At 44.6% G+C, this 57,671-nt stretch carries 35 protein-coding genes (1 of these 35 only partly in view); 10 read left to right on the top strand and 25 right to left on the bottom strand.

From position 1 onward, the window contains the following. Positions 1–55: 55 nt before the first annotated feature. The 9 genes from BQ7997_RS15280 to BQ7997_RS15240 form a co-directional block, all read right to left on the bottom strand. Positions 56–850 (bottom strand): endonuclease/exonuclease/phosphatase family protein, encoded by a 795-nt coding sequence (locus tag BQ7997_RS15280; RefSeq protein ID WP_073347459.1) that lies wholly within the window; start codon positions 848–850, stop codon positions 56–58. Between the two features lie 61 nt (positions 851–911). Further along, positions 912–2,291 carry an SMP-30/gluconolactonase/LRE family protein gene (locus BQ7997_RS15275; protein WP_073347104.1) on the bottom strand — a complete coding sequence of 460 codons (1,380 nt, stop codon included), beginning with the start codon at positions 2,289–2,291 and terminating at the stop codon, positions 912–914. 20 nt (positions 2,292–2,311) lie between these two features. Further along, on the bottom strand, positions 2,312–3,145 hold the full coding sequence (locus BQ7997_RS15270) for an endonuclease/exonuclease/phosphatase family protein (RefSeq protein WP_022137553.1): 834 nt from the start codon (positions 3,143–3,145) through the stop codon (positions 2,312–2,314). A 26-nt stretch (positions 3,146–3,171) separates the two neighbouring features. Next, on the bottom strand, positions 3,172–3,900 hold the full coding sequence (locus BQ7997_RS15265; RefSeq protein ID WP_073347103.1) for a DUF3823 domain-containing protein: 729 nt from the start codon (positions 3,898–3,900) through the stop codon (positions 3,172–3,174). 33 nt (positions 3,901–3,933) lie between these two features. Next, positions 3,934–5,874 (bottom strand): RagB/SusD family nutrient uptake outer membrane protein, encoded by a 1,941-nt coding sequence (locus tag BQ7997_RS15260; RefSeq protein ID WP_044654497.1) that lies wholly within the window; start codon positions 5,872–5,874, stop codon positions 3,934–3,936. A gap of 14 nt (positions 5,875–5,888) precedes the next feature. After that, complete coding sequence (locus BQ7997_RS15255) at positions 5,889–9,056, bottom strand: SusC/RagA family TonB-linked outer membrane protein (RefSeq protein ID WP_073347102.1); 3,168 nt, start codon at positions 9,054–9,056, stop codon at positions 5,889–5,891. Positions 9,057–9,064: 8 nt separating this feature from the next. Beyond that, a complete protein-coding gene (locus BQ7997_RS15250) occupies positions 9,065–10,225 on the bottom strand; it encodes a glycoside hydrolase family 130 protein (protein ID WP_097677811.1) in 1,161 nt (386 codons plus the stop codon). Between the two features lie 166 nt (positions 10,226–10,391). Continuing rightward, entirely contained in the window at positions 10,392–11,639 is a 1,248-nt protein-coding gene (locus BQ7997_RS15245) for an MFS transporter (RefSeq protein ID WP_022137547.1), read from the bottom strand. Positions 11,640–11,657: 18 nt separating this feature from the next. Next, positions 11,658–12,704: a glycoside hydrolase family 130 protein gene (locus BQ7997_RS15240; RefSeq protein WP_022137546.1), complete on the bottom strand. Its 1,047-nt coding sequence runs from the start codon at positions 12,702–12,704 to the stop codon at positions 11,658–11,660. A 156-nt stretch (positions 12,705–12,860) separates the two neighbouring features. On the opposite strand from BQ7997_RS15240, the gene BQ7997_RS15235 reads away from it, so the two are divergent. Next, positions 12,861–16,844: a hybrid sensor histidine kinase/response regulator transcription factor gene (locus BQ7997_RS15235; protein WP_073347458.1), complete on the top strand. Its 3,984-nt coding sequence runs from the start codon at positions 12,861–12,863 to the stop codon at positions 16,842–16,844. A 19-nt stretch (positions 16,845–16,863) separates the two neighbouring features. After that, the gene (locus tag BQ7997_RS15230; protein WP_073347101.1) at positions 16,864–17,733 is read left to right on the top strand and encodes an endonuclease/exonuclease/phosphatase family protein; all 870 of its coding nucleotides are present in this window, start codon (positions 16,864–16,866) and stop codon (positions 17,731–17,733) included. Between the two features lie 885 nt (positions 17,734–18,618). Here BQ7997_RS15230 and BQ7997_RS15215 read toward each other — a convergent pair. The 6 genes from BQ7997_RS15215 to BQ7997_RS15190 form a co-directional block, all read right to left on the bottom strand. Next, the gene (locus BQ7997_RS15215) at positions 18,619–21,096 is read right to left on the bottom strand and encodes a glycoside hydrolase family 31 protein (protein WP_394333742.1); all 2,478 of its coding nucleotides are present in this window, start codon (positions 21,094–21,096) and stop codon (positions 18,619–18,621) included. Positions 21,097–21,264: 168 nt separating this feature from the next. Further along, a complete protein-coding gene (locus tag BQ7997_RS15210; RefSeq protein WP_073347098.1) occupies positions 21,265–23,028 on the bottom strand; it encodes an endo-dextranase in 1,764 nt (587 codons plus the stop codon). 20 nt (positions 23,029–23,048) lie between these two features. Continuing rightward, complete coding sequence (locus BQ7997_RS15205; protein WP_073347097.1) at positions 23,049–24,752, bottom strand: SusE domain-containing protein; 1,704 nt, start codon at positions 24,750–24,752, stop codon at positions 23,049–23,051. A gap of 18 nt (positions 24,753–24,770) precedes the next feature. Further along, positions 24,771–26,255 carry a RagB/SusD family nutrient uptake outer membrane protein gene (locus tag BQ7997_RS15200; RefSeq protein ID WP_073347096.1) on the bottom strand — a complete coding sequence of 495 codons (1,485 nt, stop codon included), beginning with the start codon at positions 26,253–26,255 and terminating at the stop codon, positions 24,771–24,773. A gap of 36 nt (positions 26,256–26,291) precedes the next feature. Then, positions 26,292–29,294: a SusC/RagA family TonB-linked outer membrane protein gene (locus tag BQ7997_RS15195; RefSeq protein ID WP_210436306.1), complete on the bottom strand. Its 3,003-nt coding sequence runs from the start codon at positions 29,292–29,294 to the stop codon at positions 26,292–26,294. A gap of 212 nt (positions 29,295–29,506) precedes the next feature. Continuing rightward, a complete protein-coding gene (locus BQ7997_RS15190; protein ID WP_073347094.1) occupies positions 29,507–31,156 on the bottom strand; it encodes a DUF6377 domain-containing protein in 1,650 nt (549 codons plus the stop codon). Positions 31,157–31,348: 192 nt separating this feature from the next. Between BQ7997_RS15190 and BQ7997_RS15185 the strand changes: the two genes are divergently transcribed. The 8 genes from BQ7997_RS15185 (at position 31,349) to lgt (ending at position 44,704) form a co-directional block, all read left to right on the top strand. Continuing rightward, a complete protein-coding gene (locus BQ7997_RS15185; RefSeq protein WP_073347457.1) occupies positions 31,349–31,921 on the top strand; it encodes a DNA-3-methyladenine glycosylase I in 573 nt (190 codons plus the stop codon). A 184-nt stretch (positions 31,922–32,105) separates the two neighbouring features. Continuing rightward, the gene (locus BQ7997_RS15180; RefSeq protein ID WP_073347093.1) at positions 32,106–33,239 is read left to right on the top strand and encodes an AAA family ATPase; all 1,134 of its coding nucleotides are present in this window, start codon (positions 32,106–32,108) and stop codon (positions 33,237–33,239) included. A 531-nt stretch (positions 33,240–33,770) separates the two neighbouring features. Next, positions 33,771–35,177 (top strand): alpha/beta hydrolase family protein, encoded by a 1,407-nt coding sequence (locus tag BQ7997_RS15175; protein WP_073347456.1) that lies wholly within the window; start codon positions 33,771–33,773, stop codon positions 35,175–35,177. 169 nt (positions 35,178–35,346) lie between these two features. Next, entirely contained in the window at positions 35,347–36,498 is a 1,152-nt protein-coding gene (gene araJ / locus BQ7997_RS15170; RefSeq protein ID WP_073347092.1) for an MFS transporter AraJ, read from the top strand. A gap of 1,641 nt (positions 36,499–38,139) precedes the next feature. Next, positions 38,140–41,580: a bifunctional proline dehydrogenase/L-glutamate gamma-semialdehyde dehydrogenase gene (locus tag BQ7997_RS15165; protein ID WP_073347091.1), complete on the top strand. Its 3,441-nt coding sequence runs from the start codon at positions 38,140–38,142 to the stop codon at positions 41,578–41,580. 174 nt (positions 41,581–41,754) lie between these two features. Then, positions 41,755–42,858, top strand: coding sequence for a redox-regulated ATPase YchF (ychF, locus tag BQ7997_RS15160; protein ID WP_073347090.1), 1,104 nt, complete (start codon positions 41,755–41,757; stop codon positions 42,856–42,858). A gap of 47 nt (positions 42,859–42,905) precedes the next feature. After that, positions 42,906–43,823, top strand: coding sequence for a ketopantoate reductase family protein (locus BQ7997_RS15155; protein ID WP_073347089.1), 918 nt, complete (start codon positions 42,906–42,908; stop codon positions 43,821–43,823). A 17-nt stretch (positions 43,824–43,840) separates the two neighbouring features. After that, positions 43,841–44,704 carry a prolipoprotein diacylglyceryl transferase gene (lgt, locus tag BQ7997_RS15150; RefSeq protein ID WP_073347088.1) on the top strand — a complete coding sequence of 288 codons (864 nt, stop codon included), beginning with the start codon at positions 43,841–43,843 and terminating at the stop codon, positions 44,702–44,704. 85 nt (positions 44,705–44,789) lie between these two features. On the opposite strand, the gene mutS is transcribed toward lgt, so the two are convergent. From mutS to BQ7997_RS15100, 10 genes are all read right to left on the bottom strand, one after another. After that, a complete protein-coding gene (gene mutS / locus BQ7997_RS15145) occupies positions 44,790–47,378 on the bottom strand; it encodes a DNA mismatch repair protein MutS (protein WP_073347455.1) in 2,589 nt (862 codons plus the stop codon). 346 nt (positions 47,379–47,724) lie between these two features. Continuing rightward, positions 47,725–48,543, bottom strand: coding sequence for an SGNH/GDSL hydrolase family protein (locus BQ7997_RS15140; protein WP_083589252.1), 819 nt, complete (start codon positions 48,541–48,543; stop codon positions 47,725–47,727). Positions 48,544–48,570: 27 nt separating this feature from the next. Further along, positions 48,571–49,761, bottom strand: coding sequence for an AGE family epimerase/isomerase (locus tag BQ7997_RS15135; RefSeq protein WP_073347452.1), 1,191 nt, complete (start codon positions 49,759–49,761; stop codon positions 48,571–48,573). 13 nt (positions 49,762–49,774) lie between these two features. After that, positions 49,775–51,058: an acetylxylan esterase gene (locus tag BQ7997_RS15130; RefSeq protein WP_073347453.1), complete on the bottom strand. Its 1,284-nt coding sequence runs from the start codon at positions 51,056–51,058 to the stop codon at positions 49,775–49,777. Positions 51,059–51,065: 7 nt separating this feature from the next. Continuing rightward, a complete protein-coding gene (locus BQ7997_RS15125; RefSeq protein ID WP_073347087.1) occupies positions 51,066–52,433 on the bottom strand; it encodes an MFS transporter in 1,368 nt (455 codons plus the stop codon). Then, positions 52,430–53,608, bottom strand: a complete 1,179-nt coding sequence (locus BQ7997_RS15120; RefSeq protein ID WP_073347086.1) for a glycoside hydrolase family 130 protein — start codon at positions 53,606–53,608, stop codon at positions 52,430–52,432. Before BQ7997_RS15120 ends, BQ7997_RS15125 begins: the two co-directional genes overlap by 4 nt. A gap of 18 nt (positions 53,609–53,626) precedes the next feature. Further along, the gene (locus tag BQ7997_RS15115; RefSeq protein WP_162842113.1) at positions 53,627–54,721 is read right to left on the bottom strand and encodes a glycoside hydrolase family 26 protein; all 1,095 of its coding nucleotides are present in this window, start codon (positions 54,719–54,721) and stop codon (positions 53,627–53,629) included. Positions 54,722–54,732: 11 nt separating this feature from the next. Then, a complete protein-coding gene (locus BQ7997_RS15110; protein ID WP_073347084.1) occupies positions 54,733–55,932 on the bottom strand; it encodes a glycosyl hydrolase in 1,200 nt (399 codons plus the stop codon). 240 nt (positions 55,933–56,172) lie between these two features. Further along, a complete protein-coding gene (locus tag BQ7997_RS15105) occupies positions 56,173–56,988 on the bottom strand; it encodes an alpha/beta hydrolase (RefSeq protein WP_008646899.1) in 816 nt (271 codons plus the stop codon). A 41-nt stretch (positions 56,989–57,029) separates the two neighbouring features. Then, positions 57,030–57,671: the 3' portion of a glycan-binding surface protein gene (locus tag BQ7997_RS15100; RefSeq protein WP_073347083.1), read on the bottom strand. It continues 531 nt past the right edge of the window; the window shows 642 of its 1,173 coding nt (coding positions 532–1,173); its start codon lies off the right edge, out of view; it ends in the stop codon at positions 57,030–57,032.

The raw sequence follows: 57,671 nt of genomic DNA, 5'->3' as shown, positions 1-57,671 counted from the left end.
AAGAGTTAGTTTTATACATACGGAAGATTAATTGATAGTGGTCGGGCAATTAATCTTATTTGATAAGATAAGTAGCCACTACCGGATAATGGTCTGATTCCTTATCCGCCCAATAACAGACATTGTATGCTTTCACCGTAAAAGCTTCTTTTGACGCATAAATCAGCCAGTCGCATGCATAAGTCGGATTTGGAACGGGGACTGTCCACGGGGCATCGTCACTCAAACAGTTTACAGTGAAATACTTTTGAAAGGCAGCCATGGTAGCAGAGCCACGGCGGGAATTCAAATCTCCCCCCAAAATAACAGGTTTATCCAGTAACTCCACGCACGCAAGGATTTCATCAACCTGTTTCAGACGGGCAGCGTCTTCGTATTTATGATCCAGATGTGTCGTAGCAAAATAGAATTCTTTGCCTTCTTTCGACACTTTCACATAACCGAAAGAACGGACATAATCACCTTCTTTCAGTACACTCAACTTACAACTCTTTTCCTCGGAAACCGGATATTTGGAAAGAATCACATTTCCGTAATCTCCGCCGGTCGGAATATCGAGCGCATGGGCAAAATAATAATATTTCATCCCCGTTAGTTCCGACAGTTTCTTCGGAGTATCCCAAGGGTTAATCTCCGTGTTTCTTTCTATTTCCTGAAGTGAAACGATATCCGGGTTCTCTTTCTTAATAACTTCGGCTATCTTATCAATCCCTTGTTTACGACCGCTATAAGTGTTGTAAGTCATAGCTTTTACTGTGACCTCTTTCGGTTTCGTCACGGGTTTCTGTGCTGTCAGAGATTGCGACAAGCAACACAGCAGAAACAAGGAAATACATATTCTAAAATTCATATACAACCAATTAATAAGTAAATGTTATCCTGAAAAACAATCTTTCCTACCTGATATAAAATTAATCCTTTTCTATCTTACGAATCTTATGATTCCAATAATCTGAAACGTACAATGCTCCGTCCGAGCCAAACTGCACACCTTCCGGATGGTTGAATTGCGCTTTATCCAACGGGCCGTCTGTCGTACCGGAAGTCCCCGTACCTGTGTAGTTTGTCAACATTCCATCAGGGGTAATTTTCGCTATACGATGTTTTTTACGGACTGCTACATAAATATTTCCCTCTTCATCCAAATCCATCTGGCAAGGCTCTTCCAGTTTGGCTTCATTTCCCTGACCTTCTGTAAAACCTGCTTTCTCGTACTGCCCTACCCAAACACGGAGATTAGAAAACTCGCCTGTCGACATATCGTAATCCCCCTTATAAATCACATCTTTTTCCTGTGAACTCATATACACGGTAGTTCCTGCCTTATCAAAAAGAATACAGCGGATTTTCACTTTCGCCGCATTTTTACCTGCTGCATCGGGAAGTTGCACGCCGGTTGCCACCATCGTATTCTGCTCCGGGTCATATTTGTAAATCATGGCATTTCCATGAGCTACGGAGAAGACCTCTCCTGTGACAGGATGTACACCTACATTGGTGACACCATTGCCCAAAGAAGAAGTGACTGACCATATCGCAGCCAGATTGCCGGTATCATACTGATGCGTATCATTACTCCATGGCATTGTTGCAATATGTGCATTGCCAGAAGCGTTGGCATCATTGGACAAAAATAAAGTATTGCCATCCGATGAGAAAGCGATATTCATCATCCTGAATACGGTTCCGCCGGTTCCATCACCACGTAAGAAAGTAGCGACCTGATTATTTTTCGCAATACGGACATCACGGTCATCATCTTCCACGATATACAAAGCACCTTCCTTATCGAAAGCAATAGAACCCGGTTTCCAAAGAACCGCTTCCATGAGAGTCCCCTCTTTCTTTTCCGTTTTTGCGGCAGGAACATAACTGCCGATATATGTACTCACAATAGGAGACTGAGAATACTCGAACTCCGTTTTATAGGTCAGTTCCTGCGCAGCTTCCCCCTGACCGATATATACTTTCACCAGACCGGAACCGGAACCTCTCTGTACATTGGCAGTAATAATATTCCCCAACGCACCCGTCACTTCGGCGTCCACCCCGTTGACTGTCACGCGGATATTATCCAAGTCCGTTCCAAAATGCGTACCGTACAAGGTCAGGCTTGTAGACTTTCCGCCTGATGTCGGCGTGTACATGGTAATTTGGGGAGCAACTTCACCTTCTCCGATTTCAGGCGTCATATCCTGCCGGTTCTCATCCTCACAAGCTACAAAGCCGATTGACGCAAACATCAGAGAATAGATAGAAAACCGTTTCAAACGATATATCAATGTTTTCATGTTTCTGTCTTTTTTTTAGGTTAATCGTTTATACTGAACGTAGCTACCACCGGGAAATGGTCTGATTCCACATAAGCATCATAATATACATCATAGGCCTTCGGAGTCATTCCTTCATCCGGAGTGTATAATACGAAGTCAATCGCTTTTACCGGAACAGGCGTTCCCGTTGTCAGCCCGTAGTTCCCGTTCAGGCAACCGATTTCAAAACGTTCATATAATATCTTCATCGGGCCGGAGTCAGCCAAGGCATTGAAATCACCAGTCAATATCATCGGCTTGTCCAAGCCTTTTGTCTTCTCGATAATGGTTGTAGTCTGGTTGATACGATTGGTTTCATTACCTACATGAGACAGATGAGTCACTCCGAAGTAGAAACTTTTCCCTTCTTTTTCTGTTTTCACTACGCCCATAGAACGCGGGTAGACATCTTCCACCGTCTCTATTCTCGGCAAATCATAGTTCACCCCGTCACTTATCGGATATTTCGAAAGAATCAGGTTACCGTATTCGCCACCGTCCACATCACGGGTTTTGACGAAGAAAGCATAAGGCATTCCCGTCACTTCTTTCATCAGGGCAATAATATCCGCTTTCTCCACCTTGTTGGTCTTCGTTTCAAACTCCTGTAAGCCCGCCAAATCCGGATTTATCTTTTTAATCACCTGAGCAATTGTCTCCATTCCTTTTTTCCCGGAATAAATTTTCTGCCCGCTGTATATATTGTAAGACATGACTTTTACCAATACTCCGTCCTTCTCATCGGGCGGGGTTATACCGTCATCGTCCGAACTGCAACCGGCGAACAAGCCGCTAATCAACAGTACGAGTAATACATAGAATTTATGTTTCATTGTTACCTTCTTTTTTATCGTTTATCTTATCTGATATCATTCACAGTTACTTCCACTACCCGGCTATAGTTCACGTACGGTTTGCTTTCCGCTGTCACCGTAGCCGCAACACGCACATATACCCTGTTCTTGTTAGAGACAATCTTATAGTGATTCTCTATAAATTCGGTATCACTCATCAGGTCGATGATGTGTGTCCCATTCGATTTTGTTCCGAGTGAAGAGAGGGTGGCATGGTTTGCATTGTTCATGTCCACTCCCGGAGCATAATTCCATATAACGGAGACATCCGTCAGTTTCAATGTCTCGTTCGATGTTTTCGCGTCATAGGTCAGTGTCAGCTTATTATCTGCCGATACAGCCACATCAAGACTGATACGCGAGAACGGGATTGTGTACAAATCAACCTGCGTTTGTCCGTTCACGGTGACATACTCTTCACATACCCCGACAAAAGGGCCATCCTTTGCCTGAATACGATAGTTGCCATTGAACACCTTCGTATGCTCAAACGTTCCATCCTGGCGGGCACGGAAATCGACAGAGGCGGTAGCCCCCGTATTCTGCTCGTACAAACTCATCATCACACCGCTACTTCCCGGCACAGGCATAGGAACCGGTTCATTCGTTTCCTTATCATAGATAGTGCCATACACGCCACCATTCGGTGCATCATAATTATCGATGTCATTTTCGCATGCCGCCACGAAACAGGCGAATAATGCAGTCAATCCTATGTTTATTATTTTATTCATATTGTTTCTTCTTTAAACTTACAATTGGACGTATCAATTACCGTAACCCGGATTCTGTACCATCAACGGATTCGTACTCAAGTCCTCGGCACGGAACACCGTATAGTAGTTCTTTTCAAGGAAAAGACGCTTTCTCTTTTCGGGCACACCGGTTTCAAAAGTGTATTTGCCGCTCTTGATATTGTAATACGGACAGAGAGCCGTACCGCGGAAATTGGTCAGGCCGCCTTTGCTGACATCGAGATGAGCCAGGCGCCAACGTTTCAAATCCCAATAACGATGCTTTTCAAAAGCAAGTTCCACTTTCCGTTCATGACGCACTTTGTCCAGTGTCAGGTTGCCGGCAGTCAATAGTTTGATGCCTGCCCTGCCGCGAATCTCATTGATATCTTTCAATGCCACATCCAGGTGCTGATTCAATTCCATGCAAGCCTCTGCGCGGTTCAGATAGATTTCTGCCAGACGGAAAACCACCCAGGGAGTAGAGGAACGTTTTGCATCGATATCCGTATAGTCCGTCAGGCTTTCATCCAGGAATTTACGCTGATAGAAACCCGTCTTGCTGGCATCGCCTACACTTAACGAGCCACCGTCTTTTCCCGAAGTATTATAAGTCTGCCCGTCTATTACGACCTTGTTCTCCTTGTCCGGCTGGGCGGAAGCTTCATACTTGGTTCCTATACCATCCTGTCCGTTGATGACACCGCGCATCCATTCGATTTTACCGCCACCGTATCCTTTATAATCAGCACCGGGCAGGTAAACCGAACCTAATAAGCGAGGGTCTTTATTCCTAAAGATGTCATACGGGCTATCATAGCTGATAGCTTTTCCACCGCTGTCTTTCATCTTCAGTTTCCCTTCCGTACCATCAATATATTCAAACTCTTCGACCATTTCCAACACCGGAGACATACCGCATCCCCAGCCATCACCACGATAAGAGAAAGGAACATTCAGTTTATCCCACATATGCCCCTTACCGGCAGCTACATTATACTGTTTCTGGAATATATATTCACCGTTATCCCCATTCACTGCTTTGGAGAAGAGATTGTAAAAGTTCTGTGCCAACTCTTCCGGTTCCGTACCGGTCGATTTATACAAGCTATACACACGGGGAACCATTTCATCCAGAATCTTCGATGAAGCAGTATAACATTCGTCAAAGTAACGTTCCGCTTCTGTCTCGGGAATATACACATATCCTTTGGAAACAGCTTCGCCTGTCAGAGTCAGCGTTTTGGAATACTTGGCGATAGTACCGGCATACAGTGCGGCACGTGACCACAAGGCAAGCACCGTTCCACGATTTGCGCGGTATTTGGCATCACTGCTGCGTACTTCCGGCAATGATTCATAAATAGCTTTACATTCATTGATTATGAAATCATAGGTCGCGGCTTCCGTATCACGAGCCTGGTAAAGAGCTTCCGTATTTCCTGCGGTATATTCTTGCGGAACAGTCTGCAAAGGAACGCCCCCATAACGTTTCACCAGTCCGAAGTACTGCATAGCACGGATAAAACGGGCTTCTGCACCGAGTTCTTCTTTCTCATCCTCACTCAATACGGAAGTTTTCCCAATATTCAGCAGGAAGTTATTCACAATACGGATTTGCTTGTAGCGGGTCACCATGTCGTCGTTGAATACATAGTCGCCATAAGAATAGGTAGAATTCGACTTATCGAACGCACTTTCTTTCTGATAACTGGCGGTAGCCTCATCCGAAAGACTGGTCTGATTCGCCAGATTCGCTTTCTTACTTCCATACCAATCATCGTATTCATCCAGTTTCAATCCCGAGTCATACATATCCGCTAATACGGCTGTGATTGCCTTCGGATTTTGCCAAATCAGATCCGGTGTGTTGACACCGCTGGTACTCTCACGGTTCAGATAATCGTCGCATCCCGTCCACAGGAAGATGGACGCTCCGCCTATCAATATATATTTCAGATAATTTCTATTCATTGTCTTTACAGGTTTTAGAAAGTTACATTTACGCCAAAGTTATACGTCTTCATCTGCGGATAGTAGCGTACACCACTGGAGTTACTCTCCGGATCGACATTTTTCATCAGCCCGTCACGCTTGGTGAAGGTCAGCAGATTGTTACAGTTGATATAAAAACGTACCCTGTCGATAGCAGCCTTTTTTGTCAAGACTTTAGGCAGTGTATATCCCAGTTCCAAAGTTTTCAGACGCAGGTAACTTGCGTTGTGCAATGACCATGAGTTGCCGGAACGGTTATCGGCAACACCTGCCACACGTGCGGCAGGCATATAGCCCGGAATCCATTTACTATAAGGGTCGGTCGGATCTTCCCGATGCCAACGGTCGGTCATGATAGCCAGTCCATTACCCAAACCTTGCTGGATAAACGGGTCGAGAATATCCCCGCTGACATAAATATCATGTCCCGCAGCTCCCTGAAAGAAGACAGTCAGGTCGAATCCTTTATATTCTCCGGACATATTCAAGCCGTAGTACATACGGGGTGTAGCACCATGTCCGAGCGGTTGCGTGTCGTTATCATCAATAATACCGTCACCATTGTAGTCTTCGAACTTCAAATCACCCGGCATCAGCGAACGGTTACCGTCCTTATCCTGAACCGGTGAGTTCAGAATCTCTTCAAAAGAGGTAAACTGCCCGATTACTTTCTTTCCCCAACGGATATCTTTGTAACGTCCGTTCGTATTATTACGCCAATTGTCATACATATTGGTGGAAGCCGCCCTCTCTACATAATCATACTTAATTCGGGTAGTGGAGAAGTTGGCCGACACATTGTAATTGAAATTGCCAATCCGGTTCTTATGTCCCACTACAATCTCGAATCCGGTATTGATGTCAGAGTTCAGATTTTCCTGCGGCATTGATTCTCCGAAAATAGTAGGCAGTGAGCCTACACGGGTAGCAGGCAAACCGGAACGGTTTCTACGGAACCAGTCGAATTCTACGGAAATCAGTCCTCTATGATAAGACGCTTCAAAGCCGATATTCATAATTTTCGATTCATACCAAGTCAGCCACGGGTTTGCCATACCTACCGTAGTCATGCCGGAAGTGACTCCGTTGCTACCCATGATATAGCTTCCGTGAGCCGTATATCCATCCAAATATTGGAAAGCATCGAAATCTCCCTCATCGCCCACTTTGGCGTATGAAGCACGGATTTTCAGGTTATCCATATCGGGTAACAGCTTTTTGAAAAAGGCTTCCTCTGAAACACGCCATCCCAAAGAGACACCCGGGAAGAATCCCCAACGATTGCCCGCGCGGAATTTATAAGTTCCGTCATAGCGGAAGTTGAATTCCACCAGATAGCGGTTAGAAAAATCGTAGTTCAAACGTCCCACCAGTCCGGCATGAGCCGTTTCCTGTGTCTTACCGGAAGCTTCCTGATTCGTCTTATCCCCATAATCCAGGTCGGGAATCAACCCGATGGCAAAATCGCGTATTCCGGTCACCCAGTTCTTTTTATCATTATACATTTCCCACACCAGCATAGCGCCGATGTTATGTTTCCCGGCGAATGTATTGTTATAGTTCATAGAGAACTGATAGGTCGGCTTGTCATAGTTCTCCAGTTTCGATTCCAAATGTGCGGTGTTAATCACTTTCTCTATATACTCCTCATTGGCATAATCATATGTATATTCCGAGAGGTCTTTCCGCCACGTTTTCCATTCCTTGTTTGTATAATCGTAGGCAACCAATGCTTTCGCCATCAGTCCTTTTACCCAAGGAAGTTGCCAGGTGACAGCCAATGAGCTGTTAAATTCACGACGCAGGCGGTCTTCGTAACCACTGTCGTCCGAATCGGAAACATGCACGGGGTTCGCCATATCTCCTACGGCTCCCCAATAATCCGGGTTATCATTGGCATACATGGAATAAGTCGGGATGGCCATTTGTGCCGAGCGGAACAAGTTATCGCCATTGTAAGGTTTCTTGCGGTTATCAAAGCGACCGCTCAAACGCAGTTCTACATTCAGTCCTTTGGCCACTTCCACGCTTAGGTTGGAACGGACATTGTAGCGTTGGTAATTCCAGTCGCCCGAACGGATGATACCACCCTGATCCATGTATCCGATGGACATATAATATTTCACTTTCTCCGTACCGCCTGTCAAACTCAAGTTATGTGAAGTTTGTGGAGCCGTGCTGCGCATCGTTTCATTCCACCAGTCTGTACCTGCCGTACCGTTCCGGTAGGCTTCCAGTTGTTCCTGCGAATAAGCGGAAGCTCCACGCCACGGGTTGGCATTATGAATCGCTTCATTATAGAGCGAAGCATACTCATAGGCATTCATCATTTCCGGATAACGGGTCACTTTCTGGAAACCCACATAGCCGTTATATTCTATCTTTACCTTCTGTTCCGTCCCTTTCTTGGTAGTGACCAGCAGAACGCCGTTTGAACCTTTGAAACCGTAGACGGCTGCGGCAGCATCTTTCAGGATAGAAATGGATTCGATGTCATTCGGGTCGAGCTGCGTATAGTCGCGTTCGATACCGTCTACAATCACCAGCATACTTCCATATCCGCGGATATCAACGGAAGCTCCGTCATCACCGGGGCTACCGCTACGCTGTACGGCACGCAAGCCCGGCAAACGTCCGGCAAGCATATTCGTCACACTGGGAGCTTTTACTTCCATCAGCTTATCCGAAGAAATGGCGGCCACCGAACCGGTTACGGAAGCTTTCTTCTGAATACCGTAACCTACCACCACTACTTCGTCCAATGTTTCCGTATCTTCCTGCAAGGTCACTTTCAGTCCGGACTGTCCGTTCACCTTTACTTCTGTTGTTTTATATCCGATGTAGGAAATCTGTAATACTCCGTTAGCGGGAACCGACAAGGTAAACTTACCATCCACATCGGTAATCGTCCCCACACCGGCAGCACCTTTCAGTTGTACCGAAGCTCCGATAACCGGTTCTCCGCCAGCATCAACAACCACACCTTTCACCGTGATATTCCGGACTGTCTGTTCAATACCTGATATCGAAGGACCTTCCGCATATACCGTAAACGGCACGCACAGGAAAGTCCCTGCCATTAAAGCTGAAACAGTAGCTATCTTCAGCCGGTCGTTGAACGACTTTAAGACAACCGTGTTCATTTTACAAGCATGTTTCATAGATTAAATTAGTTATGTGTTTTAAGTTTCGAATCTATATCGCTATCACATATCGCTACTGCAACCTGCGAATCGGCACAGCCATAGTAGAGATATAATTTGTTTTTAAAGTAAGCCAGTCCCTCGATAAATACCGTTCCGTCCTTGTACTGACCGCTTTTTTCGAAAGCGGCTTCGGGCACAAAGAAAGGTTTGTCCAATCGGTCGAGCACCTTATAAGGGTCATTGGTGTCGAACAGAAACTGCCCCGCACAATAAGCGCCTGCCGGATACGCAGGATCTCTTTCTTCCTTATATCCGTTCTTGCCATTGTATAGCAATACGATACCGTTTGCCGTCTTTATTGCAGGTGGCCCGCATTCCGTCAAGCGGCTGTCGAAATACCCACTGCGGGGTTTGGCTATTTCCCTTAGTTCGTTGTTTTCGTTCAGTACCGGAGTCCAGTCGGTCAGGTTGTCGGAAGTTGCGGCACATACCGCATTCTCTCCCCAGTACATAAAGTATTTGCCATCCACTTTCTCTATGACCAGTCTGCCATCTTTCACTCCGGTGACAAGAGAAGCCGATTTGCTTGCTATATTGGCAAAACGCCCGTTGTATGCTTTCGCAAAAGCGAGTCCGTGTTTTGTCCAGTTTTTCAAGTCCCTGGAAGTAGCCACCGCCAGGCGGGGAAGGTTGCGGTTCCAGGCAGTATAAAGCATAACGTACAGTCCGTCTTCCGTCATTGCCACACGCGGGTCTTCGCAACCGCCTTCCCATTCTATTTCCTTAAAACCGTCTTCGGAAGGAAATAATATCGGCGCGTCCGACCGGCTCATCATCACTCCGTCCGTACTTTCCGCATAGCCAATACGGGATGTTCTCTTTCCTATCCCCTGAGCCGAATTGTCTTCCGCGCGGTAGAGTACCACAATCTTCCCGTCTTTGACAGTTGCCGCCGGATTGAACGTATCACTCTCTTCCCATCTTACCGTTTGCTTGCGCATCGGACATTGAAAAGTTGTCGGTTGCGGGGAAATCACCGGATTTACCCCTTCCGGACGAACAAAAGGGCCGAGTGCCCATTGTCCGCTCTGTTCTTCGACAGTTACGGATGCCTGTTTTTGACCGGAGCATCCAGCCAGTGTCATCATACCGAATAAATAGATTACAGATCTTAGTGTTATCATACGTCGTTTTTTTAATTTTTCAAATCAGTCGTTCATCGTTTTTCTGTCAGCAAAACTATCGCAGCCCCGCAACAATAGAGTGTACTATATTCTCAAAAGGGTATATAGGTGCTGTACAACATAAGAATTCATCCGTTTGCAATGGCGACTTAATGATTTTGGAATATTAGTGAACCGTTTGATTCTGTTTAATGATGTTCTGAGCCAATGGGTAGGCTATCAATTGCAAAGCTCCTACCAATATCAGCGCATATTTCAAGGCAAAATCCTGTGATATGGCAAAAGCAAGCACCATAAAAAGGATGAGTCCGAAAGCACGTCCCAGGAACAATCCGAATTCGTGACTTAAAATATAGGTGTATTCATTTCTTTTCTCGATTTTAACTACTGCGTCGATGGTCTGCATCATAATAGGATAATAAGGCAAATCGAACAAGGGCTGAAAGATTACCTTACAGAGGACAAAGATAATCACTCCGGTGGCTGAAAACAAGATTCCATTGAACAGAGTACCGATAAAAAAGACGAGTAACCCGGCTATAAATATCTTCGGGCGGTCTTCGGGTCTGGCAATGCGCCCCAGTACATAGACCAGGATAGCCGTCAGTGTGCCACTGATTCCCTGTATCAGCCCCAATACTCCTTCATCGCCTACCAATTTTAAAACCAGGATAGCAGGAGCAGTCACCAAAAATCCCTGTACCATTCCTTTCAGGGAAGCCAGCAACAGCATTTTCTTCCAAAGTGTACAGAACCGGAAATACAGAAAATTCTTCTGCACCGGATTGGCAAACTTGCCGCGCCACAAAACAGCTACGGCAAACAGAGTCACGACTATGACCCCTACTGTCACCAAACGATAGGCTCCATTAATATCAATCAGGCATCCCATGATTTCCTTGCCGTCTATCTGGCTGATAAATGCACCAATCAGCAAGGGAACAGTTATCGAAGTGATGGAGAAAAAGAAAGATTCCAGTCCGAAGAAATAGTTCCGGCTGTCATCGGTCGTATTGTTGAGAGTCAATAGATAACGGTTAGTCCAAAAGAAGCCCGATGCAGCCCCGAGTACAAAACCTGCTATGCCCAATTCTACAAAGCCCAACGACTTTACCAGCATCATGGCAAACATTGACAATCCGCTCACTAATATTCCACCCGCATACAGTACTTTCACGCTGACATGCCGCAACAGGAAGCCGTTGACAAACGAAGTTGCCATGATACCGATATACATGAAAAGCTGATAGAAAGCTACGGAAACTGGTTCGCTCGTGTGACGCATCACATAAGCGCCCACAAATATCTCTACCACAGGAAGCACGAACGCGTAGAGCAGGTTAGTCATCAACAGTACACGCACATTAGGTGTCTGCTGTCTGAAGAATTGGTATTCTCTTTTAAGTTTATTCATTCCCTACCTTAATATATGTCATGACTTTAATGAACGAAGAATTTCTTCAATAGATAACTTCGCTCCGCAGATTACCTCGTCACTTGCACCATAGTAAATGGTCACTGTATCCCCCTCTACCAAATGACCGTTAGTGAAGACTACATTTCCGAAAAATCCAGTCTGCTCGTAGGGAGCAATCGGCTCCATTATAGGAGCTTTGCTTCGGGCGATTACCTTAGAGGGGTCATTCAAATCAAGCAGAAGGGCTCCCAAGCAATAGCGGTTCTGATAATCTGCACCATGATAAATCTCCAGCCATCCTTCCTCTGTACGGATAGGCGCGGCACCTGCGCCCACACGGGCACAATCCCAACTATCGGGACGAGTGGTCGCAATACAACGGTGGTTGCCCCAATGCAAGCGGTCGGGGGATTCGGCAAGCCAGATATAGTTGCCACCCAGTTCGGGACTACTCGGACGATGCAGGGCAAGGTATTTTCCGTTTATTGTCTCTTCAAACAAGGCACAATCTTTATTATGAGGGGGAAAAATCATACCGTGACGAGTATAATTCTTCCAGTCACGAGTGTGAATCAGCCCCACGCCGACAGCAACCGAAGAGACTTCGGTAAACGTCAGGTAATAACCATCGGCAGTAGTGGCTACCCGACAATCTTCGATGCCGAAAGCTTCCAAAGCTCCCTGACCGAAAATAGGCGGATAATCCGGCTCTTCTTTAAAGTGGATGCCATCCTCGCTCGATACCAGCCGGAGATAAGACATGGTAGTCAGATAATTCTGTCCCGCATATCCTATCACACGAGGGTCAGAAGCATCCAGTTTCGGGTCATTTTCGTCAAAAGAGAGTACTTCTATCTTCCTTTCCTTATTATATACAGGAAAACTAATCACTCCCTGTTTCTGCACAGGGCGTTCGGCCACCCGCAACAATAACCATATTTTTCCATCGAAACGGAACACGCCGGGATTCAGGAAACAAGTAATTTCCATCCCTTCTATTCCCGGTTGTAAATCGGATGGTTTCAGTAACGGGTTCTGATGAAATCGTTTTGCAATATCCATTTTTAGATTATTAAATATGTGTTGTTTTTACTTCTCGTGGCAAAGCTACCCCACATGGTAACGGAAAGAGTGTACTATATTCTCAAAAGGGTATACAGGTGTTGTACAGCATATTTTTATCTTTGTTTTCTTATTTTTCCTCTCTATCTTTGCGATATGATTCTACGAAAACACCCATATTTCCGTTACATCTGCATCCTTATTTATTCATGCCTGATGCCCGCTTTATTACATTCGCAGAATGTAGTAAAACAGATTTCCAATGCGGACGGATTATCCAATAATTCGGTGAATTGCTTCCTCGAAGATTCGGAACATACGCTTTGGGTAGGGACATGGGACGGGCTGAATGCATACAACGGACGTAGCTTCAAAACCTATTCTTATAATAAGAGAGAGGCCGGTTCTATCAGCAACAACGTCATTTGGCAAATTATCGAGCAGAGCGATTCTATTCTGTGGGTGTCTACGGACTATGGAGTAAACCGATGGAAACGTTCCACGCAACAATTTACTCCTTATTATCTGGGTACACAGAATAACCCGCCGAAACAGGAGAAATCATTTCTGTTGGGCATCACTTCCGGCAAGCATATCATCTGCTACGTGAAAGAACAGGGCTTATTCTATTTTGACGACCGGAAACAGGAGTTTGTCTCATTGAAGAATGACCTTCCTGATGACATCAGAAACTTCGTTATTGATTCCAAAGACCAATTGTTTTTTCTCACAGGACATGGACAATTGTTACATTATCAACTGGGTATCCATAATTCCAGTCCCGAACTTTCTTTCAAGGAAGAAATCAAGCAACCTGTCCCTGTTTCCAATATTTATCTTTCCCAGGATTGCCTCATCATTCACAATGACCGGACGTTGACCGTTTCACAAGATAACCGCATATTGGATAGCATCGACATTCCTGAAAACAAGACTGTGTCACAAGCCATCTGCCACGGGGAATATCTTTTTATCAGCTTTATCGAAGGGGGATGTATCAGGTATAATCTCGAAAACGGGACTTCAACGAAGTTACCCCAACTACCGGCGAAGGCTTCTATTTTTACTATTTATATCGGTTCTCAGAATATCCTCTGGGTAGGTACGGACGGGCAAGGAATATTGGAAGTGTATGAACATACTTCTCCATTCCATACCGTAAAGACGGATTATCCGGTACGTTGTTTCTGCGAAGAAGACAACGGCAATATACTCGCAGGGACGAAAGGAGAAGGTATTCTTCTGCTCGACAAACAGGAGCGGAGCGTCAATCCCTATCTATCAACCGCCAACGGACTAATCTCCAATTCCGTTTATACCATCCGGAAAAATATGTCCGGGGATATATTTATCGGAACCGAAGGAGCAGGCATTAATTATATTCCACTCAACAGCGGTCAGGTGAAGAAGCTGAATATTCCCACCGGATTTCCGGTTTTCAGGGCTGTGTACAGTATCCTGTTTACTCATAATGATTCACTTTTATGGTTGGGCACTTCCGGTTACGGGCTTATCAAGTTAAGCCTGCAAAGGGACGGAAAAGCCTATAAAGTGACAGACATGAAACAATATAAATCTCCCGGCCCTTCTTCACCAAGCAATAATATTATCTATTCGGTTATTGCCGGATACAATGAGAATGAACTTTGGCTAGGCACGCGAGGGGGCGGAATCAATAAGTTCGATATTGCCTCCGAACGTTTCCGGCAGATTAATGAAATAGATTCCGGTTTGTCCCTGACTAACAATGACGTGATTTATCTGACTAAAGGAGATTCCACGAGTATCTGGATAGGTACAAGCTATGGACTTAACCGGTTGTTCCCGACAGCCAATCCCCCTTCTATCATCGAATATACGGATAATAACGGATTACCCAATAATACGATTCACGGTATCCTGAAAGATGAGAACGGGAATATTTGGGCAAGCACCAATCAAGGTATCTCCTTTATCGACCTGCCTTCGGGAAAGATTACTAACTATTCTTCGAGAAACGGACTGCAAAACGATGAATTCTCTGACGGAGCTATTTTCAAGGATAAAGCCGGATGGTTGTATTTCGGCGGTGTCAGCGGACTGAATTATTTCGACGAGAACAAGATACGATTGAGGGAACACGTCGCTTCGTTGAGCCTGAACAGTCTGAAAATAAACAATGCCAGTCAGAATATTTATGAACGGATTCGTAATCATACGCTCCGGTTGGATTATGACGAGCCTTATATCACATTGGGATTTGCCGCGCATGATTTTATCAATAATGAGAATTGTGAGTTCAGTTACCGTATTATTGACTTTGCCGACGAGTGGATTTATAATGAGAACAATTCAAATATAGTTATCACCAAACTGCCGCCGGGCAAATACAAACTGGAAGTAAAATGTACCAATGGTGACCGGGTATGGAGCAATCAAGTCTATTCGCTTCATCTGGACGTTGCCTATCCCTGGTGGCTCAGTACCACTGCTTTTATCATATACTTTATCCTGATTGCCATTGCTATCTATATCACGCAGTCCGTCATCAAAAACCGGATTCGGCTGAATCGTCAGATTCTACTGGAGCATATAGAAAAACAGAACCAACAACGTATCCACGAATCGAAACTGAACTTCTTCACGAATGTGGCACATGAGTTCTTCACTCCGCTGACGCTGATATATGGCCCGGCTCAGCACTTGTTGGAAAAGGCAGACCTAGACAGTTATACCAAAAGATATATCTACATTATCAAAAACAATGCCGACCGGATGCAGAAACTTATCAACGAACTGATGGAGTTCCGGAAAGCAGAATCGGGACATACGGCTATCTATGCGGAGAGAGTGGATATTCAGTTACTCGTTGATTATGTATCGGACAACTATACCGGTATAGCTGAAGAAAATAAGATAGACTTCAGTTTCAAAAGCAAAGAAGTATCATCTTTTACGACAGACCGGAATGCATTGGAAAAAATAATCTTCAATTTACTTTCCAACGCATTCAAATACACGCCGTCCGGCGGATATATCCGTGCCGAGATACGGCAGAATGTCGCTGACGGGACATTACATTTTCGCATACGCAATTCAGGCAAGGGACTGACTGAGAAACAAATGAGCGAGATATTCAGCCGGTTCAAGATTTTTGAGAGCAGTAACCTGAAACATGCGGGAAGTACCGGAGTCGGACTGAATCTGACCAAGAGCTTGACGGAGTTACTGGGTGGTGAAATCAATGTAAGAAGCGTATTGGGAGAATATGTAGAGTTCAATGTATCTCTGCCACCTATGCACGTGAATTCAGAAAAGGCAAGTCAGTCGGCAGAAGAGGAGACAGAAGCCGATGAAATGCTTTTTGTCCCTAAACAAAAGGAAATTAGTATATTGATTGTAGAAGATGAAAAGAATATCCGCGAACTTCTGAAAGATATCCTGCTCCCTTATTATCAGGTTCGGGAAGCGGCTGATGGAGAAGAGGCGCTGAAAGAAGTTGAACAGAAACAACCGGATATTATTATCAGCGATGTATTGATGCCCAAACTGGACGGCATCACCCTCACGGACATATTGAAATCCAATGAGCGGACAGCTCATATTCCGATTATCCATATCTCTGCCAAGAACTCTATCGAAGACCAGATTAACGCTTACAATCATGGAACGGACTTATATATTCCCAAACCTTTCCACCCGAGACATGTATTGAGCGCGGTAGAGAATATGATTAATAAATACTCCCTGATGAAAGAGTATTTCAAATCCGGCCGTTCCTCTCTCATCGTAAGAGACGGAATCTCCATGCACAAAGAGGATGAGTTGCTACTGGACAAGATTATCAAATTCATAGAAGATAATATTGACGACGAATCCATAAACCCGGATTCTCTCGCTGACTTTATTGGGGTAAGCAAAGCAGGACTGTACCGTAAGCTCAAAGAATTGACGGAAAAGACACCAAGCGAATTTGTCCGGACTATCCGCCTGGAATATGCGGCCGGCCTGTTAAAGACTACCAAACTTACCGTCACCGAGATTATGTATAAATCGGGCTTCTCGAACAAGTCTTATTTCTATCGGGAGTTTGCCAAGTTATACAACACTTCTCCCAAAGAATATAGAAGTGAACATACAAAAGAAAAAGATACTAAATAACCATCTAACAATAAAAACAATGAGAAAACTTTTTATTGTATTGGCGCTCTGCGGTGTGTCAATACTGAATGCGCAACAACTGAATGTTGCTTCTTACAATGTACGAAACAGTAACCCGAACGATGCCAAAACCGGAAACGGCTGGGAACAGCGGTGCCCGGTACTCACCCAGTTAATAACTTTTCATGATTTCGACATATTCGGAGCGCAGGAAGTGAAACATAATCAACTGGAAGATATGCTGAATGCCTTGCCGCAATACAGTTATATAGGCGTAGGAAGGGATGACGGGAAAACGAAAGGGGAATATGCACCTGTCTTCTACCGAAAAGATAAATTCAAGCTACTCAAATCAGGAAACTTTTGGTTATCGGAAGATACCTCGAAGCCGAATAAGGGATGGGATGCAGCCTATACCCGTATCTGTACATGGGGAGAATTCAAAGATATTACAGGTAAGTTCAGATTTTGGTTCTTTAATCTGCACATGGATCATATCGGAGTAGTGGCACGTCGCGAAAGTGCCAAGCTGGTTATCAGCAAGATTAAAGAGATGTGTGGCAAAGAACCCGTCATACTTACAGGAGATTTCAATGTAGACCAGACCAGCGAAAGCTATCAAGTACTTCACGAATCCGGAATATTATCAGACTCTTATGAGGTCGCGCAATTGAGATATGCAACGAATGGAACATGTACGGGATGGAATCCGGATACATATACTCCCAATCGTATCGACCATATTTTCGTTACTAAAAACTTTGTTGTTGAAAAGTACGGAGTACTGACGGACACTTACCGGATTAAGAATGAAGCTACCGGAAAGTATGAAGCACGTATCCCTTCAGACCATTTTCCAGTGAAGGCGGTATTGAAATATACCAAGTAAGCAAAGCAGAATTCGAAATGATAATATAAGCCTGTCAATGTTCTATTTTTAATATTTTGCAGGGAAATAGCTGGTTAGAAAATAACGAACCAGAAAATAAACTGCATAAATAAATGCATGAGCATACAAAAAGCAGCCTAATATTACATAAAACCAAACAGGATATGCATCTTTCTCTATTCGGAAACTGTTCATTGCTTTAAAACCAACGAGATGTTCCTCGGTGTGCATCGACTTGTTCCTCACCGGGGAAGTTATCGTTTCCCGCTGAGGAAGATAAAAATGAGCTATTAAGAAGCATTTTCTATCTAGTTTATCATAATATATCGAAAAGGGAAAAACAATAAAATGATTAGTTATTCGGATATTTACTCTCCGAATAACTAAAATAATCAAGAATCTGTCACACCTCAAATAAAATATTCTCAAAACAGCAGAAATAGAGAATCACATAATTGCAAATGCTTGGCATCTTCCTGCTTTTCCTTACCAAACTGCGATTTACGTCCTTCTCCGATGATTAAATATTCCTTTTTTAAGAATCATCGTTTTTTAAGAGGACTACTGATTTATTCAAAAGGCTCTTTCAAACATAACGAATTACATTTCTGATACGAGTTTCGTGCGAAAACATTATCAATATAAAAACATCTGAAAACATAGACAGAAACAATTTCGATATTAATAATGCCAATCACTTGATACAGAAACCTTCCTTCTCTTTATTCTCCTTCCATAATATCCGGCTTTTAGGGTATTAATATTTGGCAACTGATAAATTATGACTTAATAAACAGGCTAGTAACAGACGAAAGAATAAGTTGAAAGAGCCAGCGGATACAGTCGAGGCAATTAGCTTGCCAACAGCCGCCCCGCCCTACTTAGTTAAAAAGCAACCATAATCTGCTCATTAATACCTTTATCAGGTATCCGCACACTACACATACCGTTTTCCTTATCCCAACTCCATAGTACGGATTCCGTATTATTCTCCAAATCTGCTTCCAGTCTTTCCGGTCTGGCTTTCTTTATTTTCTTCCCTTGGACAGTTACCTCTTTGGGCACTTTCGCAGAATAAATACGGAATAGAAGATTTCTTGGACCGGGGACAGTGTACCCCTTTCCTTCGCGGGCAGAAACAGTCAGCTCAATTCCATCCGGCAAGGTTCGGCATACAATGGGAGTTTTTGCAAACTCGTCACGTTGGTATCCCAGGTCTTCTCCTTCGTCCTCGTAGAGAGTAAAATTCGCCTGTACACCTTCCTGTGCCGGAAAGATTTCAAAAGTCAGCGGATATACCGGCTTCTCATGGGTGTAGTTCATTACAGGCATGGTAGGTATAATAGAACCTTGTTTTACAAACATCGGTATGGAAGACAAGGGAGCGTCGACGGTAGTCCATTGCTCACCGGCGTAGACCGTCTGCTTGTTGTTATAGTCAATCCATGTACCTTCGGGCAGGTAGACGTTCTTTGTGCGGGCACCTTTCTTTACGACGGGGGCTATTAATAATTCACTGCCGAATAAGAATTGGGCATCCGTGGAGAAAGTTTCCGTATCCGCCGGATATTCAAGGAAAAGAGGACGCATGATAGGCAATCCCGTATCGTAAGCCTCGCGGGCGTAGGTGTAGATATATGGTAGTAGACGATATTTGAGTTCGATAGCCGCTTTAGCGTTCTTTTCCGCTTCCGAACCGAATAGCCAGGGTTCTACTGCGTTATCCCCTTCGTGGTGAATACGGCTCAAAGGGTTGAAAGCACCGAATTGCACCCAGCGGGTATAGAGTTCCGCCATAGCCGGATAATCTTCGATGTCTCCGCAATAGCCTGTAATATCACAAGTAGAAAACGGGATTAGTCCCAAGCCGGCGGAAAGCATTACTGGAATCTGATTGGCTAGCTGTCCCCAACCTTGCAATACATCGTCCCCGTTGCCACAATCACCTGTCCAACCGAACGTATAGCGTTGTAATCCCGCATAGGCGGCACGGGTCATTTGGAAAATACGGCGGTTCGGGTTTCTCTTTTCAAATTGCTCTTTGACTACCTTGTCCCAGGTCAGTCCGTAGACGTTATGGATTTCATCGTGCATGCCGAGGTAGTGCTGCATGACCAAACGTTCCGTTTGCTCTTCGTTGCTCCAGGCAGGTTCGCCCATATCCGTCCAAAAGCCGGAGATGCCGTCGTCAACAGGTTTCTGTTGATAAGTTCCCCACCAGTCGGCTACGGCGGGTAAGGTGAAGTCCACCACACCGCAGTTACCACCCCAAGGCCAGGGCATATCGTAACTCTTGCCGGTCGTACTGTCCTTTACGAAATAACCCAGGCGGTCTGCTTCTTCCCATTGCTTTTTATTGGCTTGGGAGATAACCGGGTCTTGGGATACGATTACTTTGAAGCCCATCCCTTTCAGGTCGGAAAGCATCTTCTTCGGGTTCTCATAGTTCCCTTTCCGCCATTCGAAGTCCTGCAAGTGTTCCGTCCAGCCGATGTCCTGATAGATAATGTCACAAGGGATTCCCCGCTTACGGTAGCCTTCGGCTATTTCGCGACTTAACTTCTCGCTTGTCAACAAGCCACGGCATTGCGCAAAGCCTAAAGCCCATTTCGGGGGCATGATAGGTTTGCCGGTCAGGTCGACGTATTGGCTGATGATTTCTTTATAGTCTTTACCAAAGATAAAGTAATAAATCATTTCGCCGTCCGGGGCTTCGAAGCTGTAATAATCACGGCTTTCCGTACCGAACTTGAATTCCGTCTTATATGTATTATCCAGGAAGATGCCATATCGGTAGCTGCTCATAAAGAAAGGGATGCTTTTGTAAAGCGGGTCTTCAGCTACGCTGTAACAAGGCTTGTCGCTATTCCACATTTTATATGACTCTCCGCGACGGTTCATCTTGCCCGCTTTCTCACCAAGTCCGAAGAAATGCTCGTCACGACGGAGAACCTTATATTCCACTTTCCTTGTTCCTTCACTCACGTGCCCCTTGTCGGCATAGTCACTAAACAGGAGCTTCTGATACTTGTCGAATATCTGAAGGCTCATGGGGGATTTATTCACCCGGATGCGCAGCTTCTGGGTGAATATTTCGTAGCAGGCAGCCTGCTCGTCCACATGAATCGCACCTACCTCTTCCAGTTCCTCATTGATGACGGCAAAAGAAGCGTTCTTCCGCTGAAATCGCCCGTCGGGCGAGAAGTATATTTTTACTACGGAAGGGCTGCAAAGTTGCAGTTGCAAGGCGGCGCTGTCCGCCAGGTGAAAAGTCACCCGGCGTCCCTGCTGCGAGAAAGAAGTACATGCTTTCGCACCGTCAGTAGCCCAAAGCACTGAAAGGGGGAGAAAACAGGCTATCATCCATACTATTATCCTGGTCATACTTCTTTGGCTCTCCCTTACAATGTTTCCACTTCTGACTATTATCCTGTTCATACCTATTATTCTGTCCATATTATTCTGTTCATACTATTCTGCGCATGTTTTTCTACGCATATTATCCTGTTCATATTCACAGTTGCCGCTTGTTTATTCGTATTCCACTACAAGCATTGTCCAGTAACTCAATGACGGAAGCGTCACCTTTATCTCGTTTCCTTCCTGCGTAAAGTCCAGCTTCCGGGATACTCCGAAACTCGCATCCGGTGAAGCCACCCAAACGGATTGTACCGTACCTTTTACGGTTATCTTTGTCTGAGCCGACTCAATCAAAGAAGGCGCAGCCTGTGTTCCGTTAGAGTCACACCAGTCGAGATGCACGGCATTGGTATAGTTCAGGAAATGAATCACGTCCCTGTTGTCGAACCGTTTTCCGACAGTCGCTATCTGATTGCGGACGGGCGGCCATTGGTTAATAGTCATCTTTCCATCCATAGAAGAAACTGTAGCACCATAGAATTCTCCGCCGTCACGCAAGAGGTTCTCATATCCGGTGATAAAGTCGTAGTAAGTAACCATCGCCTTCTTCAGTTCCCCTTTCATCGACAGATTGCTGTTAGGGAAATATTCGGTTGTCAGCATATGTTCGCCCAATTCGAGATGCGCACCGCCCCATGCATGGATAGCGGCATTTGCCATTAATACACCGGGCGTATTAAAGTAACCGCGTCCCTCGCCGCCGAGCTTATAATTCATATAAGCAGCCAATACGGTTTTCTTTCCGTTCGACCATTTATCATTGTCCGTGATAACGCCGGAAAGGATGCTGAAACCATTACTGGTGGGTTTGTCCCAAACTTCCGTATAGAGGAAGTCCACCGGAGAATTGGCAATCTGGTCTTTCTGCCCGTATTGAGATACGGCATTCATTACCAACGACTTTTCCGGCTGCGCTTCTTTCATCGCTTTTATAAACGCGGGGAAAGTAGCCGCAAGGTCAACGGAGTTACCGTTATAATCGTATAAAGTTCCCCGTCCGCCCAACTGGTCAATCTGATAGCCGTCGAAATCAAAGACTTCATATACATCGTTGTTTTGCTGAACCATGTAATCCCTCCATTCCTGCAAAGCGGGATTCGTCAGATAAATGTTGCTCTTGAAAGGAGAGCCCAGCGGATGATAATCCTTGTTTCCATGGTTCCTGTCCTTGAACAGATACCAATTTTCCTTTACGCCATCATCGACAGCATCGTTCAAAGCTCCATAAGCAAGATTATAGAAAAGAGATTTCATCCCCCGCTTATGACCGGCATCAATATATCCCTGTACGGTAGAACGGTAACAATCACGGTTGATAATATCTTTCCATACGTCCATCGGAGAGGAAGGTGAACCCGCCAACGGCTTATGATGCTTGTAATGCCAGTCCTGATACTGCACATAGTTGATATGATGGCGGTTCAGGTTATCCATTACCTTGTTAATCTCCTTTTCGCTCATTTTGCCATATTCGGAGAGAAATCCGTTGCGCGGAAAACGTGCAGGGTCGGAAGACACATCAATGGCAATGCTGCCCAGAACAACCTCTTCGCCATTCTCTACTGTATATAAGTCGACCATATAACCTTTAAAGTCATCTGCCGGCGGATTCCAACTCCATGACTTTCCGGTGAGGGGAGTTTCGGAAAGCACCTTGTTGAGATGCTTGTACCGGATGGTCACTTGCCCTTCGGGCAGATTATTCAGAGAGAGCTGCACCGGTTCCCCCGGTTTGTAGGCAGCCTTATCGGTAGACAGCAGTACGGTGATATAGCCGTCTCCGTAAGTAATAGGATTGTGCGAAGGCTCGTCGTCGATACAACCGGCCAATGAAAAAGCCAGGATACAAGCCATTATATATTTCGTCAGTTTCATAATTCAATCTGTATTAATCGTTATTTCTTTTGAAAATGAATCTCCTTTTTATAGGTATTGATAGTAACCTTAAAGGTTCCGGCATTATTCATATACCATTTATTGTCGCCCTTATCAGAAGAGAGATAACATGAGCCTGTAAACTCATCATACACTCCTTTATTATCTTCTTCCGCAACAAAGAATAAACCACCGTAATCACCGAATTGGAGAGGAAACTTTATCTGTCCGGTTCCCAATTCTCCTTCATATACAAATTCATTCTTGTTAGAGCTGCTTTGTGTAAGTTCTTTCACATTCTCCCAGGCAAAATCTCCGGATACCGCTTCTCCCATTGCCCAAACCTTCTCGTAAACTACAATTTGTTCCACTGTCAAGTCCTGGCTACCGACATTGAATGTCACAGCATATTTACTTTTATACGTCTGCTTCTCTTCTGTCACCACTTCAGTCCCTTCTTTGTCTCTTGAAATCCGGAAAGTACCGTCCTGCAATTCTCCATTATAAATGAAAAGCTCAGGGTTCGAATCATCTTTTGTCATGGCTATCGGCGTCTCTCCTGCCGCAGTTCCAATCATCCAAAATTCACTGTTATCCGGTTCTTCACCATCCAAATTGGTGATTTCAATATCCAATGTATTCAGATTTACTTTCACCCGATAGCTGGCACCACGCTTGATATTGAATTTATTATCCGGCCCGTCATTCTCATCCTGACGATAAATCAGTTTATTCTCATCACTTCCGTCCCTGCCAAACGAAGGATAGAAATCACTCTGCTGAGTCACAAATTTAAGTTCACCCGTTCCAAGCTCACCTTCCCAAACAAATCCGTTAGGTTCACCGGCTATCGGAGTCATCTTCGTAGCGTTATCAAGCGACCACTGTCCGGTAGTAGCCGAACCAATCATCCAAAGATTAGGATAAACCATCTCTCCGCCCAAATCCGTAATTTCAATATCCAGAGTACTCAGATTCAGCTTTATCCGATAATTACCCGGAGTGTTTATTATAAACTTTTCGTCCGGCTCATCATCATTCTCCCTATAAACGAGTTTATTCTCATCTTCACCATCTTTATTGAAGGAAGGAACAAAAGAAGTTTTCTGTAAGACAAATTTCAGTTCCCCGGATAGAAGTACGCCTTCCCAGATAAAACCATTAGGCTCATCTTCAATGGAACCCATCGGGGTAGCGCTATCCAGGCTCCATCCACCTGCGGTTGCTCCGCCAATCATCCATAGATTCAGATAACGTTCAATATAAGGTGTCACTTTGAATGTAACGACAGGAGATATCCGGGTAAATGCTTCATGTCCCGATACAATAGCCGTCACGCGGGCTTCAAACTCCAATGTCTCATCTAAAGAACTATTCCATACTTCCGCCAGCAAATCATTCAACTCTTTATGATTAAATGCCAGGATACGGGAATCCGTTGCGCCTATGTCCTTCTTCAATCCTCCTGCGAAGTTATTACCTTTCAAATCCATTTCGAGAGTATAGCTGATTCGGGAACTTGTTCCGTAATTACTGCCGGCAGTCCAGGCAAAATGAAAAGCTTCCCTGTCACTCATCAACTGGTTCAGCTCCACTATCTTGGATGAAACAGACAGCAATAAAGACTCACTCCCTTTATCTGTTTCCATTTCATCGGATGTACACGAATTAAATACAAAACCTGCCAATAAAATAATCAGGCCGATATATATCTTTGTTCTCATAATTCTTCTTTTTCAAAATTAATATCCGGGATTCTGTTTCAAATTTCCATTCGCTTCTATCTCCTTCAACGGTATAGGCATTAACAGGTGCTTTTCCGCTGCATTGGTTTTCCCGATAGAGTGAAGGAACTTCAAGGCATAGTTGTCTTTCAGACGGACAAGGTCGAACCAGCGGTCACCTTCGAAAGCCAGTTCCATACGGCGTTCGTGGATAATCTTTTCGCGCATCTGGTCTTGTGTCAGTCCTTCGATGTCCGCACGGTTAGTCAGTCCCGCACGCTTTCTCACTTCATACAAAGGAACTTCCGCATCAGTCGTCAGAGCTTGTTCGTTCAAAGCTTCCGCTTTCATCAACAATACGTCGGCATAGCGGAGCACCACAAAGTTGGCGGGACTTGTATTGAAATCCATAGAGATAGATTTCGGGACAAGGAACTTACGCAGGTTATATCCCGTAGTGGAATAAGACGACTGGTACTGCTTTCCGTCAAAGTCGGGACATCCCAGGTAAAGGATGGTCTTGTCTTTCCGGTTATCCCCCTCTTCGTATTGGCTGACAAACTCCGCTGTCGGCTGGTTCCATCCATAACCACCTGCTACCATATCCGAATTGCGAGGACCTGTAAATGTACTCAACCAGGAAGCCTGATTCTCATTGTCCCAGAAGTCATAACTGGTCTTGCCATAATACTGTACTTCAAACAATGATTCCGGGCCGTTCTTCTTGTTCGGATTGAAGTTGTCGCTGTAATCCTCATTCAGATGATAGCCCAACTTCTGAATATCCTCACAAAGACGTACAATCTCCGCATATTCTTTTCCCTGAGTCAGATACACTTTTGCCAATAACCCCATGGCTGCACCTTTGGAAGCACGGCCTAAGTCGGAAGCGGAATAAGAAGACTTGTCGGGAAGCAGGTTGACAGCCTCTTTCAAATCATCCTCTATCAGTTTATAAATATCTTCTTTAGAGGCACGGAAAGGCTTCAGATCATCGTCCGAAGTCTGCGGTTCTGTCAGCAAAGGCACTCCACCGAAAAGACGAACGAGAATAAAGTAATAGTGGGCGCGCAGGAATTTGGCTTCACCCAAACAACGGTTCTTCAAGCCTTGGTCGATATTCATGCCCGGCACGTTCTTGATAACGAAGTTGCAACGGAGAATTCCCGGGGAAGGGCCGCGCCATACATCCAGTACGCCGGCATTATCGGTAGTAGTGATGAAGTTAGCCAAGTCGGTAGTCTCAATACCATCCGTACCGCCACCCGCACCAACGATGCTATTGCCGGCTATGATGTCCAGCGTCCACATACGCATGTTATATAGTTTTGGCCATTGAAGCGGCTGATAAGCACCGTTCACGGCTGCTATCGCGTCTTCTGCTGCCTGGAAACTCTTGGAAGTATCGATGGAATCCCATGGTTCCTTATCCAGAAAGCCGTCACAGCTATTCAATGTCAAGCCCAACAAGAAACAAGGGAGTATATATCTGAACTTTTTCATATTTGTCAATCAATTAAAGGTTCTATATAAAAGTGGTTAGAAAGAAACAGATGCACCGAATGTAATATTACGGGCGATAGGATATACGTTATTGTCATTTCCCGAACCGGAAATCTCCGGGTCGAGTCCTGTGTAACGGGTCAAGGTCAGCAAGTTCTGTCCTGAAACGAAGAAGCGTACAGAGGACATCGCCGCTTTCTTGCTCCATGCGGTAGGCAGGGTATATCCGAGAGTTACGTTCTTCAAGCGCAGGTATTTGCCGTCTTCTATAAAGCGGTTGGAAACACGTCCGTTCTTGTTCGGGTCACCGAATACGGCACGCGGCATACTGTTGCTTGTCCCTTCGCCACGCCAGCGGTCGAGAACGGTTGTCATTTGGTTCTGTGCCACGGACATGGCTTCCAAAGAAGCGCGGTTGGCATTATAGATTTTATTTCCCGCTGCCCCCTGCAGGAAGATTTCGAGGTCGAAGCCTTTCCAGGCAAATGAGTTGTTCATTGAGAAAATCCACGTCGGGGTGGGATTGCCGAGATACGTACGGTCTTTGTCGTTGATGACTCCGTCGTTATTCAAGTCCTTGAATTTAATATCTCCGGCAGAAGTGCGGTTGTAAGGGTCGTTTCCTTGTGTCTGAATGGCGTAACGGTCTACTTCTTCCTGTGTCTGGAAGATACCGTTCGTCACGTAACCGTAGAAAGAGCTGACCGGACGACCGACTGCATGGATATTATTATCGAAATACATCGGGACATCCCCGTTCAGGCGAATAATCTCGTTCTTGTTATAAGAAGCGTTGAGAGACGTATTCCATGAGAACTCTCCTTCCAGATTGCGGGAGCTGACGGATACTTCAAAACCTTTGTTGCGCATCTTGCCCGCATTAATCTTGGGGACATTGATGTCCGAATATCCGGTGGAGATAGGCACTACCATGTTGACAAGCATATCGTTCGTGTTCTTGATGTATGCATCGAGACTCAAATTGATGCGGCTGTCGATTAATGACAAGTCCGCGCCGATGTTGTATTGTTCCACTTCTTCCCAACGGACATTCGGGTTCGGCATTACCGAGGGCGCGATGGCATTCACCTGCGTACCATTGAAATTATATTGGATAGTCTGAATAGTAGACGCATACGCATAATTGCCCACACTTGCCTGATTACCAGTCAAGCCGTATCCTGCACGGATTTTCACATCGCTCAGCCAGAAACTCTTTTTAAAGAAAGGTTCTTCGGAAAGTCTCCAGGCAAGAGATACGGAAGGGAAATTTGACCAACGATTCTGCTTGCTAAAACGGGAAGAACCGTCGCGACGAATCGTAGCTGTCAACAGGTATTTATTGTCGTACGTATAGTTGAGACGTCCCAAGTAAGAGAGCAACGCCCAATCGCTGCCGTTACCGTTGACAGTCGGTTCAAGCGTACCATTATCCAATTGCTGGGCGGTGGGACTGATAAATCCCATAATAGAGCCGCTTAAATATTCGTATGTATTACTCTGGGCGGAAGAACCGACCATCACGGTCAATTGATGCTTTTCCGCAAAAGTCTTGTTGAAGGTCAGGGTGTTATCCCATAGTAAGGTAAGACTCTTGTTATATTTGCGGGAAGCATAGGATTCCGGTTGTGAAATCGGTTGCCAGTCATACTTGGGCGACCAGCCTTTATCATCCCAGAAGAGTGCCTGCACACCGACGATGGTTTTGAAAGTCAGCCATTCCCATGGTTTCACTTCGGCGTAGATATTACCCAGTACATTGAAACCTTTGGTAGCGGTGGAGTTAGTCATCATCTTTCCGATAGGGTTGGCAATATCTCCTACGTACATCGGGAGTCCCACCGGCCCGGCCCATGAACCGTCGTCATTCTTGATGGCTTGCGTAGGCAGTGCCAGCATAGTATTCTTGATGCTGTATTCTCCCTTTTGCTTGATGTCATGGTTCAGGGACAGTTTGTTTCCCATCTTCAACCAGTTGTTCATCTGGGTATCCATATTGAATTGTACGGTGTAACGCTCATATTGAGTAGTACGCACGATACCTTCTTGGTTAAAATAAGCGGCAGATACATAATAAGTCGTTTTATCATTTCCACCTGAATAGTTCAGTGAATAGTTTTGGGTGGCAGCCGTCTGAAAAAGTTCGTCTGTCCAGTTCGTTCCCCTGCCTAGTGAGGTGGGGTCTTCAAACAGCGGGTTTTGCGGCTGACCGTTGGCAGTCATCATTTCATTGTGAAGGGAAGCGAATTGGGTGGCATCCAGTAAATCCAGTGTGCGGATGGCTTTCTCAATACCGTAAGAGGCTTTGAAGTTAAAACGGGAAGCGTCCGATTTTCCTTTCTTTGTGGTGATGATAATCACTCCGTAAGCTCCGCGTGAGCCGTAAATAGCGGTGGCGGAAGCATCTTTCAATACGTCTACCGTCTCCACGTCGTCCATATTAATCATGTTCAGGGGAACATCGGTCGGCACTCCGTCAATGACGAGCAACGGGTCGCTGTTGTTGATAGAGCCGATGCCGCGAATCTTCATCGACACGTTATCGCCCGGCGCACCACTCGAAATCACCTGAAGTCCGGTGGCGCGTCCCTGCAAGGCTGCTCCGAGACTGGGGGACGGTTGTTTCATCAGATCTTTGGAAGAAACGGAAGAGATGGCACCCGTCAGGTCGCTTTTCTTCATCGTACCGTAGCCGATTACTACGACTTCATCGAGAACTTCGGTATCTTCCTTCAATGTAATTGTAAGAGACGTTTTTCCGTTTACCGGAACGGTCTGGGTGGCATATCCGATAAAAGAAACGGTCAGCGTACTTTTAGGGGACACTTTCAGAGAAAAATTCCCGTCCATATCGGTAATCGTACCGTTCGTCGTACTTCCTTCCACTACACTGGCACCGATAACCGGCTCGCCCGTAGCATCTACGACATGTCCTTTTATTGAAATCTGTTGTGCGAATGCACCAAGAGATAGGAACAAGCCCCACATTATTAATAAGAGGCGGCGTTCAAAGCCTTTCGACTTCATGCTCTGTTTCATGTACATTAATTTAAAGTTAATATTAGGGTTACTTTTGTTTTTATTCGCTGCGTCATTTCCTGAATGACCGTGAAACAAAAGTATCCACATTTAATACTGCTTCTTTGAGCAGATAGCAAAAATATAGTGGTTCATACAGTTTCTCACAGTATAAACCACTAAGAATAAGAACATTACAAAACAGTAGTCAGACTAAAAAAGTAGTGGTTTTCTTACTCTTCCACCTTCCCTATTTTCATTACTTTAGCTTCAAATTCATCTCTTTCTCCCAAAGCCTTGTTGCGGACACGTGTCCGGTAATTATAAATGGTAGTCACGGAGTAACGGAGGAATTGCGCTATTTTAGTGCTGTCCGTGATTCCCAATCGGATAAGGGCAAAGATGCGGAGTTCGGTGTTCAGCAGTTCTCCCGGTTTGGGTTGCATCGGTTCGGTAAGCAGGGCATTGAACTCGTCTACGAAGTTGGGAAAGAGTTGCAGGAAGGTCATGTCAAAGTTGGCATAGAACTCTTTCAGTTCTTCGTCGAGGAATTGGGAGGATTTTATGGCTTTATAAAGCTCTTCCACTCTGCCGGCGGCGGCAATCTTATTCAGGGAGCGGCGGTATAAGTCCATCTTATCCAGGTAAGCGGAACACTGATCCATATAACGGCCGATGTATTCTTCCTTGATATAGTTGGTTTCCGAAAGTGTGTGGTTCATCTCTTTCAGTTGCGAGTTGGAGTCATGCAGTTCTTCGTTCAGTTCTTGCAGGAGCGTGTTGGTATGAACGACTTCGCGACGGGCGGCGGCTACTTTCTTCATCTGCTTGTACACAAAGAAGATGGCTACCAGCAGAAATACGGAAAGCAGGCTGATACAAATCAGAGAAGTCTTCATTTCCCGTTGCTGACGTTCCGTCTTTAACTGGTAGGCTTTGTCGATAATGGGAAAGACTTGCGAGATTTCCAGGGTACGAAGGCGGGCATTACAAAGGGTTGCATCTTCCAGTGAACATTTCAGATAGTTATAGGCACGGTCTATATCCCCGTCTTCGTAGACGAGCGAAGCGAGCTTCCGCAAAGAAACATACTCTTTTACTGCCGATTTCAGGTCGGCAATGGCTGAAAGAGCCAGGTAATGTTTTTGTCCTTTCTTATCGCCTTTCAAACGGTAGGCTTCCGAAAGCGTGTAAGCAAGCATGGCCTTTGCATGATTGTCCAAAGAAGGTTTCCCGTAGAAATCCATCAGCATATTTATCGCCTGGTCATATTGCGCATGAACCGTGCACTTATCCGCCAGTACCAATACATGCCCCAAAGAATCGGATACATTGGTTTGCAGAAGAGAGTCGCGGTACAAGTCCGTCATGCGGTAATACTCTTTCTTGGCTTTTGCCGTGACGGCATAATCGCCCATCAACCCATAAATAGTGCGGTATAAATGATAATAATAGGAATACAGATAATCGGGCAAGGTTTTCTTGTCAATCTCACACAATAGTTCAAGCGCTTCTTTATACATTCCGGTGGTTCCCATCACTTCCGCCATATTCATGGCAGAATCATCCAGGTAATCCGATTTATTCAGACGGTGTGCCAAGTCCTGTTTCCTTTGGGCGTAGACAAAAGACGAGTCCAGGTTATAAGCCCGGTATTCATCGAAAAGACGTCCACAGAATCCATATCGCTGTTCGTCGGAAGCAGCTTCAGACAGTAACTTTTTCAAGTCGGCAATACGTGTTTCCTTTTCTGCCCCATAAGTCTGGCGGTTCTTAATGATACCATCAATCTCGCGGAGTAACGCATCGGTACTCTTATCATCTTTCGCACAAAGCAAGCCGGGAAGGATTATTGCCACAAGGATAAAAATAACTTTTTTCATAGTGCCGTATGTATTATATATTGCAAAGATAAAAGTCTTTCAGAAACTTTCTGCTTTCAAACAAAAGATTGTAGTTATATAAATCATAATTTACCCTTGCGGATAGTTTTCGGAAATAATAAGCTGATAAATATTTGGCACGACACTGTGAATCGGCTATCTTTACACACACTATTACAAAATGTTATGCATATGCAAGATATTATCAACGGACGTTGCGGTTGGTGCGGAACTGACGAACTGTATGTGAAATACCACGACCAGGAGTGGGGAAAATTGGTGACTGACGATAAGACGCTGTTCGAGTTTCTTGTGTTGGAGAGCGCCCAAGCCGGATTGAGTTGGATAACTATCCTTAAGAAGCGTGAGGGATATCGCAAAGCCTTTTGTGATTTCGATGCCACGCTGGTAGCGCAAATGACCGATGAAGACGTGGAACGGTTGATGCAGTTTGACGGCATTGTGAGAAACCGCCTGAAAATCAAATCGACCATCACCAATGCCAGGCAATTCCTCGCCCTGCAAAAGGAGTTCGGTAGTTTTTATAACTACACACTGACATTCTTTCCCGACGGAAAACCGATTGTCAATACTTTCCGTTCATTGAGCGAGATTCCCGTGTCGTCCCCCGAATCCGATGCCATGAGTAAGGATATGAAAAAACGAGGGTTCAAATTCTTCGGAACAACGATTTGTTACGCCCACTTGCAGGCTTCGGGGTTTATCAACGACCATCTGGTGGGATGCGCTTGCCGGGCAAAATAAAAAGCTGGCCTGTTTTCCTGATAAGATGCGGGATAGATTACAATAACGGGATAGGTTGCAATAACAAGGTAGACTGCAATAAACAGATGCAGAAGAGTAATAGAAAAGAAAAAACAGGAGCAGAAACCACATTATTATAAACATAATTATTATATTTGCAATAATTATATTTATAATAATCAGTATGGCAGTCATTAATAATCCTTTTATCGTAGGCGGATACATATCTCCCCATTACTTTTGTGACCGTGAAGTGGAAACAGAACAGTTGATACGCAACATAACCAATGGAAGGAATGTTGTTATCATCTCTGTGCGCCGCATGGGAAAGACAGGCTTGATTCGTCACTGCTTTTATCAGGATGAGATAAAAGAGCATTATTATACTTTCTTTATTGACATTTACGCGACGGCCAGTCTCAGGGAATTTGTATTCGCATTGGGAAAAGAGATTTTCGAGAAACTCAAACCCAAAGGAATGAAGTTCATTGAACGTTTCTTCTCGGTCATTTCTTCACTGCGTGCAGGTTTTAAATTGGATTCCGTTACAGGAGAGCCAACCTTCGACATTGGATTAGGAGATATCCATGCAGCGGAAACAACGTTGGATGAAATCTTCGCTTACCTGGAACAAGCAGATAAACCCTGTATCGTAGCCATTGATGAGTTTCAGCAAATAGGCAATTATGCGGAAAAGAATGTAGAAGCCATATTGAGAACTAAAGTCCAACATTGCCAAAATGCCCGTTTCATCTTTGCCGGAAGTCAGAAGCATATTATGATGAATATGTTCAACAGTCCGGCTCGGCCTTTCTACCAAAGCGTCAATATGATGCAACTAAAAAGTATCCCACTTACAGAATACAAAGCATTTGTTGGAAGGCTTTTCCTTGAAAACGAAAAGCACATTGAAGAAGAACTGATAGACGAAGTATATAATTTCTTTGAAGGACATACCTGGTATATACAACTCATGTTTAATGAATTATATATACTGACCGGGAAAGGGGAATTATGTAGCCGTTCCCTACAAACCATCGCTCTGACCAATATCCTTCAGATGCAGGACTTCACTTACCAGGAGATTTTCTCCCGCCTTCCGGAGAAGCAGAAAGAGGTACTCATCGCTATAGGAAAAGAACAAAAAGCGATAGGAGTAACTTCAGGAAAGTTTATAAAAAAGTATAAGCTAAGTACTCCCAGTTCCGTACAATCTGCGCTCAAGGGGCTACTGGAAAAGAATTTAGTTTCTCAGGAACAGAATCAATATGAAATATCCGACAAACTATTGGGAGTGTGGTTACAAAAAAACTATTAGGTGCACTGTCCACTATTAGGCTATGAAACAAACTGTTTCATCCTATCGAAACAACTTGAAACTACACAGTTAATATCCTGCTTCCAGGGTGTTAATACTCTATGTCCAAACTGTTAATACCCTACGCCTAGGCTATTAATAGCTGAAAAGACAACTATTAATAGCTGAAAACTCGTGTATTTGCAGCCTATAAATAGAGTATTCGCAGCTAAGATACTGAATGACAATAACTGATACATCACTCATTATATACCTGTGTATTAATACATTGGATAGATACTGCTTTCTTTTTTGATGGTCAGTATCGGGTGGCAGATACTTTTTGTTTTTCAACTTTATAGTCGAACTGCGATTACATTTAAAAATAAGATTGCACCCCATCCACATTTAAAACAGGATTTTATCGCATCTAAATAAGATACTACCCGATTTCAAGAAAATTGAGTAATGTCTTATTTTTTATAATGAGAAAAACCGTTACCTTTGTATATAGCATACAGCTATCATTACAACCATCTAATTTTTTCTCTTATGAAAATATTGAAAGCTTTCCATATCGTTATTGCCATTACCGGGTTACTGACCGGACTGTTCTTCTCATCTTCCATATCTGCCCAGGATATTTCGGGCACCTGGCACGGAAAACTAACTGTCCCCACCGGTTCGCTGACTATCGTATTCCACATCAATCAAACAGAACAAGGAGCTTATGTGACAACACTCGACAGCCCCGATCAGGGAGCCAACGGTATAAAGACGCAATCCACTTCTTTCAAGGACTCCATAGTGACGATTCAGATACCTTCTATCCATGCTTCCTACAAAGGAAAATTGAGCAGTCATCATACGATAAGCGGAACTTTCACGCAAGGAATGCCCATGCCGCTGAATTTGGAAAAGGGAGAAGCCGCTCCCCTCAAACGTCCGCAAGAGCCTCAACCGCCTTTCCCTTATAGAAGCGAAGAAGTCACGGTAAGGAATGAACAGGCCGGCATCAATCTTGCAGGCACGCTGACCCTTCCCGAAAAGGGAACTAAATTCCCGGCAGTGGTTATGGTGACAGGAAGCGGTGCGCAGAACCGGAATGAGGAGATTATGGGACATAAACCTTTCCTTGTCATCGCCGACTATCTGACCCGGAACGGAATCGCAGTACTAAGATGTGACGACAGAGGAACAGCCGCATCGCAAGGTGACCACACAACAGCAACCAACGAAGATTTCGCAACAGATACGGAAGCTGCCATCAACTATCTACGTGGCAGAAAAGAAATAAACACAAAGAAAATCGGCATTATCGGACATAGCGCAGGCGGAATTATAGCATTCATTGTAGCCGCCAAAGACCCGTCGGTTGCATTTATTGTTTCATTGGCAGGAGCCGGTGTAAGAGGTGACAGCCTGATGTTGAAGCAAGTAGAATCAATTTCCAAATCCCAGGGAATGCCGGATGCGGTTTGGCAGGGAATGAAACCGTCTGTACGAAACAGATATGCCATGCTGCAACAAGCGGATAAAACAACGGGCGAACTGCAAAAAGAATTATATGCAGATGTTACTAAAACGATGTCGCCCGAACAACTGAAAGATTTGAATACCGTACAGCAGATTTCCGCCCAAATCAGTTCAATGACTTCGCCATGGTATCTCCATTTTATGAGATATGACCCCGCCAAAGACATGAAGAAAATAAAATGTCCCGTTTTTGCGTTAAACGGAGAAAGGGATATTCAAGTGGATGCCGCTATGAATCTGACAGCCATCCAACAAAGAATCAGTGAAAATGGAAATAAGAAGGTAACTGTAAAAGCCTATCCGAACTTAAACCATCTGTTTCAGACCTGCGAAAAAGGTACATTGGCCGAATATGGACAACTGGAAGAGACTATCAGTCCGGAAGTATTGAAAGATATCACCGATTGGATAAAAAAACAATAAGTCCATCAAATGTATTATCTTGCATTTAGACTGATACTGTACAAATTGATTTAAATCAAAATTTATCCGTGCGAACTCACTCTGACTGATTTTGTTTTACCTTTGCAGCCGAAAAAAAGCAGCGGCAGGTAATTAAGGTAAAAAGTAACAGTATCAGGTATAGTTTCGTATGAAGAAAAGTCTTATAGCATTGGCGTTCGGTACCTTGGGATTAGGTATTGCCGAATTTGTAATGATGGGAATATTGCCCGACGTGGCAAAAGATTTAGGTATCAGCATCCCCATGGCGGGACATTTCATTTCAGCTTACGCCTTAGGCGTTTGTGTGGGTGCACCTGTGCTGACACTGGCTCGCAAATATCCGTTGAAACATATTCTCTTAGTATTAGTCACCTTGATTATGATAGGTAATATCTGCGCGGCTATGGCTCCCAATTATTGGGTGTTGCTTGCTGCCCGTTTCATCTCCGGTCTGCCTCACGGAGCATACTTTGGCGTGGGTTCCATTGTTGCCGAAAGACTGGCTGACAAGGGAAAAGGTTCGGAAGCAGTTTCGATTATGATTGCCGGAATGACTATTGCCAACCTTTTCGGCGTACCGCTGGGAACTTCTCTAAGTACTATGCTTTCTTGGCGTGCCACCTTCCTGTTGGTAGGTATTTGGGGAGTTGTTATCTTGTATTATATCTGGCGTTGGGTTCCTCACGTGGAAGGATTGAAAGATACAGGTTTCAAGGGACAATTCCGCTTTCTTAAAACTCCGGCTCCGTGGCTGATTCTCGGCGCTACGGCATTGGGAAATGGTGGTGTATTCTGCTGGTATAGCTATATCAACCCCATGTTGACTCACGTTTCCGGTTTCTCTGCCGAAAGTATTACTCCTTTAATGATTCTTGCCGGCTTTGGAATGGTAATGGGAAATCTGATTAGCGGACGTCTCTCCGACCGTTATACTCCCGGAAAGGTGGGAACTGCTGCGCAGGCACTTATCTGCATTATGCTATTGCTTATTTTCTTCCTTTCACCTTACAAATGGGCGGCAGCTTTGCTAATGTGTCTTTGTACGGCAGGACTGTTTGCCGTATCCAGTCCAGAACAGGTGTTAATTATCCGTGTGGCAAAAGGCGGAGAGATGTTGGGAGCCGCTTGCGTACAGGTCGCTTTCAATTTGGGAAATGCTATCGGTGCTTATGCAGGGGGACTTGCCATCAGCAGCGGATACCGCTATCCCGCCCTCACCGGTGTTCCGTTCGCATTGATTGGATTTACTCTGTTCCTGATTTTCTATAAGAAATATCAGTCCAAATACGAAAGTTCCTGAAACGGTTATACCCGAAAAAAAGAAAATCAAGCTATCGGATGAAAAAAGAAAGGGTCGGACGGTTATTGATTCAATAATTTACTATCTTTGTACGGTCGTAGCGCGACATGTATTTACATTTTAGATAAAAAAGCGTTTACTGGTTTCTGTGTCAGAGAAAAGTCGAAATTAATCTATATACACATGAAAACAGACGAATGCTCCCTGCTAAGCGGGGGGTATTTCCTGTTTGTGTATAAGGGCTTCGACTCCCTCTCTGACGGATAGGTAAATACCCTTCCGCTTTTTTTATGCCCATACGTTTGCAAAAGATATGAAATATAATCTTGCAATAACTATACAGGCAAGTAGAATCAGACAGGAGTGTCCCGCGTCTGACGGCTATTAAGTTGAAAACGCAACATTCTGGTGTTGCTACTTGCCTTTTACGATATTCTTTTTTAAGGCTAGCTACACCCCGAAGGGGAGCAAATGGATTTTATCCGGCTGCTCCCCTTATTTTTATGAATCCCACAGGCAGGATGGGACTATCAGCAACGGTTTGTTCAATATTCAATAATTAGTTTTATTGCGACTTTTCTTTTGCCATGTATTGATAATGTGTATATCTGCACAAAACTCATATCAAAAATGTGTAAACCATCACATTTCTGATATCAAAAATGTGATGATTTATATATGAGGACGCTATTCTATGGCTGGAGCAGGCAGGACTCATTTATAAGGTTGTGTTAAGCAAGTCGCCAAAGTTCCACTTAAAGGCTTATGATGATTTGGGCGGAAAAAGAATAGCTTGTTCATTCCAGTTCGCATCGGTTATGAATCAAATCCGTACGGTTTTGAATCTTTTCTATTCTGTTTAACTCATTTCAGTACGTTGTGTTTTAATGTGGGTTCCCTGGCTATGTTGTTTAGGGAAACATAAGTTATGAAGTAAGGAAGTGTTAGTTATCTTGCCTTTATCCTTGCGTTAGGCTGCCGGTATTCTTTCATTAGATTACCGGTAGTGTTATCTCACCACGGCCGTGGTAACTATTCGTCACGGCCATGGTAGGTTCTCTTCACAGCCGTGGTAGGAATTTGTCACGGCCGTGATGAATTAGTGATATCGGTAATCTAACGAAAGGATACCGAAGAGATAACGTTAATATCCCGTTAGTATATCCTATGTTTTATAGAGGGATGGGATGATAATACCCTGAGAGCAAAAGTTACTCTCAGGGTGCTATCATGACCTGCTCTCATAGCTGAAGCTACGATGAATAAAGGCTTTGAAGAAATTTATGAGGGTATGAGGGTAAATCGTGAAAACTTTTGTTTGGAGTGCGTGTTTAGTTCTGAAATTGAATTAGTTTATTTTCGCATCAGTTTTGTTCATTACAGTTGCATTTTCTTCTCTTTTCACTTGAAAATCAACAAATTATTTTTATCTTTGTGAGAAGTGCAAGCCTTTCGTTTCTAATAACTTAAAAAAACGACGAGTATGAAACAGCAGTATCTGTTCGACCGCTTCTCGCAGCAAGCGTTGCAAACCCTGCATCGCTACCGTGCTGTCATGTTCAGCCCCACCTTCCGTGATATGTAAATTGCAATTTGAGATTTTTTTCTTCATTTTCCACAATCTACATAGAACAAATTCTTATGGACAAACAATTTCAACCGACCCTTTCTGAAGTACGGGATTGGGTACTCAAACTATATCAGACTTGTGAAGATACCATTACCAAAGCCGAACGCCGGGAACAGCATAAATACGCCGTTATGGTACAACGCCCGCAGGACAAGAAGTTCCTGGTCAAGATGCTTGATGAATCATCGCAAATCCGCGACCGGAAAATACTTGCCAAACGTATCAAGACCCTTCTCGATCAATACGGCGTACCCGAATTTCTGAATAAACGGGATGCTTTCTTATTCAAGATGTACCAGGCATTCGGCTATCATTTCGATTTTATCGCTATCCCGATTATCAAAAAGCGTTTGCGCATGGATACCTCGCAAGTCATCATCAATGAGGAACGTCCGCAACTCACAAAGCATCTGGCTACCCGTGCACAAGAGAAAATCGGGCAGAACGTAAATCTGCTGGGTGAAGTAGTACTTGGTAACGGGGAAGCCGACCATCGTTACCACCATTATTTAGAAGCGCTGGAATCACCCGATATTAATTATATCTCTGTGAAAATATCGGGAATATACGCTCAGACGCATGCCCTGAATTATGAGGAAAGTTTTCCCGAACTCGTCTCGCGAATGTCCGCACTCTATCAGAAGGCTATTGATTTCCCGTATATAGACGAAACCGGTGCAAAACAATCCAAGTTCATCAATCTGGACATGGAAGAATACAAAGACGCGCACTTCACATTGCGTCTTTTCAAGACTATGCTCAGTCTGCCGCAGTTTAAGAATTACTCTGCGGGAATCGTTGTTCAGGCTTATCTGCCGGATGCCCATGATTTCCAGACGGAATTGCTGGAATTTGCCAAAGCCCGCATAGCGGAAGGCGGTGCTCCTATCAAGATGCGCCTTGTAAAAGGTTGTAACCTGGAGATGGAAACGGTTATTTCTTCCCTGAGAGGTTGGCCGAATCCGATTCTTCCTTCCAAGACGGAAGTGGACGCCAACTATCTGCACCTGTTGGAACGGGCATTAATGCCCGAAAATGCCAAGGCATTGCATCTTGGCGTAGCTTCTCATAATCTGTTCTCTATCGCTTACGCTTATTTGTTAGCTCAGAAGTACGGCACAGCCGAATATATGACTTTTGAAATGCTGGAAGGAATGGCCAATCATCTATGGCGTGCCCAGTCTATGCTTGGCAATCGGGTGATTCTCTATACTCCGGTGGTAAAGAACGAGCATTTCCTGAATGCAGTTTCTTATCTTGTCCGCCGGATGGATGAAAACACGGCACCTGACAACTTCCTGACTCACTCTTTCAATCTGAAACCGGATACGGAAGAATGGGACTTCCTTGCGAAACAGTTTGAAGATGCGTATGCGATGAAAGATACTGTTACCCATGTATCGCCGCGTATTCAGAATCGTAATCTTCCCTATACTCCCGTTGCGCCGTCAGATACGATGAAGAATGAGCCGGATACGGATTTCGACTTGCCACAGAATCAGGAATGGGTACGTCGTATCTTCGCCAAATGGAAGAAAAACGGAACGGAAGAGCCGGAAATCATCCCGTTACAGATAGGTGCGGAAACGGTAGTATGCGAAAGCCGTTATAAATACCTCGACCGTTGTCAGAATGATGAAATCTGTATCTGTGAAATGTCACAAGCGGACAGCAGGCAAGTGGAAAAGATTATCGGGATTGCCGAAACAGACCCTGCCGGATGGAGAAAGACTACACTGGAAGAACGGCATCGGATTATGTACGAAGCATCCAACCGGTTGGCCGACATGAGGGGCGACCTGATAGGTTGCATGTGCGCCGTGACGGGTAAAACGGTGATTGAGGGTGATGTGGAAGTTTCGGAAGCGGTAGATTATGCCCGTTTCTATACGACGGCGATGAAGAAGTTTGCCGTATTGGATGACATAGAGATGAAGCCGAAGGGAACGATATTGGTTATTTCTCCCTGGAATTTCCCTTGCGCTATCCCCGTAGGTGGTATAGTGGCGGGATTGGCAGGCGGAAACACGGTTATCCTGAAACCTGCTACTGTGGCAGCTCCGGTTGCCTGGATGTTTGCCAAGGCATTTTGGGACGCAGGTGTACCCAAAGAAGCATTACAGGTCATCATTACCAACCGGGAAGCACTGAAAGTACTGACTACCGCTCCCGCCATCAAGCATATTATCCTGACAGGCGGCACGGATACCGCCCAAAATATCGCAAAGACTGCTCCGGCAACTCCACTATCCGCAGAAACCGGTGGCAAAAACGCCATTATCCTCACAGCATCGGGCGACCGCGACCATGCTATCATGAATATCGTCGCTTCCGCCTTCGGCAATGCCGGACAGAAATGTTCCGCCTGCTCACTGTTGTTGGTAGAACGCTCGGTCTACGAGGATGAGAACTTCCAAAGCAAACTGAAAGATGCGGCAACAAGTCTGAAAACAGGCAGTGTCTGGAATGCCGGAAATGTGGTAGGCCCGATGATTACCAACAAGAATGACAAACTGCTGAAAGCCTTCAATCTCAGACCGGGAGAGTCGTGGCTGGTTCCACCGCGCTTTATCGACGAGAAAGAATATATATTGGCCCCCACCGTAAAATGGGGAGTAAAATCGGGGAGCTTCTCTTTCTGCACTGAGTTATTCGGCCCGCTACTAAGTGTCGGCTGCATTGATAGTCTCGAAGAAGGTATTGACTTGGTCAATGACCTGTACTACGGATTAACTTCAGGATTACAGAGCCTCGACGAAGCTGAACAAAAACTGTGGAAGGACACCCTATCGGCAGGAAACCTGTATATCAACCGGGGAATTACGGGAGCAATCGTCAACCGTCAGCCATTCGGCGGAATGAATATGTCCGCTTTTGGTGGCGGCCTCAAAGCGGGCGGCCCCAATTATTGCACTTGCTTTGTAGAAATCACAGACAAGCCGGACAGCAAGACTGATTATAAACAAAGCTATGAGAAAGCCTGGCAGGAAGAATTCTCAAAAGCCAAAGACATCAACAAGCTATACGGGGAACAGAATCTTTTCCGTTATCTGCCTCTGTATGAAATGATTCTGCGTCTATTCCCGGAGGATACGGACGAAGAAGCATTGATGATTGCCTATGCGGCAAAGATCTGCGGAACACCGCTCGCCATCAGCTTCGACCCGACTGACAACCGTAGTGCCGCACTTGCCGGAGCCGGTTGCGAACTAAGGGAAGAGTCAATGGAGAAATTTCTGGAAGTAATGATAGATTATGCAAGAATACGGACTTGTTCGCCCAATATTCCCCAAAAAATGTATGAAGTAGCTGCGGAATATGATATGTACATTGCGACAGCACCGCCCGTCAAGCAAGGACGCATCGAGTTGCTGCACTATATCAAGGAGCAAAGCATCTCTTTCGAGTATCACCGATACGGTAGTATTTCCGAAGTGCCACCTTGCGAGTAATAATGAAATGAATACTTTCTCCCCTTATTCTTCCGGCTTAACTTTCCAATTGGAAGTAGTCGGGAATAAGGGGAGAAGACAGAAAGTGCACCAAGTTTCCTTTATTAGTTCAAAAATGATTATCTTTGCAAACTAAAACGAGCAACTTGGTAACAAAAGTAATAATAGATTAATATGGCATTGCAATGTGGTATCGTAGGACTACCGAACGTGGGTAAGTCAACACTTTTCAACTGTTTGTCGAACGCAAAGGCACAAGCGGCAAACTTCCCTTTCTGTACAATTGAACCGAATGTAGGTGTAATCACCGTTCCCGACGAACGTCTGAATGCACTGGCAGAATTGGTACATCCCCAAAGAATCGTCCCTACAACAGTAGAAATCGTAGATATAGCCGGACTGGTGAAAGGCGCAAGCAAAGGTGAAGGACTGGGAAACAAGTTCCTTGCCAATATCCGTGAGACAGACGCAATTATCCACGTACTCCGTTGCTTCGACGATGAGAACGTGACGCATGTAGACGGAAGTGTAAATCCTGTCCGCGACAAAGAAATCATCGACTACGAACTTCAGTTGAAGGATTTGGAAACTATCGAAAGCCGTATCCAGAAAGTGCAGAAACAGGCGCAGACAGGTGGCGACAAAGCTGCAAAACAGGCTTACGATGTGCTGGTTCAATACAAAGAAGCTTTGGAACAAGGCAAATCGGCACGTACCGTTACTTTTGAAACCAAAGACGAACAGAAGATTGCCCGTGAACTGTTCCTGCTGACCAGCAAACCGGTAATGTACGTCTGCAACGTAGACGAAGCAAGCGCGGTAAACGGAAACAAATACGTAGATATGGTACGTGAAGCCGTGAAAGACGAAAATGCAGAAATCCTGGTTGTCGCAGCCAAGACAGAAGCGGACATCGCCGAACTGGAAACGTACGAAGACCGTCAGATGTTCCTTGCCGAGGTAGGTCTGGAAGAATCGGGCGTGGCGCGTCTTATCAAATCAGCTTATAAATTATTGAATCTTGAAACTTACTTCACAGCCGGCGTACAGGAAGTACGTGCCTGGACGTACGAAAAAGGATGGAAAGCTCCGCAATGCGCAGGTGTTATCCATACCGATTTTGAGAAAGGCTTTATCCGTGCAGAAGTTATCAAATACGAAGATTATATCCAATATGGCTCGGAAGCAGCCGTGAAGGAAGCCGGTAAACTGGGTGTGGAAGGAAAAGAATATGTCGTACAGGATGGCGACATCATGCATTTCCGTTTCAACGTGTGATTATCGGCAATCACCGACGACTTATTAATTACTAATTCGCTAACAACATGAAATATCTCATTGCAGGAACGGGAGGTGTAGGCGGCAGTATCGCAGGATTCTTGTCGCTGGCAGGCAAAGATGTAACTTGTATTGCCCGTGGAGCTCATTTGCAGTCAATTCAGACAAACGGCCTGAAACTGAAGTCAGATTTAAAGGGCGAACATACGCTCCGAATCCCGGCAACTACGGCTGAAGAATTTAACGGGAAAGCAGATGTGATATTTGTATGCGTGAAAGGTTATTCGGTCGATTCCATCGTAGAACTGATAAAAAGAGCGGCACACAAAGATACGGTTGTCATACCTATTCTGAATGTATATGGAACAGGGCCGCGCATACAGAAACTTGTTCCGGAAGTCACTGTCCTGGATGGTTGTATCTATATCGTAGGCTTCGTTTCTGGCACTGGAGAAATTACCCAAATGGGCAAGATATTTCGCCTGGTATATGGCGCCCATCACGGCACGGTCGTAAAACCCGGATTACTGGAAGCTATACAACAAGACTTGCAGGAAGCAGGCATAAAGGTAGACCTGTCACCGGACATCAACCGGGATACGTTCATCAAATGGTCGTTCATCTCCGCAATGGCGGTAACGGGTGCTTACTACGATGTTCCGATGGGAGAAGTGCAGAAACCGGGAAAGGTACGGGATACATTTATCGGACTTTCTACGGAAAGCGCCGCTTTAGGAAAGAAACTGGGCGTTGAATTTCCGGAAGACCCCGTCAGCTATAATCTGAAAGTGATTGATAAGCTCGACCCCGAAAGCACCGCTTCCATGCAGAAAGACCTGGCACGTGGACATGACTCGGAAATCCAGGGTCTGCTCTTCGATATGATTGCGGCAGCCGAAGAACAGGGAATAGATATACCGACCTACCGGATGGTTGCGGAGAAATTCAAAGAATCTAATCATTAACATTAATCCAATATAGAATGAATGCCATGCTATTATCCATCAACTGGAACCCGAACCCCGAACTATTCAACCTGTTCGGCATTTCTATCCGTTACTACGGATTACTGTGGGCAGTAGGAATATTCTTTGCTTATGTTGTTGTTCACTACCAGTACCGGGATAAAAAGATAGAGGAGAAGAAGTTTGACCCGCTTTTCTTTTACTGTTTCTTTGGTATTCTGATCGGTGCCCGCCTGGGACACTGTCTGTTCTATGACCCGGGGTATTACCTGTCTCATTTTTGGGAGATGATTCTTCCCATCAAATTCATGCCGGACGGAAACTGGAAATTCACCGGATATGAAGGATTGGCCAGCCATGGCGGTACACTAGGATTGATAGTTGCCCTTTGGCTGTATTGCCGTAAGACGAAGCTTCATTATATGGATGTGCTGGATATGATTGCCGTAGCTACGCCAATCACGGCCTGCTTCATTCGTCTTGCCAATCTGATGAACTCGGAGATTATCGGTAAACCGACTGATGTGCCCTGGGCATTCGTTTTCGAGCGTGTGAAAGAATATGGAGCAAACGGTGAAATACTTCCGGCAATCCCCCGCCATCCGGGACAACTCTACGAAGCCATCGCTTATCTTATCCTGTTCTTCATCATGATTTACCTGTATAAGAATTACAGCAAGAAATTGCACCGCGGCTTCTTCTTCGGCCTCTGCCTGACGTATATCTTCACCTTCCGCTTCTTTATCGAGTTCCTGAAAGAGAATCAAGAAGATTTCGAGAACAGCATGATGTTCAATATGGGACAATGGTTAAGCGTTCCATTCATCATAATAGGTGTCTACTTTATGTTCTTCTATGACAAAAAGAAGAAAGTAGCCTGAAACGGAAAAAGGGATTAGCGATGTTTAAATCACTAATCCCTTTTTTTATCATTTACTCTTTCTTGTTAGGGTGGATATCATTTTCTTATTTCCCCCTGACTATCTTCTTTATATCATTCAGCTTATTCAGCGCTTCAATCGGAGTGAGATTATTCACATCCAAATTTAATATCTCATCACGAATCTGGCAAAGAATCGGGTCATCCAACTGGAAGAAGCTCAACTGCATACCACCACGGTTCTCACTTACTTCCGCCAATGGCTTGCCTGCTATTCCCTGTTGACGATTATCAGATTCAAGCTGTTTCAATATCTCGTTGGCGCGTTTCACGATGCTTTTCGGCATACCCGCCATCTTTGCCACATGGATACCGAAAGAGTGTTCACTACCGCCACGTTCCAGTTTACGAAGGAAGATTACCTTGTTATCCACTTCTTTCACCGATACATTATAATTCTTGATACGCTTGAAGGATTTCTCCATCTCATTCAATTCATGGTAGTGCGTAGCAAATAAAGTACGTGCTTTTGCCTTCGGATGCTCATGGATATATTCTACAATCGCCCAGGCAATAGAGATACCGTCGTATGTGGATGTACCGCGTCCCAGTTCGTCAAATAGTACCAGGCTTCGGGAAGAAACATTATTCAGGATATCCGCCGCTTCGTTCATTTCCACCATGAAAGTAGATTCACCTACAGAGATGTTATCACTCGCTCCCACACGGGTGAATATCTTATCCACCAGTCCGATATGTGCACTCTCGGCAGGAACAAACGAGCCGATTTGAGCCAATAGCGTAATCAACGCCGTCTGACGCAAGAGTGCCGACTTACCCGCCATATTGGGGCCGGTTATAATGATAATCTGCTGCGTATTACTATCCAGCATCACATCGTTGGCAATATACTTCTCACCGATAGGAAGCTGCTTCTCAATCACCGGGTGACGCCCCTGACGAATATCCAGTACGTCATTATCCTCAATGACCGGACGGATATAACGATTCTCACGAGCCACATTGGCAAATGACAACAGACAATCCAGCCGGGCAATCTGATTCGCGTTAATCTGTATCTGCGGAATAAATTCCATCAATGCCTGTACCAAATCCGTATATAGTTGCGTTTCCAGCACCAGAATCTTATCTTCCGCCCCTAAAATCTTCTCTTCATACTCTTTCAGTTCCTGCGTGATATAACGCTCTGCGTTGACCAACGTCTGTTTGCGAATCCATTCGGGTGGAACCTTGTCCTTATGCACATTACGGACTTCAATATAATAACCGAACACATTATTGTAAGCCACTTTCAAGCTCGGAATACCCGTCCGTTCGCTTTCGCGCTGCTGTATCTGAAGCAGATAATCCTTTCCCGAATACGAAATCCGACGTAGTTCGTCCAAATCCGCATTCACCCCATCTTGAATCACTCCCCCCTTATTAACAGCCAACGGCGGGTCATTCTTAATCTCTTTGGCGATCCGGTCGCGAATAGTGACACAAAGGTTCAACTGCTCCCCTATCCAGTTCAGGCTTGCGTTATCGGCCTGGATACATGCCAACTTTATCGGCTCGATAGCCTGCAAAGCCACCTTCAACTGAACCACTTCACGAGGCGATACGCGCCCTACAGCGACTTTGGAAATGATACGCTCCAAATCGCCTATCAGATGCAACTGTTCTTCAATCAATTCCTTAAAGTCCGGTTGGCGGAAAAAATACTCCACGACATTCAACCGTTCGTCAATCGGCTTCTTATCCTTCAAAGGAAAGACCATCCAGCGTTTCAGCAAACGTGCTCCCATCGGGCTGATTGTCCGGTCGATGACATTCAGCAAACTGCTTCCGCCATCATTCATATTGCCAATCAACTCAAGGCTACGCACCGTAAACTTATCCAGACGAACATATTTATCTTCCTCAATACGAGCCAAAGAAGTGATATGTCCAATCTGTGTATGTTGCGTCATCGTAAGGTATTGCAGGATAGCGCCGGAAGCTATGATACCATTCTTCAAGTGTTCCACGCCGAAACCTTTCAGGTTCTTCGTCTCAAAATGCTTCAGCAACTTCTCACGGGCGGTGGTTTCCGTAAATACCCAGTCGTCAAGCTCGAAGGTAAAGAACTTGCTGCCGAAATTCCCCTCAAACATCAGGCGTTTGCCACGTTCGAAAAGAATTTCTTTCGGAGCGAAGTTGTTCAGCAGTTTGTCCACATAGTCAAAAGGGCCTTCCGCAGTAAGAAACTCGCCGGTAGATATATCGAGAAAGGCAACTCCACAGGAAGCCTTTCCGAAATGGACGGCAGCCAGGAAGTTGTTCTCCTTATAGTTCAGTACATTGTCATTGATGGAAACACCGGGAGTCACCAGTTCGGTAATCCCCCGTTTCACTAACTTCTTGGTCATTTTCGGGTCTTCCAACTGGTCGCAGATAGCGACACGCTTTCCGGCACGAACCAGTTTCGGGAGATAGGTATCGAGAGCATGATGCGGGAAGCCCGCCATCTCAATAGTCTTTCCTTTTCCGTTGGCACGTTTTGTCAGTGTGATTCCTAGAATTTCGGATGCGGTGACGGCATCCGTAGAATATGTTTCATAAAAGTCGCCGCAACGAAACAGCATCACTGCATCAGGATGTTGTGCTTTCAAATCCAGAAACTGTTTCATCATCGGGGTGAGGACGATTTCTTCTTCGTTCACGGTTCTCTCCCTTTCTTTTTTATTTAGAGTAAACAATTACAATATCTTTGCAAAGATAACGGTTTTTCGGCAGAGAATCAACGGTATCCCCTGTTTCAATTTTCAAAATAAGTGTTGCATAGATTTAAAAAGGAACGGCGTTTTTCTTAACAAATAGGGAGATAATATTAAAACGTGTTATAAAACATACTATTTTACTTGGATAATTTGCTAATTTCCCAAGAGTCCGTATCTTTGCAATGTGTTTTTCATAGTATTAGATTTAAGGTTAACAAAGGTTGGAGCAAGGCGTTGCTCCTTTTTTTATGTCCGTACGTCAATTTACTCCTAAATAATCCTGTATTTTCTTTGCAATATAACGCCCCATTAATTGTTGTCCTTCTACATCCGGATGCAACCCGTCTTTCAAATAACGCCCACGTTCTCCCCAAACTTCGTCTTCCGCTTTAATACCACATTCAGAATAACAATCAATCACCGGAACAGAAAAAGCATTGCATATTTCCCGCAAAACTGCTATTTTTTTCAAGTTCAGGTCATTATGAGACGCACTCCCCGACTGAATCGGCGTACAGAGAAATACCCGACACTCCGGGAAACGCTCGATAATTGTCTGAATAGACCAGCGAGCTCCCCCCGCCATAGTGGTAAGATCCACTTTATCCAATATTTTCTCTTTCAAAGCGTCAGACGCCCTTCCTATTTTAGTATCATTTGTACCCATAGAAAAAACAAATATATCCGGTACCGGAAAACTACCGTTTTCTACTTCTGATATAAACTTCTGAATATGTACTTTTGCCACATTATTGTGTCTTTTCTGTATTTCCACTTTATCATCTGTAGATTTCCACCCACCGGAAATACCGGCAAAGTCCTTACTGCCATATTCTTGCGTATCAATATAACATGCCCATTTTGCCGATCCTACCGCAACATTATGATGAGTGGCAAAACCAAGTATATCAACAACCGTTTTTGACCACTGATTACCCGCAGTAATGCTATTCCCGTCACAACCGAAATGCATCTTATTGAAATCCACCTTCTCCTGTGTCTGCACTCCCCCTTCTTGTGCCTGATGGTCTGCCGAACATCCGGTAAAAAGTAAAACGATTAATATCCATTTCTTCATCTTAATACTCCTTTCTCTATTATTCATCTAAAACCGCTCCATTATCTCCATACACATTCTCCCATTATGGTAAGGACATTTCCAAAAACCCGCCTTATCTTCTGCACGATTCACTGTTCCGTCTGCACGTATTCCCCAAAACCATTCTCCATTGTCGTTATCAACCAGATGTCTTTTCACAAATTCCCAACATCGTACTGCCCTCAACAGTGACAAACGGTCATCAAAATGCTGATAAAGGTTTACATATCCAACAATCGCTTCCGCTTGTACCCACCAATGCCGTTCGGCATCTATAGAACCACAACTCCTATTCATTTCATAAATCATACCCGCACCTGGAAGAAGCCCCTCGGAAGCCGCTTCTGCTATCTCTATCACAAGCGGTTCTATCCGGGTTATCAATCGTTTATCACCGATAAGCAAGGCAGCCTCATGCAGCAGCCATGACGCTTCTACATCATGCCCATACGAAACCATGTCATGTCTACTATTCCAGTCATCATCAAAAAACAACCGTAAATGCCCGGTTTCAATATCCAGTATCCGGTCGGTAAAGAGCTCTATAAGATTACGCAACTGACATTCCAGATACTCATTATTCCAAACACGAAAAAGATTTGTATAAGGCTCCAGGATATGCAAATGCGTATTCATCGTTTTCCGCTCATTTTCATCCTTCTCACTCAAACGCATATCCTCTATTTCATTCCATTCACGGGTCAACGCCTCACAATAACCGTTCTTAATCCGATCAAAGCTATGTTCTTCAATGTCATAAAACAGACGTATAGCATATTCAAGCGCTTCTGCGTCTCCCGTAGCCCGGTGATATTCACTCAATCCATAGATAGCGAAACCCAATGCATAAATTTGTTTTTTAGTATCCAAAGGAGAACCGTCTTCACAAACTGACCAAAATACCCCTCCATATTCGTGATCATAGAAATGAGTTATCAATTCCTGTTTGGCACGGGTTGCCATTTTCAGATATTCATCCTTATGCAACAAACGGTAAGCCGATGAGAAAGTCCACAAAATTCTTGCATTCAGAACAACGCCCTTAGAAGCTCCGGGAACACGTTCTCCTGTGCCGGAAATTCGTCCATAAAAACCGCCATACTCCGAATCTATCATATGATCCATCCAAAACGGAAGAATATTGCCCGTTAGCATACACTGCATTTCTTCCTTTAATTTTCTAACTGTCGTTTCCATATCATCTGCCAATTTATAAACCTAGTTGACGACAAAGCCATTTATTCCACTCATCGGATTGCTCCTGATATAGATAATGTCCCGTCTCTAAATAAGGATGCAACTCCTTTTTAGCTGTAATAATATTATAAGCTGCATACATAGAGGTAGGCGGACATACTTCGTCATTATATCCCCAACTGAACCAACCCGGTGCAGTAATAAGCCGTGCAAAATTTGCCACATCATAATACGCTGCTGTGGTAATCCGCTCTTTTGACGGTTGAGGAAAATAATAAAAGTAATGAGGCCATCCTCCGGCAATCTTCTTTAAATGTGCCTGATGGTCACACATCGCAGGATGGATAGCCGCATAAAAGGTAATCCGTTTGTCCAATGCCGCCGTTACAACAGAAAGTGCTCCTCCCTGACTGGAACCTGTCACTCCCATATTTTTTCCGTCATATTCCGGTAAAGAAGCTATAAAATCGACCGCCCGAAGAGCACCTGAGAAAACACGCTTATAATAACTCTTATCCCGGCTATTATCATTTTGATAAGGATACCCGTTAAGCGCTCCTTTCGACAATACGTCATATACCATCTGCGACATCGTCACAGGAATCCCGTGAATGCCTATTTCCAACGTAATCACTCCCTTGGAAGCCATATGGACATCTCCCGAATAGGGACGCACTCCGGCACCGGGTACGCGAAGTAACGCCGGATACTTACCCGGCTTTTTGGGCATACAAAGAATGCCGAACGTTCTCGAACCGTTACAAATATTCTGGAAACTGACATGGAAGACATTTACCTTATCCGTGCAACGCTCAGGAATAAGCTCCATAGTAGGAAGCAAAGGAATCTGCCGGGCTTCCTTCAAAACAGTATCCCAAAATTGACGGAAATCTGCAGGCAGTGATGTATGCGGCCTCAACTCTTCAGGTGCGTAAGCCACGGTAGCCAATCCTTCATATACATGCCCGTCAACAGATGCACGCACTTTACAGCGCAAAAAACCGGGAACATCCATACACCCCGTTACACTTGTCTTTCCGTCTTTCAATAAAACCCCTTTCTTCTTTTCCACCGGATACCATTCCGGCCCCAACTCATAGTCTATTGTCACTCCGGACAAAAGGTTTTGTGCCTTATATACCTGAATTGTAAACGAACATTTTTCTTTCAACTGATATTTCCAGTCTGTATGGTCGGGAGATACGACTACAGTAATTTCCGTTCCACGGATTTGTGCGGAAAGAAAAGTTACACAACAACAGAATACCAGGCTAATAATCCATCTATGTATTTTCATAATCTTATTACTTTCTTTTATCATTCAATTGGTTAGTGATTTTTCTCATTTCTTTCTCGGAAAGCGGATAAAGGCTGATAAAGATGACACTCAGCACCGTACCCATAGCCGGTAGCCAACTTAGGAACATCCTTATTCCATGAATAGCTTCCTCGCCCTGCACCGCGTTGGCCTCAAAACCGTAAAAAGCCAACAACCAGCCCGTAACGGCACTTCCGATAGCCCAGCCAAATTTCTGACTCATGGAAGAAGAAGAGAAGATAAGTCCCGTAGCACGGTTACCCGTTTTAAGTTCCGAATAATCAGCACAATCTGCATACATTGACCATAGAAGCGGGAAGATACTACCCGCACAAATACTTATCAACACCTGAAAAATAAACATCAACATCAACTGCTCTTTATCAAACCAGTAGAAAATTACTGAAAGTACTGTCGCTATCGACATCGCCCACATATATGTCTTTTTTTTGCCGATACGATTGCTCAATGGAGCTGCCAACACCACTCCGACAATATTGGCGGCTTGCCCGACAGCCAAATAAAGCCCGCTCAATACAAAGGAAATTCCAAATAAAGAAACGGAAGCATATTCTTCTTCTACAACATAATACTTAAAATAATAAACCGTTGCCCCGTCACGAATAGAATTAAAGACCAATGCAGCTACACCGGCTCCCAACAGAATCCACCAGGGACGGTTATGAAGCAAATCCTGCAAGTCACTTTTCAAGGAATTCTGCCGCTCTTTAATAGGTTTTACCCGTTCGGTAGTCCATGCAAAGCAACCATAAAACAGCAACACACACAACACCGCAATTACAATGACGCTCATCATCCAACCATGCTGCTCGTCGTGTCCCATACTGAACCGGTTCACCATCGGCATGAACAAAAGTAATGCTATAAAACTTCCGATGTAAGCGAAAGTCATACGATACGTAGAAAGCATGTTCCGGTCTTTCGGTTCCGGACTCATCACTCCCAACAACGAAGCGTAAGGTACATTGATAGCTGAATACACCATCATCATTAACGAATATGTAAAATACGCATATATTACTTTCCCGCCATCACCGAAATCAGGAGTTGTAAAAGTCAGCACACCGATCACAGCGAACGGAACAGCCAGATACAACAGATAAGGACGAAACTTTCCCCACCGCGATTGCGTCCGGTCGGCAATAATCCCGATTATAGGGTCGAACGCCGAGTCCCAAACACGAGTGATGAGAAACATCGTGCCCACCACTGCTGCAGGCATGCCAAACACATCCGTATAAAATATCATCAAATAGGAGCCAAACAATTTCCAAAACATGGACGAAGCCATATCACCGAAACCATAGCCTATCTTTTCCCTAATCCCTATCATAAAGTATGCATCAGTTTCAGATTCTTATCAATCTGTTTCTTCAGCGTCTCCACTGAGGCAGAAGTAAAAAAACCGTCCGCAGGCGTATTCATACAATAATCGACCAACCGGTCTATTGTAGAAGTCGCCACATGCATACGAGTGTCAGAAGAAGCATAGTAAATAAAAACCGTACCGTCTTCATCAGCTATCCAGCCATTGGTAAACAATACATTAGAGACATCTCCGATACGCTCTTCTCCTTCCGGCGCCATAAAGAAGCCTGCAGGAGAAGCAATCACTTTCGCCGGATCTTCCAAGGAAGTCATATACATATATAACACATAACGTAAACCGGATGCACACCCACGCACACCATGCGCCAAGTGCAACCATCCCTTCGATGTCTTAATAGGATGAGGGCCTTCACCATTTTTCACCTCTTTGATTGTATGGTAATAACGCCGGTCGATTATAGTCTCTTCCTTTACTTCCGCACAAGTTATATCATCTACCAAGGCCCAACCGATACCACCGCCACTTCCGGCATCTATAAAACCGTCCTGCGGACGGGTATACAACGCATACTTTCCATCCACAAATTCAGGATGAAGAACCACATTTCGTTGCTGGCTTCTTGTTTTCAAATCCGACAAACGCTCCCAAGTCTTCAAATCCTTGGTGCGGGCAATAGCTGCCGTAGCGGTAGCCGAGGAAAGATCTCCCGCAGGTGCCGTATCATCGTGACGTTCAGCACAGAAAATACCATAAATCCATCCGTCCTCATGAGCCGTCAAGCGCATATCATAAATATTTGTCGCGGGAATAATGTCCTCAGGCATAGTCACGGGATAATCCCAAAAACGGAAATTATCTATGCCGTCAGGACTTTCGGCCACTGCGAAGAAAGATTTACGATCCGCTCCTTCAACACGCACCACCAGCAAATATTTACCATTCCATTTAATAGCTCCCGAATTTAACGTAGCATTCATGCCGATACGTTCCATCAAGAAAGGATTTGTCTTTTCGTCCAAGTCATAGCGCCAAAACACAGGAGTATGGGCAGCAGTCAGAACAGGATATTGATAACGTGTGAAAATTCCATTTCCACCTTCAACAGGCATATTCTTACGAGTTACCAGTTTCTCGTAATCATCAAATAAGTCGCGGATTTTTTCTTTAAATGTTTTCATCTATTCAGTATTTTAATTTCATTTCAAATCAGACACAAAAATGGTTTTAGGATGCTTATAAAACTCCACAAAATCAAGTGCAGATATTTGTCCCGGATACGGGGCATAATAATGCGCTTCCTTTTCGCGGGCATTTCGCCAGACCAATACATAGCTGACAGGATATTTGTCCACTATAGGAAACAAGGTTTCCGTCCACCAGGTGGAATCCGGGATAGCTTCATATCCAGTCTCCGTCACTGCAACCGGTTTATTATGCAACCTTCCGACCTCTGTAAGAACCGTCAATGACTTCTCCATAGTATCCACATATTTTTCACGCTCAAACTGATAAGTGTCAAACCCGAACAAGTCTACCATGCCATCACCCGGATAGCGTTCCAGATATTCATTCACATTATCGGGCTCACTACCCGGAGAATAAGCATATAGCAAATGATTCACTCCCTTTTCCTGTAGATAATCATAAGTCATTTTCCACAACGACTTATATTCTTCGGCAGAACAAAGATTTTGTCCCCACCAAAACCAGCTCCCCGTATGTTCATGCCAGGGACGGAAAATCACCGGTATTTTAACTCCTTCCTTCGTGACAAGCGAATTCATAAAATCTGCTGCCCTATCCAGCCATCCAAGAAACTTCCCATGATTCTCTCCTCCGGGAAGGACGGAAGCAACTGCCGTTGAATCACTCACATCCCAAGACGCTTCTCCCGTCACAGGGTTATCCACATGCCAACTAAGAGAACAAACACCTCCTCTGTCATAGTGTGCAATAATCTCTGTGCGTATCCGTTCGAAAAGTACATCATCCAAGTTCTTCTCTCCTCCCCTTTCAATACGCCCCAGGTCAAAAGCCATCACTGCCGGATAATCGCCACACACACTTTTGACATCACTACGGTTCTCGTCTCCATCCCACCGGATGCCATATACCGGATCATCCTGATGACCAAACATGAATCCTTTCTCCGGCAAGTGGATTAACTTATCCAACAATGCCTCCGTCTCCGCAGTTTTCGAAGCAGACTGTTGCTCTCTTGTCACACATCCGCCCATTCCTAAAGCAAGCAGGAAAACGCCTGCCATAACTAGTTTATTTTTCATCTTCAAGCTATTAAGTATTATTTAAAAGAGGGTAATTGATCGCGGGTGATTACATAATCCTGTGACATTGCATCCACCCACCAATCCTTATCTGCATACCTGTGGGATGTCGCAGTAAAAGCTTCCGAATCCAATTCTTTCGTACGGCTGTAATCATACCACGGCATAAAGTATGTCCATTTTGCCCCTGCCTCCCACTGGGCGGATATCCGGGCAAGATGATACACTTTCCCGCTTTGTTCGCCATTTCCACATTCGCTCAATGCCACCAGCTTACCCGGACAAGAAGCAGTTATCGTACCGTACTGCCTGAAACAGTATTCCCCAGTAGTGTACTCATCCTTTGCAGGATACATATCACGCCCCACCATATCGACGTATTCATCCCCCGGATAAAACTCGCTATCCTTAGTTTGTGTAGTCCATACCCAAATCAGATTGTTGATTCCTTCTTTCTTAAAATAATTGAAAATATAAATCCATAGTTTCTTGTACGCTCCCGCCCCGTCATTTCCCCACCAAAACCAGGCTTTTCCATTCTTATAATTATAGATATTACCGGCAGCCTCATGCAAAGGACGCCATATTACAGGAATTCCCTTATCGCGAAGCAGCTTCAAATAGCCCGCCAGCTTCTTCAAATCGGCCTTGACAACTTCGTTTTCCCAAGTGCCCTCCCTTGTTGCATTAGCAGCACTGAAAACAGTCGTCGTCCTTTTTCCCGTACCCGGATCTACAGAACCGTCCCCCGGAGTATAGTGCCGTTCGGCACTTCCTTGGACACATGGCACTCTCCAATGCCAGCCCGCACCCACAAGCCCGTTCTTGTTCCACCAGTCTTCCACTATTTTCGTTTTCGAATAATCAATCCACGAACAAGGGGAATACTCCAAAGAGATATAGTCAAAAAAAGCAATAGCCGGATACTTGCCTGTATGCTGATATACCCATTCTGCCTCATTGATATTCCAACTCGGGCATGCCATTGTTCCGGACAGTGTTTTCTTATTCCTGTTCTCCCTTAAGAAATCATATACTTTCACCGCTTGCTCCGAAGCACCGGAAGTACAAAGGACAGGCGCAATAACAGGTTCCTCTCCTTTGCCCGAATGCCCGGCTAATTCTTCTCCCGACGAACATGCCATAAGTACGAACGCAGTCCCTGTCAGGAACACTCGGGATTTCACTATACTAATGGTCGGTCTACTTTTTTTCATTGTAATATTTTTAAGTTTAATGTAGGTAATAAAGAATTATCTTTCCGAAAGCAAAAGTAGAGATGTGCACATGAAATATGGCTCCCAAATGGTTTTCACACTATCCTATTTGTCACATGATACATTTGGAACAGTATTCGGATACATTCGGGAAAAAAAAGAATCCCTGACAAAATAAACATTGCCAGGGATTTCGTCAAGCAGTTCCGTTCTAACTAACGGATGCCGTCTTATTTTGAATTATTTTTCAGGCTCTCCTAATATCCTCTTTACATGCTGCTTCAAGATATAGAATGCCGGATCGCCCATGGGGCCATGGCCATGACCACCGATTTCATAAAGGTATGTTTCTTTGTGCCCGACCAATTTCATCATCCGCCACATATACGCATTCTCTTCATAACGTCCGAAAAGTTCCAATTCCCGGTCGCCTGTAATGAGAACCAAAGGCGGAGCATCCTTGCGAACATGAAACAAAGGAGCAAATTCATCAACAGTAGGCTGAAGATTATCTATACCATTCATCTTCCGATAAGAAAAATGACTAATCACCTGCCCGCTGAAAGGTATCAATCCGGCAATAGAATCAGCATCTATATCATATTTTTTCAACCATCTTTTATCCAGACCGACCATAGCCGTCAGATAGCCGCCTGCAGAATGGCCGGATATAAATATCTTATTCTTATCACCCCCATATTTTTCCACTTCCCGGAAAGCCCACGCAACAGAAGCAGCGGCATCATCCAGACATTCGGAAATAGCCACCTTCGGAAGTAGGCGATAATTTACGGCAATAACCACCATTCCATTTTTCTTCAGCCTGCCCGGTATTGATTTATTGCCTTGGGTAAGCCCCCCGCCATGAAACCAAACTACCACAGGACATCCGGTCTTATTTTCCGGATAATAAACATCCAGCTTGCAACGCTCCGTTGCATAAGGGTCTTTTGAAGAACTATATGACAAATCCTTTACAGTACGATACGTAATATCCTGGGCATAAAGGACGCCACACATCAAAAGACTCAATAAAAAACAAATTCTTTTTATCATTCTACTTCTATTTATCAGTTAAGTGCAAACTCACTATCGAATTACTGTCCTATCTTCTTTTCAATACGGATATTGGCAAAACTATGGTCTACATTCCATTCTACATTAGGTTGCATTGCCAAAGTTAAAGCTATTTTTCCGGAAACCAATCCGGCAGTAGCTACATTTTCAAGTTCCAGAGTTACAGTATACCATTCTCCAAATGTATTCATATTCTCATCTAATGAATATTTCCACTGGTAATTACCGCCATTCAGCTTAATCAGATAACCGCCTGTCTTCGACGTAATGTCATAGAACGGATAATCCGAAGCCGAATTAACTTCAAATTTGAACAGGTAGTCAGAAGGATTAGCGGCAACTTCCTCATCTAATATAATACTGCCGGAAGGCAATCCTGTATAACTCCAAGCCTTATAAGTGCCTTTTACCCGGAAAAAAGAACCGGCCAAAGCTACAGGGTCTCCTGTATTGGAACCATCGGTTATAAAATCCTTACCGCCCCAAATACCATAATCCGAAGGATTAGCCAAGTCCCAAACAAGATTGTCCGTTTGCCGATAAGGTAATTGATAAGAGCAATGTCCTTCTGTACCATTCCATTCCACTACAATCATCGAGTTATCCGGAATATCCCTCGGAAGTTTGGCAGTAATCACCTGGTCTGTCACGCTTTCTATCTC

Source organism: Bacteroides congonensis (assembly GCF_900130125.1).
Taxonomy (GTDB): Bacteria; Bacteroidota; Bacteroidia; order Bacteroidales; family Bacteroidaceae; genus Bacteroides; species Bacteroides congonensis.
This window is presented reverse-complemented; position numbering and strand designations above follow the sequence as displayed.

Coding starts and splice junctions, on each gene's coding strand:
- BQ7997_RS15280 (WP_073347459.1), bottom strand. CDS start 850: ATGAATTTTAGAATATGTATTTCCTTGTTTCTGCTGTGTTGCTTGTCG.
- BQ7997_RS15275 (WP_073347104.1), bottom strand. CDS start 2,291: ATGAAAACATTGATATATCGTTTGAAACGGTTTTCTATCTATTCTCTG.
- BQ7997_RS15270 (WP_022137553.1), bottom strand. CDS start 3,145: ATGAAACATAAATTCTATGTATTACTCGTACTGTTGATTAGCGGCTTG.
- BQ7997_RS15265 (WP_073347103.1), bottom strand. CDS start 3,900: ATGAATAAAATAATAAACATAGGATTGACTGCATTATTCGCCTGTTTC.
- BQ7997_RS15260 (WP_044654497.1), bottom strand. CDS start 5,874: ATGAATAGAAATTATCTGAAATATATATTGATAGGCGGAGCGTCCATC.
- BQ7997_RS15255 (WP_073347102.1), bottom strand. CDS start 9,056: ATGAAACATGCTTGTAAAATGAACACGGTTGTCTTAAAGTCGTTCAAC.
- BQ7997_RS15250 (WP_097677811.1), bottom strand. CDS start 10,225: ATGATAACACTAAGATCTGTAATCTATTTATTCGGTATGATGACACTG.
- BQ7997_RS15245 (WP_022137547.1), bottom strand. CDS start 11,639: ATGAATAAACTTAAAAGAGAATACCAATTCTTCAGACAGCAGACACCT.
- BQ7997_RS15240 (WP_022137546.1), bottom strand. CDS start 12,704: ATGGATATTGCAAAACGATTTCATCAGAACCCGTTACTGAAACCATCC.
- BQ7997_RS15235 (WP_073347458.1), top strand. CDS start 12,861: ATGATTCTACGAAAACACCCATATTTCCGTTACATCTGCATCCTTATT.
- BQ7997_RS15230 (WP_073347101.1), top strand. CDS start 16,864: ATGAGAAAACTTTTTATTGTATTGGCGCTCTGCGGTGTGTCAATACTG.
- BQ7997_RS15215 (WP_394333742.1), bottom strand. CDS start 21,096: ATGATAGCCTGTTTTCTCCCCCTTTCAGTGCTTTGGGCTACTGACGGT.
- BQ7997_RS15210 (WP_073347098.1), bottom strand. CDS start 23,028: ATGAAACTGACGAAATATATAATGGCTTGTATCCTGGCTTTTTCATTG.
- BQ7997_RS15205 (WP_073347097.1), bottom strand. CDS start 24,752: ATGAGAACAAAGATATATATCGGCCTGATTATTTTATTGGCAGGTTTT.
- BQ7997_RS15200 (WP_073347096.1), bottom strand. CDS start 26,255: ATGAAAAAGTTCAGATATATACTCCCTTGTTTCTTGTTGGGCTTGACA.
- BQ7997_RS15195 (WP_210436306.1), bottom strand. CDS start 29,294: ATGAAACAGAGCATGAAGTCGAAAGGCTTTGAACGCCGCCTCTTATTA.
- BQ7997_RS15190 (WP_073347094.1), bottom strand. CDS start 31,156: ATGAAAAAAGTTATTTTTATCCTTGTGGCAATAATCCTTCCCGGCTTG.
- BQ7997_RS15185 (WP_073347457.1), top strand. CDS start 31,349: ATGCAAGATATTATCAACGGACGTTGCGGTTGGTGCGGAACTGACGAA.
- BQ7997_RS15180 (WP_073347093.1), top strand. CDS start 32,106: ATGGCAGTCATTAATAATCCTTTTATCGTAGGCGGATACATATCTCCC.
- BQ7997_RS15175 (WP_073347456.1), top strand. CDS start 33,771: ATGAAAATATTGAAAGCTTTCCATATCGTTATTGCCATTACCGGGTTA.
- araJ (WP_073347092.1), top strand. CDS start 35,347: ATGAAGAAAAGTCTTATAGCATTGGCGTTCGGTACCTTGGGATTAGGT.
- BQ7997_RS15165 (WP_073347091.1), top strand. CDS start 38,140: ATGGACAAACAATTTCAACCGACCCTTTCTGAAGTACGGGATTGGGTA.
- ychF (WP_073347090.1), top strand. CDS start 41,755: ATGGCATTGCAATGTGGTATCGTAGGACTACCGAACGTGGGTAAGTCA.
- BQ7997_RS15155 (WP_073347089.1), top strand. CDS start 42,906: ATGAAATATCTCATTGCAGGAACGGGAGGTGTAGGCGGCAGTATCGCA.
- lgt (WP_073347088.1), top strand. CDS start 43,841: ATGAATGCCATGCTATTATCCATCAACTGGAACCCGAACCCCGAACTA.
- mutS (WP_073347455.1), bottom strand. CDS start 47,378: ATGATGAAACAGTTTCTGGATTTGAAAGCACAACATCCTGATGCAGTG.
- BQ7997_RS15140 (WP_083589252.1), bottom strand. CDS start 48,543: ATGAAGAAATGGATATTAATCGTTTTACTTTTTACCGGATGTTCGGCA.
- BQ7997_RS15135 (WP_073347452.1), bottom strand. CDS start 49,761: ATGGAAACGACAGTTAGAAAATTAAAGGAAGAAATGCAGTGTATGCTA.
- BQ7997_RS15130 (WP_073347453.1), bottom strand. CDS start 51,058: ATGAAAATACATAGATGGATTATTAGCCTGGTATTCTGTTGTTGTGTA.
- BQ7997_RS15125 (WP_073347087.1), bottom strand. CDS start 52,433: ATGATAGGGATTAGGGAAAAGATAGGCTATGGTTTCGGTGATATGGCT.
- BQ7997_RS15120 (WP_073347086.1), bottom strand. CDS start 53,608: ATGAAAACATTTAAAGAAAAAATCCGCGACTTATTTGATGATTACGAG.
- BQ7997_RS15110 (WP_073347084.1), bottom strand. CDS start 55,932: ATGAAAAAAAGTAGACCGACCATTAGTATAGTGAAATCCCGAGTGTTC.
- BQ7997_RS15105 (WP_008646899.1), bottom strand. CDS start 56,988: ATGATAAAAAGAATTTGTTTTTTATTGAGTCTTTTGATGTGTGGCGTC.